Genomic DNA, 57,671 nt, shown 5'->3' with positions numbered 1-57,671 from the left:
TATATTCATCGGCAATCTTTTCGCTATAAATATGCTCTCCCCAATCAAAGTCATTTCTACGAATCGCGATATCAATATTGTCTTTTTCAAAATCGACCACGCCGCCTGCTGTGAGTAGCACAACCTCAAAATCATGACCGAGCTTTTTAAATTTTGATAATCGTGGAATAAGCCATTTCATAGAAAGAGTCGGTTCACACGACAAAACCAGTTGCTTGTTTTCGGTTTTGGGTTGGCTGAGCTCTATTAAACATTCATCGAGTTGACCAAAAACTTGATGGCAACAACTCAGTAAAATTTCACCTTGCTCGGTCATCACAAGTGTTTTATTTTTACGATCAAACAAAGTGGTATTTAAAGCTTCTTCTAAATTATAAATCTGTTTACTGACCGCACTTTGCGTCACAAATAATTTCTTTGCAGCTAAAGTCACGCTGCCATACTTCGCCACAAAATAGAAAAATTTTAATGAATTCAGCGATATTCTTTCAATCATTCCAAAAACTCATAAATATGTAGTCGTTTTTATCGATTTTTATTTTTAGTTTTCTGTTCAAAATAAAAATCATCTTGATTAAACCCTATTTTAGATGATGAAAAATATATTGAATATCTATATCTATCTTCATAAATGTAAAGCCCCAATCTTTCTCACCAAAAGAATAGCAGCTTTCAGTAAAACAACTCTCCTCTTAAATACATTCCAAAAAGTACAGATAAAACTGTTCTTTTGCAGTGTGGGGGCAAAATAATGGCAGAGTTTATTGCGGTTATTCTCATTACGATTTTGGCAGTGGTAAGCCCCGGCGCTGACTTCGCGATTGTGACCAAAAATAGTTACTTGTACGGCAGAAAAATAGGTGTGTTCACTTCACTGGGAATATCGCTTGGCGTGTTGGTGCATGTGACCTATACGTTAGTCGCCGTTGCCTTTGTGATAACTTATACACCGCAAATCTTGAATATTGTTAAATATATTGGCGCGCTTTATCTGATCTATATTGGCTATAAAACTTTTACGCAAAAACCAGTTTTAGACACTGCTGCTTTAAGCGCTATAGACACTTTTCAAGCGATAAAATACGGCTTTTTTACCAATGCCCTCAACCCTAAAACCACGCTATTTGTGATTAGTACCTATACGCAAATTGTGAGTTTAACTACACCGAAAACTATTCTTTTGGCTTATGGCTTTTTTATGTCTTTTGCACATTTTGCATGGTTTTCACTGGTGGCTGTACTGTTTTCATCCATGCTGCTGAGACAAAAAATGTTAGCCAAGCAAGTACAGATTAATAAGGTGATTGGTTCAATCTTATGTGTCTTAGGTGTGATTTTACTTTTTACTAAGTTTCAGTAGAGCCGCTTAATTTTCAGAAACTTTTTTACACATTGCTGTTAATATAAAAATACATGATAGATTTCCCAATCCTTCATATCTCTATAAATCAAGGATGATGAGCGAATACATTTATTATGGAAATCAAGCAAATAAAGTATTTTTTGACGGTCGTTGAATCAGGCAGTATTGGTAAAGCTGCCCAAAAGCTCGATGTCGGTGCTTCGGCGATTAGTCAGCAAATTAGTAAGCTCGAACAAGAGTTAAGCATTCGTTTATTACAGCGTAATGCTTTTGGTGTGACCCCAACCCCAGCAGGTCTTGCCTTTTTAAAACACTCGCAACTGATTTTGCGTCAAGTGAACTTCGCCATAGACGCTGCACATTCAGCACGGCTATCAGGACATGTCAGCCTTGGTTTTCCGCCCACTATTACCGCTTTGATTGGCATCCCTTTAATGAAACTAATGTCTGAACGTTATCCAGATATTCGTTTAGAGATTGTGGAAACGCTGTCGGGAAATCTGATTCAGTCGATTAATTCGCGTCAGCTTGATATCGCCATTATTTTTACCAATGAAATTGATAAGCAGTGGTCAATACAGCCATTAGTACGCGAACAAATGTATTTAATGGCGCGCAAAGAAGTACTCGAAAAATACGGCCTTAGCGAATGTATTAAAAGCGGCATTGTTCAATCGCAGCAAATTGGCGATATTCCTTTAGTGCTACCACGTCAGCGTCATAGCTTACGGAAACTGCTTGAGCACAAGATTGGACAGCTTAATGTCGTCTATGAAATTGATGGCTTGCATTTGCTTATGGACAGCCTGATTCACCTCGACCTCGCCAGTGTTCGCCCCGGAAGTGCCTGCCTGCAAGAGTATAAACACAAGCTGCAATTGCTTAAGGTTGTCGACCCTGAAGTTGAACGAATTAACTACTTAGTAAGCCTTGCCGAAGAAGAATTATCACCTGCTGCACTTGCTGCCAAGTCAGCCATTAAGGCCTGTGTGAAAGAGTTAATTCAAAACCAAATTTGGCCATGTTCTGAAATTATTGTTTAAAGGGTCATTAATTTTTCTAAATACCTAATTAATTTTCGCCTCTCACTCCTCCCTGCTTTTTAAGATTACATTTTTATACGAATGATAAGTGGTTTTCTGTTTATCGAAATATAGATGTGTAGTTTTAACTGGAAACAAGGCATCACATTTTCTACCAAGGACACCTTTAAATCTCATCTCTAACCCATTTCCTATTTAGGTTTATTGATTGAATCAATTTACGTCCAAATCTTGAAGATCGTGAATGTTTCCATTTTGTCAGGCCAAGGAGGTCTCCAATGGATGTCGTTAATAACCGTAGGGCTACTTTTAAAAAAATATTAAACGTAACGAGTGGCAACTTTTTAGAACAGTACGATTTTTTTCTTTTTGGTTTCTATGCCACCTATATCGCAGCAAAATTTTTCCACTCAGATAATGAATATGTCTCTTTAATGATGACATTTACCGTGTTTGCTGCGGGCTTTCTTATGCGTCCTCTTGGCGCTATTTTCTTGGGTGCCTATGTCGACAGAATTGGTCGTCGTAAAGGGTTGATTGTGACTTTAAGCTTGATGGCTATTGGTACGATTTTAATTACCTTTGTACCGGGTTATGACACCATCGGTATTATGGCCCCTATTTTAGTGGTCATTGGCCGTCTGTTACAGGGCTTCTCGGCAGGTGTTGAATCTGGCGGCGTGTCGATTTACCTTGCAGAAATTGCAACCGATAAAAACCGTGGTTTTATTACTAGCTGGCAGTCTGGTAGCCAACAAATTGCGGTCGTGTTTGCAGCGTTATTTGGTTATTGGCTCAACACCGTTTTAACTCATGCACAAGTGAGTGAATGGGGCTGGCGTATTCCGTTCTTAATTGGTTGTTTGATCATTCCTTTAATCTTCTTATTCCGCCGTACTTTAGAGGAAACTGAAGCATTTAAAGCACAAAAAACTCATCCTTCAACCAAAGAAATTTTCAGCACATTGGCGAGCAACTGGCGCATTGTACTTGCCGGTATGATGATGAGTGCGATGACCACAACCACGTTCTATTTTATTACGGTTTACACCACAGTATATGCAAAACGTACTTTAGAAATGTCGGTCACAGACAGCCTTTTAGCAACCGTATTTGTAGGTTTATCGAATTTCTTCTGGTTACCAATGGGTGGCTTGCTTTCAGACAAAATTGGTCGCCGTCCAGTGTTAGTGGGTATTACGACTCTTGCGATTTTTACCAGCTACCCAGTTTTAAGCTGGTTGGTAAGCGACATTAGTTTTTCAAACTTACTGATCACGCTTGCTTACTTCTCGTTCTTCTTTGGTATGTACAACGGCACTATGGTCGCAACACTTGCCGAAGTAATGCCAAAACGTGTTCGTACCGTTGGCTTCTCTTTAGCGTTTAGTCTTGCAGCCGCTATTTTTGGTGGTATGACTCCAATGGCATGTACTTTCCTTGTGGAAAACACTGGCAATGCAAGTACACCAGCGTTCTGGCTCATGCTTGCTGCGGTATGTAGTCTCATCTCAAGTTTATATCTATGTCGCGGTTCTAAGCAGAACAAATCTGACGCGCTTGCTGAACCTGCAAAGGTTAGCGCTTAAAACAACTAACTACTTAACCTGAAATTTTAATGAACAGTACGGCAGACTTTAAGTCTCCGTACTGTGCTCTCCTATCATTAAAAGTGAGATACTATGAAAAAGTCCCCTATCTTCATGACCATTTGCCTAGCTGGTGCAGGCTTAGGATCTACATTTGCTAATGCAGATACCCTCGAAGTGATTAGCTCTGGCGGTTTCTATTCATCTATGGAAAAACTCATTCCAATATTTGAAAAGCAAACTGGTCACACGGTTCATCTTTCTTCTGGTTCATCTATGGGTGCATCGCCAACTGCAATTCCAAACCGTCTCGATCGTGGTGAACGCTTTGATGTGGTGGTATTGGCTGCTCCTGAACTAAGCAAACTCGCAGAAAAAGGTTATGTTGACCCAAACTCACAAAGCGCTTTAGTCAATTCAAGCATTGGTATGGCTGTGCCTAAAGGTGCACCAAAGCCAGACATTAGCTCTGCGGCAAAATTTGAAAAAGTTTTATTAAATGCCAAGCACATCGGCTATTCAGCAAGTGCGAGCGGTACACATCTTGAAAAAGATGTTTTCCCAAGCTTCCCACCTGTCGAGTACAAAGTGATTGCTGGTAAAGCAGAAAAAGTAGTCGGCGACCGTGTTGCAAAACGTATTGCCGAAGGTCAGTTTGATATTGGCTTCCAGCAAATTAGTGAAATCAAACCTTTCACTGGCAAATATGGGCAAGTTGAGTTAGTTGGTCCAATCCCTGCGCCTTACCAAAAAGTTACCGTGTTTGCTGCTGGTATTGGTAAAAATTCGGAACATGCAAAAGTCGCAAAAGAACTTATTCAATTTGTGAAATCGCCTCAAGCGACACGAATTATTGAAGAACAGGGTCTTGAGCAGGTTAAACAATAAAAGCTCTAAAAGGCAACGTCTTGAGCAGGTGTTGCCTTTACTCTTTGAACGGTTTACGCAACGTAATAGAACAAAATGTAGAGCAATAAACCAGTGTAGAATAATTAACAAAGGACAATGTAGTATTTGCCGTGGAACTCAAACAATTAAAGTATTTTATTGCAGTGATCGAGTCTGGAAGCTTGGGTAAAGCTGCAAAAAATCTCGATATTGGAACGTCTGCATTAAGTCAGCAAATCTCAAAATTAGAAAGTGAGCTTTCTATTCGCCTTTTACAACGTACTGCTTTGGGTACGGTTCCCACCCCTGCGGGTTTAGCTTTTTTTCAACAAGTTCAACTGGCGCTTAGGCACTTAGACCATGCGGTAGACTCTGCGCACTCCTCACGTTTAAGTGGTCATGTCACCGTGGGTTTTTCACCGAGTGTCGCATCGGTTATTGGCACGCACTTTTTAAAACTCATGAGAAACCGTTATCCTGACATTAAAGTCCGTTTAATCGAAGGCTTATCGGGTGACCTCAAAGCCTTGGTGAATGCAAGGCAGCTCGATGTTGCCATCATCTTTAGTGACGATGTCGACCCACAGTGGGCCATACAACCTTTAGTCAAAGAACAAATGTTTTTAATCTCACCTAAAGAAGTGCTGAGTCAGTACCACCTTGAAAGCTGTATCGACACTCAAACCATTACTCATTCACAGCTTAAAGAACTTCCACTGATTTTACCGAGCCAAAGACATGGACTGCGTTTGTTGCTCGAACAGAAAGTTCATCAGCTTAAAGTGGCCTATGAAATTGATGGGCTGCATTTGTTAATGGAAAGCATTAGCCAACTCGAAATGGCAACCATTCAACCTGCGGGTGCATCGCTAAACTCGCGGCAAGACCTATGTTTGCTACGCGTTGTAGAACCTGCCATTGAGCGTATTAACTATTTAATTAGTCTCTCTGAAGAAGAACTCTCACCAGCTACTTTAGCCACCAAAGTGGTGATTCGCGCTTGTGTCACCAACCTCATTCATGAAAAACGTTGGCCTGGTGCTGAACTTATAAACACTTAAGCCATTAGTGTTTATTTTTACTAAACACCCATTCAAGCTTAGCCTCTCACTTCACCTTCCCTTTTAAAGCTAAATTAGCCTTAGCTGAGAAAGGGAGAAATCCATGCATGATGTAATTGTGATTGGTGGTGGGAATGCCGCACTGTGTGCCGCACTCACAGCAAAAGAAAGTGGCGCTTCTGTGCTGGTCATAGAAGCAGCACCCAAAGAGTGGCGTGGTGGTAACTCACAGCACACTCGTAACCTTCGCTGCATGCATGATGCTCCTCAAGACGTATTGGTCGATGCCTATCCCGAAGAAGAATATTGGCAAGATCTACTTAAAGTCACTGCCGGAAAAACCAATGAACACTTAGCTCGTCTGGTGATTCGTAGCACGGCAACCTGCCGCGACTGGATGCGTAAACATGGTGTAAATTTTCAGCCGCCGCTCTCAGGTGCTTTGCATGTTGCACGTACCAATGCTTTTTTTATGGGTGGCGGTAAAGCCCTCATTAATGCCTATTACCGTAGTGCCCAAGAACTTGGCATCGAAATTTTATACAACACAAAAATTAAAGACCTACAGTTAAACCAAGGACATTTTGAAGCCGCTATTGCGGAAGATGGCCGTGTATTTAAAGCGAAAAGCTGTGTATTGGCCGCAGGTGGTTTTGAGTCAAATTTGGAATGGTTAAGAGAAGCATGGGGGCAAAATGAAAACGGCGAATGGCCTGCCGATAATTTCATTATCCGTGGAACTCGCTTTAATCAAGGCAACTTACTCAAATTTATGATAGATCAAGGCGCCGATATTATTGGTGACCCATCGCAATCGCATTGTGTCGCCGTAGATGCACGCGCACCGTTATATGACGGCGGCATCTGCACTCGTATTGACTGCGTTTCACTGGGTATTGTAGTCAATAACAAAGCCGAACGTTTTTACGATGAGGGCGAAGACTTCTGGCCAAAACGTTATGCGATTTGGGGCCGCCTTGTTGCCAAACAGTCACAGCAAATTGCCTATTCGATTATCGACTCAAAAGCCATTGGGCGCTTTATGCCACCTGTGTTTGCGGGTGTAAAAGCAAATAGCATTCAAGAACTGGCCGAAAAAATCGGGCTAGATGCAAAAACCTTATGCCACACCGTAGAAGAATTTAATCAAGCCTGTGTGCAAGGCACCTTTAACCACACGGTTTTAGATGACTGCACCACCGAAAATATTGTTCCCAACAAAACCCATTGGGCTGTCCCTCTCGATCAGCCACCTTTCTATGCCTATGCCCTTAAACCCGGCATTACCTTTACCTATTTAGGTTTAAAAGTCGAAGACGATGCTGCGGTGCGTTTTAACAATAAGCCAAGCCGCAACCTGTTTGTCGCAGGTGAAATGATGGCAGGTAACGTACTCGGTCAAGGTTATACCGCAGGTGTTGGTATGTCGATTGGCACAACCTTTGGTCGCATTGCCGGAAAAAATGCAGCCCACTATGCACTTACACAAGGAGTTGAACATGAATGCTAGTACCAAAGCCCTAATTCCAGTTGTTCAGCTCTCTGACCACGAGCAGGAAGTTCAAAGAGCCCTACAAATTTGTAATGCTTGTCGTTACTGTGAGTCTTTTTGTGCTGTTTTTGCGGCCATGACCAAACGTCTTGAGTTTAACCAAGCCGATATTCATTACATGGCAAACCTCTGCCATAACTGTGGTGCTTGTTTACATGCTTGCCAATATGCCCCGCCACATGAGTTTGGTGTAAATATTCCAAAAGCGATGGCGCAAGTACGTTTGGAAACTTACCAAGAGTTTGCGACCCCTCAGCCTTTAGGCCGACTTTATAAGTCTGTAGGAATTCCTTTTGTCTCAGCATTATCAGCTATTTTCTTTTTATGCATGTTAGCTGTGGTGTGGTACAAAGGCACTGACCTGTTTGCAGGCTATCAAGGTAATTTCTATGCGATTTTCCCGCATAACTTTCTAGCTCTACTTTTTGGAGTGACCTTTACAGTTGCGATTGTTTTGCTCGGCATTGGCATTAGTAAATTCTGGCGTCAAACCTCTAAAGTCATTCACGGCAAAGTTGAGAAACCCGACCTAGTTCAAGCCTCTCAAAATGTATTAACGCTTAAATATTTAGATGGTGGACATGGCAAAGGCTGTAATGAACAGGATGACCGTTACACCCAAATCCGCCGCGTGTTCCATCACCTCACCTTTTATGGCTTTATGCTCTGCTTTGCAGCTACAGGTGTAGCGACTTTATATCACTATTTCCTTAACCTACATGCGCCTTACCCTATCTTTAGCTTGCCTGTTATTTTGGGTACGTTGGGTGGGCTTGGCTTAGTGATTGGACCATCGGGCCTGCTCTATTTAAACCTTAAACGCCACCCACTACATGGTGACCGCGAGCAAAAACCTGTAGATCGAGGCTTTATTTTCCTTTTAATTTTAGTCAGTGCTTCAGGCTTAGCCCTCATGGCATTTCGCAATACCCCTTACATGGCACTTTTACTGATTTTCCATTTAGCAACGGTCATGACGTTCTTTATAACCATGCCATTTGGAAAGTTCGCACATGGTTTTTACCGCAGTGCTTCTTTACTCAAATTTGCCATCGAAGAGCGTATTTCGAAGAAGTCATAAGTTCTCTCAAAAGTATTCACTATGCAGGTAGTGAATACTTTTATTATTTTAAGCTCAAACCACCACTCATGCTTTCCCTACTTTTTACTATTTAGAATTCCCAAGCCATACATCGGCCACTTGGTACTCGCTTTAATATTATTAATCAGCATTGCCACCAAAACTAAAGAAACTGCGCCGACCAAAACAGGGAAAATCAAAAAGCTCCACTGGTAATGTATGCTGCTCGCAGTAAGCAAAATAACCAAAGGATTGGCCCCAGCAGGTGGATGAACGCATTTAAACACTTGCATGAGCGCAATTGCACAGCCCACTGAAAAAGCAATTGTAAAAATAGAAACACCAACAAATTTTAGAAAAAACAAACCTACAAAAGCCGAAATAAGATGTCCAAATATAATATTTCTGGGCTGTGCTAAAGGTGACTGTGACACGGTATAGAGCAATACACAGGTCGCACCAAACGGTGCCATGATAAAGATATTATGTGTGAGCTTACTCAACCAAAGAAGTATAAAAATACTAACTGTACCCCCAATAAGGCTTCGCAAAATGTCAATTTTATTGGGCGATGGAGCAAGTTTTTCTTTGCCATAGAAAATAGAGAACATGATTTTTATTCCTTAAACAGAAGTTGCTTTTTAAAAAGCATATAGATAAAATTTCAAATAGTACAGATCTGTACTATTTTATTTTTTGGAAAAGTTTTATGTCTAAATCTGCCTTAAAAATATTAGATACAGCCGAGAAGTTATTTAATGAAAATAGTTTTGTCGGGGTTGGCGTTGACCTAATTCGCGATGAATCTGGCTGCTCCAAAACCACGATGTACACGTACTATAAAAATAAAAATCAATTGGTTAAGTCTGTGCTCGTTGCGCGTGATGAACGGTTTAAGCAAAGCCTTTTGGGCTATGTGGGAGATGCAACAGGGCTAGAAGCCATCAATAAAATTCTGGATTGGCACACCAACTGGTTTACACAAGATTTTTTTAAAGGCTGTTTATTTGTAAGAGCGGTCGCTGAGTCTAACCAAAATGATCAAGACATTATTTCTATTTCTAAAGCCCATAAACAATGGATTAAAGAACTCATCGCCGCAAACTGCAATATGCCCAATGGTGAAGCTTTATCCGAGCTGATCTATACGGTGATTGAAGGACTCATTAGTCGCTTTTTAGTCGATGGTTTCGATGAAACACTTGCGATAAACATGAAAAATTCTATTAATCAATTATTTAATATTCATCAACATTAGTATGAGAACTTAAAATGGAAGTCGACCATATTTTTATTTGTGTACAATCAGGCGCTCCCGAAGCTGAAACTTTAAAAAAATTCGGTCTAACAGAAGGTTCATCCAATAAGCACCCGGGTCAAGGTACCCAAAACAGACGCTTTTTCTTTAAAAATAGCTTTATCGAATTAATTTTTTTAAATAATCCAGAAGAAGCTTCAAGTGATCTCACAAAACCGACTCTGCTTTTTGAGCGACTAAGTACTCAAAATAATATCGCTTCCCCTTTTGGTATTTGTTTTCGCCCTAAAAATAAAGATGATAACGGCGCAAAATTTCCTAATTGGGTTTACAAGCCAAGCTATTTACCAGCCAGCTTAGAAGTAAATGTTGCCAAAGACTCTGTTGTATCTGAGCCAATGTGGTTCTTCCTTTCATTTGCTTCACGACCAGATCTTGCTGCAAAAGAAAAACAACAGCCACTTGTGCATAGCAAAGATTTATCAGAAATCACCGCAATTAAGGTTTCTATTCCAAACCTTGAACAGCACCCTACTTCATTGCTGTTCAATACACTTGATAATTTTGAAGTGACTGATGGAACGGAGCATTTAATGGAAATCAGTTTTGATCATGAGCCTCAAGGAATGATTCATGATTTCAGACCAGAGCTGCCGCTTATTTTTAAATATTAAAACGCTTATTTTCTAATAAAAAACTGTGATTTATTGCAAATCACAGTTTCCACTTTAATTTAATCACATTAAAAAAGTAACAACTTAAGCAATTTTCCCATCAATAATACCTTTCTCTTTTAACGCAGCCAGTTCTTCTGCGGTTTTAAATCTCGATAAGATTTGAGCGGTATGTTCACCTAGCTCTGGCGGTGCATGATGATATTCAACTGGAGTATCAGATAGCTTGATTGGTGAGCCTATGGTTTGAAAGTTTTCATTTAAACGATGAGGAATATTCACCACCAAATTACGATGGATGATTTGTGGTTCAGCCAAAGCATCTTCAATAGAGTTGATAACACCTACGGGAACTTTAAGCGCATGAATCATGTCGACCCATTCTTTAGCAGTTTTCTGCAAAAAGTGCTCCGACAATAAAGGAATCAGTTCATCTCGATACTTTACGCGGTCCTGATTACGCACAAACTTTTCATTTTCGAGTAACTCTGGATAACCAATCGCAATACACAAATCTTTAAACTGTTTGTCGTTACCGCAAGCAATAATAAACTCTTTATCTTTAGCCTTAAAAGTTTGATACGGCACAATACTCGGGTGTTGATTACCCATGCGTTGTGGCGCTTTACCCGAAGCTAAATAGTTCATTCCCTGATTTGCCAGTGCCGCGACCTGTACATCAAGGAGTGACATATCAATATACTGACCACGCCCTGTGTGCGAACGTGCAATCAAGGCCGCTTGAATGGCAATGGTTGAATATAAACCAGTTTGAATATCTACAACAGCCACGCCAACTTTTTGTGCACCACCGCCTGCCACATCATCAGGCTCACCGGTAATGCTCATTAAGCCAGACATACCCTGAATAATAAAATCATAACCGGGTTCTGCTGCACGTGGGCCATCTTGCCCAAAACCAGTAATCGAGCAATACACAATATTTGGGTTGAGCTCACTTAAGGAAGCATAGTCCAAACCATATTTAGCCAAAGACCCTGTCTTATAATTTTCAATGACGACGTCGGCAGTCTTGGCAATTTCATAAATTAAAGCCTGACCTTCGGGTGTGGTTATGTCCACCGCAACAGAATATTTATTGCGATTCGTACACTGAAAGTAGCCAGATTCACGGGTCATGTTTCCGTCTTGATCAGGCATCCATGGCGGTCCCCACATACGGGTGTCATCACCGACTCGAGGACGTTCAATTTTAATCACTTCCGCGCCAAGGTCTGCCAAGATTTGCCCACACCAAGGCCCCGCAAGTACACGACTTAAATCTAAAACTCGAATTCCTTGTAATGCACCCATAACGATACCCTTATCTTTTTAGAAGGTGCTGATGCACCTCCCTGTCATTGTTTATGATTGTCTTTGTGGATCGTACTGACGATCTTTAATAAATAAGCCTGGCAATACCCCTGCAACAAAATAGGCAGCGCCCATCACAATAAAGGCCATGGCAAACGTACCGCCCGATGCCAAGAAACCAATGGTGGCTGGTGCAATCGCTGCACCGACACGACCAATGTTATAAGCACCGCCAATGGCTGTTCCGCGTACATCCGTTGAAAAACTTTCAGCCATATAAGTCGCATTTACACCGTATGGAATGCCATATAAGAAGCCAAAGGTGATTAATAAATACAAAATATTGTCAGGGGTATTGAAGAAAATAATGATTGGCAAAAACACGGCGCTGGCTATTGTTCCAAACACAAAAACAGCACGGCGATTAAATTTATCAGCAAGATAACCCGCTAAAATTTTGCCTAGAATCATTGCTGTATATGAACCCACCATATAACTGGTTAAGTTTTTAAAGTTCATATGCACTTCTGTTTCTAAATAACTTGGCATCCAGTTGTTAATGCCGTAATAACCAAACTGTAAGAAGAATGCTGTGGTCATCCACAACAGAAACATTTTACGGTGCTTAAAGTTATTAAAGATTTGCTTATAAATACTGCCACTTTTAGGCTTTTCAGCCACCACTCTTTCTTTAGTCTGTCTGTTGCCTTGTAAGCTTTCAATTTTAGTGAGCTGCCAAGATTTTGGCTCTGGCACAAATCGTTGCAGGAAAATATTAATAAAAGCAGGCACCACGGTCAGGAAGAATAAAACACGCCAGCCGTGATCTGGAATAATTGCGCCAGCTAATAGGGTTGCGGCAATATAACCTACAGTCTGACCCGTCTGTAACGTGCCCAATACTGTTGTACGGTAAGTTGTGGGCACATATTCAGCCATTAAGGTATTACAGGCCATATAGAGTGCTCCGATTCCTAAAGCACCTATAAAGCGTAGAGCCATAAATTGCTCGAAGCTTTGCGTAAAGCCCAATAAACAGGTAGCTACTGAAAAGAAAGTCACCGAGTTGGCAATGGTCCGTACGCGACCAAACTTGTCACATGCCCAGCCACCCAAAATACCGCCAATACCCATACCCGCCAAAGAAGCACTACCTAAGGCACCCGCCTGAAAGGTACTTAACCCAAACTCTGCCTTTAAACTGGTCAAGCTATAAGACAGCAGCATAATATCAATACCATCCACCACCATCGCAAAATAGGCAAATAACAGCGCCCATTTCCATGTATGAGGGCCAATCTTTTCATATGTTCCAAGGTTGCTTGGAAATGTAGTTCTTAATTCTTTCGATATTACTTGAACGTCATTGTTCATCTTTAGTTCCTCATTTTCCCAAATGAGTCATCGGTAGCCTACTTATGTTTTCTGTATGACTTAATCTTCTATATTTTCAGCATTTTACATTTGGTTTTAAGTACACAGAGGCACATCTTCACATGAGTATCTTTACGATGAATCTTGTCACTTTCCATAAATTTTTGCGTAAAAATTCCTACAGGTGCTCCCGAAAGAACACCTCTATTTTTAAAATGAGTGAGTTAGTTACTAAATGCGGCAATGCCTGTTTGTGCACGACCTAAAATCAAGGCATGAACGTCATGTGTACCCTCGTAGGTATTTACGACTTCAAGATTGACCAAATGACGTGCCACACCAAACTCGTCACTAATGCCGTTTCCACCCATCATGTCACGTGCCATGCGGGCAATATCAAGCGCCTTTCCACAGTTGTTGCGCTTAATTAAGGAAGTACCCTCAACTGATGCAATGCCTTCATCTTTCATACGGCCAAAACGTAAAGCTGCCTGTAAACCCAAAGCAATTTCAGTTTGCATATCTGCCAGTTTCTTTTGAATCAGCTGATTTGCAGCCAACGGACGACCAAATTGTTTACGGTCCATGGTGTATTGATGTGCGGTATGCCAGCAGAACTCAGCAGCACCCATTGCCCCCCATGCAATACCATAACGCGCACTGTTCAAACAGGTAAATGGACCTTTTAAACCTCGAATTTCAGGAAACGCATTTTCTTCAGGTACAAAAACGTTATCCATCACAATTTCACCTGTAATCGATGCACGTAAACCGACCTTGCCATGAATGGCAGGCGCAGATAGACCTTCCCAGCCCTTTTCTAAAATGAAGCCTCGAATGTCACCCACATTACCTTCAGCAGAAACCTCTTTTGCCCAAACGACAAATACATCAGCAATTGGACTGTTGGTAATCCACATTTTTGCGCCACTTAAACGATAACCACCGTCAACTTTTTTAGCACGAGTAATCATACTGCCCGGGTCTGAACCATGGTCAGGTTCAGTCAAACCAAAACAGCCAATGTATTCACCAGTGGCAAGTTTAGGTAAGTACTTTTGCTTTTGTTCTTCAGTACCAAATTCATGAATTGGAACCATCACCAATGAGCTTTGCACGCTCGCCATAGAACGGTAGCCCGAGTCGACATATTCAATTTCACGCGCAACCAAACCATAACTCACATAGTTCAAACCCGCGCCGCCATATTGCTCAGGAATGGTTGGCCCCAGTAAGCCAAGCTCTCCCATTTCACGGAAAATAGATGGATCTGTTGTTTCATGACGAAATTGTTCAAGTACACGTGGTTGCAAACGTTCTTGACAATAGGCATGAGCCGCATCACGAATCATGCGCTCATCTGGGCTAAGCTGTTGCTCAATTAAAAATGGGTCTTGCCAGTTAAATTGAACTTTTGCTTTTTTTGTTGTCACCATGTGATTCATCGCATCCTCTGCTTGATTTGATCTTCTTTATTTAACTCGATGTTATGCGTGAAAAATTCAGTAATCAAACGATAAATGTTCATGCAGATATGCGACTTACGCATATTTAAAATAAGAGACATTAAATTTAGATATTTAATTCGTTGTATTTCATTAAAAATGACTTATTTTTATACTAAACTCGGATATTTGCATGTAGGTCATATGCTGTTTTGAAATATGATGACAAATAAAAGGATTTATTTATGCGAAGAAGCATCCCGTCCATTCAGGGCCTGATTTGCTTTGAAAGTGCAGCAAAACATCTAAGTTATACCTATGCTGCGCAAGAGCTATGCATTACTCAAAGTGCAGTTTCGCGCCAAATTCAGCAGTTAGAAGATTTCTTAGGTGTTGAACTCTTTATACGTACTCGGCATGGCGTCGAGCTAACCATTGCAGGACAACAATATTTTAAAAGCATTAAACCCTACTTGTTAGGGCTAGAGAAATGTACAGCCGATGTGATTTCTCATAAGGGTTTAGGTGGAACATTAAAGTTAGGTGTGGTTCCTACCTTTGCAACGCGCTGGCTGTTACCCAAGCTCCATCTTTTAAATCAAAAACACCCTGAAATTACGGTTCATTTAGAAACCAGTACGAAACCTTTTTTATTTAACGATAATATTTTTGATGCTGCTATTTTTGCAGGTACGCAGCAGCAAATTGACCATTGGCCCGGCATACAAGCACATTATTTAATGGATGAAGAAATTGTACCTGTGTGCTCACCAAAACTCATCGAAAAGTATTTTCCAGATGCTGTGATGATTAATGAAAATACCTATGATTTAAGCCCTGAAGATCTGCTGAAAATTCCCCTACTTCAACAAACCACTCGGCCTAGCATTTGGCAAGAATGGTTTCTGACTCATCACATGCAGCACCCGAAGCCTTTTGATGGACAACGTCACGAGTTATTTTCAATGCTTGCAGTTGCCGCGAGTCATGACATGGGAATGGCTTTAATTCCACAAATGTTGATTGAGTCTGAACTACAAAAAAAGGAACTGGTGATTGTTTCTAATAAAAAACTAAAAGGCAGCCGAAAGTACTATCTCATTCATTCGAGCCAAGATATCTCACCGACTATTCAAAAATTGGTTGAGTGGATTTACCAAGAACTAGAACAACTAAAGACCAATACGAATTAGCTCAGCAGCTTTCATTTACGCCCAATACTCACAAAAAAAGGTTGTGATTAATCAAATCACAACCTTTTTAGTTAAGCGTTAATGGCTTTGAAATTAATATTTCATTAATTGAATATCTGAACCGCTACGTTTCGGGTCAATTAAGATTTTGGCGTGCTGTTCAGGGTCACGTAATGCTTCAAATGCACTCGTAACACCTTCTAGACCAACAACACCCGTAATGAGCGGTGAACAGTTCACTTTACCTTCCGCAATCATGTGTAGCGCATCTCGGAACTCAAGCGGTGTATAGCCCAACACAAACTGAATTTCTAACTCTTTATTAATCGCAAGTGCGGGTTCTATTTTATCACTTTGCATGCACACGCCCACCCCAACAATTCGGGAAAATAAAGGTGCACCTTCAATAATTTGCTGTAAAACGCCCGGTACGCCAACACACTCAAAAATAACAGGGCGTTTTGGCAGAGCGCCTAATTTATCAATCATGCGCCATCCATGCCACCATGGTAAGCGAGTCGCTTGTAACTTATCAAACAGTCCCATGCCCATGTTAATGGCATCAGAAACATTGCCAAGTAAACCAAACTCTTTCCAGTTGGCAAATGGCGATGTCTCTTTAGGGTCTACCACAATATCCGCACCACATTGCTCGGCAAGCTTACGGCGGTTTGGAGAAAAGTCACTGGCAACTACGGTTTTAACCCCCGCTGCTTTAAGCATTAATATGACACCTAACCCAACAGGACCACAACCAATCACAATCGCAGGTTCACTCGTTTTTACACGACTACGGCGAACAGCATGCAATGCAACTGCCATTGGTTCAGTCATAGCGGCACTATCTGCATCTAGACCATTCGGTACTTCAAACATCAAGCTTGATTGAGCCAATACTTGCTCGGCATAGCCACCCGAAGCATTTTGGGAAAGCCCTGTAGACAAATAACCATGCTGATCTACATTTAAAAGCGGCATTGCACAAACGAGTGTGTCGGCTTTAAATTTATGACGTGTTTTTGGACCGTAGTCTAAAACCTTGCCGCAAAACTCATGTCCTAGTACAAACGGGTCTGTGGACTTCGCTAAACCATTAAACCCTACACGTGCAGCCAAATCATGCATGTGGTCGCAGTGGTGCTGCATATGTAAATCTGAACCACAGATCCCGCATCGCACCACTTCCAATAAAACTTGCCCTTTTGCAGGTGTTAAGTTCGGTTGATCCACTACTTGTAATGTTGCTTGATGACAAAGTACCGACTTCATTTGAGTGCTTCCTATTTCTTCTTTTTCATTTACTTGCCAGAAATAGATTTCTACAGATAAATTAATCGCTTTATCGGTTTGGTCTTTAGCAAGCCTTTCTTCATCTTTACAAGTAAAAGCCAAAATACCAATGACCATTCTTCAGCCAATCTACTCTTGAAGAGTCAACAAAAACAGGCTCAGCGAAATTAAAAACAATAAAAATCTTGGTGCTTGTATCTTACACAGACTGCGTTATCTTCTTAGGCCAGAACAATGTCATCAAAATTAAAACTTATACAAATATAGTAAGTTCAAAAAACTCAACTCAACGCTTTTCACAAAAACATAGCAAAACCAAACTTTTATCAGTGCCTCTAAACAGGCATGATAAATTGATGCAAACAGATAAGAAGAAATCTATGATTACAAATACACTCCCGCTTACAGATATACACCGTCATCTTGATGGCAACATCCGCATTCAAACTATTTTAGAATTAGGCCAACAATACCATTTAGATTTGCCTGCTTACGACATTGAATCTTTGCGACCACACGTACAAGTGATGGATAACCAACCTGACTTATTAAGTTTTTTATCGAAGCTCGATTGGGGCGTAAAAGTATTAGCCAGTTTAGATGCCTGCAAACGCATTGCTTTTGAAAACATGCAAGATGCAGCACAGCAAGGCCTAGACTATGTAGAACTACGTTTTTCACCGGGTTATATGGGAATGACCCATCAACTTCCACTTGAAGGGGTTGTTGAAGCTGTGATTGCTGGCGTAAAAGAAGGCAGCCAAGCTTACGGGGTAAAAGCGAATTTAATTGGCATTATGAGCCGTACTTTTGGCCAAGAAGCCTGCGAAAAAGAATTAAATGCCCTACTCGCCCATAAAAATGATATTAAAGCGCTGGATCTCGCTGGAGATGAGCTTGGTTTTCCGGGCAATTTATTTATTGAACACTTTAAAAAAGCGCGTGATGCAGGTTGGCACATTACGGTACATGCAGGCGAAGCTGCCGGCCCAGAAAGTATTTGGCAAGCTATTGAAGAATTAGGTGCCGAACGAATTGGACATGGCGTTAAAGCAGTTCAAGATTTAAAACTTTTAGATTATTTGGCAAAACACCAGATTGGTATTGAATCTTGTCTCACCTCAAATATTCAAACCAACACAGTACCCTCTTTAGCAGAACATCCATTAAAGACTTTTTTAGAACATGGTGTGCTTGCCACCATTAATACAGATGACCCTGCTGTTGAAGGTATTGAAATACAACATGAATATTTAACTGCTGCTCCACTGGCAGGTTTAAGTCCTGAGCAAATTTATACAGCTCAACAAAATGGACTTAAAATCGCATTTTTATCAGAACAAGAAAAAGATGAGTTAAGGCAGAAATATCAATAACAGAGAACAGAACTTATTTAAACAAGTTCAAATATTGGAGTGTGTATGAATTAAAATTTAAATATATAAAAACAAAAAAATTCCTTCTGTCTGTAAGACTAGAAGAAATTATTTTCAATATTTAGGATATTTTAGAAAGCTTGAACGCTTTTAAATATGGTCGGAGCAGTAGGATTCGAACCTACGACCCCCTGGTCCCAAACCAGGTGCACTACCAGGCTGTGCTATGCTCCGAAATTGGGGTGAATGACGGGATTCGAACCCGCGACAACTGGAATCACAATCCAGGGCTCTACCAACTGAGCTACATCCACCATCAAATAAGTTCTATGTACCAAGCTACCAAATGGCGCGCCTGACAGGATTCGAACCTGTGACCATCCGCTTAGAAGGCGGATGCTCTATCCAACTGAGCTACAGGCGCTTAACCGATGATGCTTATCATGCGATACTTCGCCGATCTTAAAATATTCTTTTAAGTGGTCGGAGCAGTAGGATTCGAACCTACGACCCCCTGGTCCCAAACCAGGTGCACTACCAGGCTGTGCTATGCTCCGATCTATCTCAGCTTTTGCTGTATCGCACATCGTGCGGTACGGTGTGCATTCTAGGCGCGACGCCCTCAGACGTCAACACCTATTGTCAAAAAAAGTTAAAAATCCTTATCAAATGTATATTTAACAAGCATTTTGAGGCTTTTTAACGTTTTAACGATGCACTAAAGGCTAACATTCGATCTAAAGGCATTTTGGCACGTTCAGCAAGCGCTGGATCAACGTGTATTTCTTGATCGCCTTTTTGTAAAACTTCTAAAATTCCATCAAGTTCATTCATTGCCATCCACGGACAGTGAGCACATGAACGACAAGTTGCTCCCTCACCCGCTGTTGGAGCTTCAACTAAAATCTTATCTGGTACTGCTTGCTGCATTTTGTAGAAAATACCACGGTCAGTTGCCACAATGAGTCTTTCATTTGGCAAAGTCTGTGCAGCTTTAATGAGTTGAGAAGTACTACCTACCGCATCAGCAATTTCTACTACCGACTCTGGCGACTCTGGATGTACCAATACAGCAGCGTCTGGATACAGTGCTTTCATGTTGGCAATGCCACGTGCACGGAATTCTTCATGCACAATACATGCGCCATCCCAAAGCAACATATCTGCACCGGTTTTCTTTTGAATATAGCGACCTAAGTGCTGATCTGGTGCCCAAATAATTTTTTCGCCCAAACTGTCTAGGTGCTCAACAATTTCAACTGCACAGCTGGAAGTCACTACCCAATCCGCACGTGCTTTAACAGCAGCCGATGTATTGGCATAAACCACTACGGTGTGGTCAGGGTGTTGATCACAAAATGCTGTGAACTCATCGACTGGACAACCTAAGTCAAGTGAACAAGTTGCTTCAAGTGTCGGCATCAGGATTGTTTTTTCAGGAGACAGAATTTTAGCTGTTTCTCCCATAAACTTAACACCAGCTACAACCAGTGTAGAGGCTGCATGATCTCGTCCAAAACGGGCCATTTCTAAAGAGTCAGAAACGCATCCACCTGTTTTTTCTGCAAGTTCTTGTACATCGGGATCGCAATAGTAGTGAGCAACAAGGACAGCATCACGTTTTTTGAGCTCTGCTTCGATCTGTGCAAACTTTTGTTGTTTTGCTTCTTCACTTAGGCGGTTGTCTTTTGGTTCACCTAAACGGTCTAAATGCGCTTGTACAATGTTTTTTGCATCGTTGGCAATTAAAGTCGCATCACTCATAAAACGTCTTCTCTATCCTTCATGCTGGCATACCTGCTCGCATATAACGTTACTGCTTAAATGATTTACTAAATTGAATCATTTAATATCAAAAGATGGGGCTAATAAAAAAGCCTCTTTGTCGAGGCTTGATTATAACTGAATATTTACGAACGGTAATCTGCATTAATCTTGACGTAGTCGTAAGATAAATCGCATGTGTAGACTGTGTCCTTGGCTTGACCGCGACCTAAATCAACGCGAATGGTAATTTCGGTTTGTGCCATAACGCGCGCACCCGCTTCTTCGGTATAGTCCTCGGCTGCACCACCATCTTTACAGATTTGAACGTCATCTAACCACACCTGAATTTTAGACACGTCTAAGTCTTTCACTCCTGCATAGCCAATTGCCGCTAAAATACGCCCCCAGTTCGGGTCAGATGCAAACAGTGCAGTTTTAACGAGTGGAGAATGTGCAATGCTATACGCAATGTCACAACACTCTTGAATATTACCACCACCCTCTACAGCAACAGTAATGAACTTGGTCGCACCTTCGCCATCACGTATAATTAATTGTGCTAAACGGTTCATGACACGAGCAAGCACTTCTAATACTTTTGCGTAGCGCACATCGCTGTCTGATGTAATTTCAGTGCCACCAGCCTGACCAGTCGCCACAAAAATACAAGAGTCATTTGTTGAAGTATCGCCATCAATGGTAATACGGTTAAATGAATGCTCAACGGTTGTCTTTAATAGCTTTTGGACTAAATCACGGCTAATAGGCGCATCTGTTGCCACAAAGCTCAACATGGTTGCCATGTTTGGACGGATCATGCCTGCACCTTTACTAATACCGGTCATGGTATAAGTAATGCCATCAAGTTCAAATTGTTCAGATGCACCTTTAGGAACTGTATCTGTCGTCATAATGCCAGTTGCTGCATCATTCCAAGCAGCATCTTGTACGCTATTTAATGCAGGTTGAAGACCAGCAAGTAAACGTTCCATTGGAAGCTGCTCACCGATCACCCCTGTAGAAAACGGAAGTACTTCAAAACTGTTCACACCAGCAAGCTCAGCTAACTTCGCGCAAGTAGCTTGAGCATTTTTTAAACCTGTAGGTCCAGTACCCGCATTGGCATTACCTGTATTAATTACTAAATAACGAGGATTGCCTTGGGCAAGATGAGCTTTAGAGACATGAACAGGTGCTGCACAGAAGGCGTTTTGAGTAAATACACCCGCAACATTTGAACCTTCTGCAAACTCAAAAATGACTAAATCTCGTCGGTTTTGGTAACGTACATATGCTTCTGTTGAGCCAATTTTTACACCTTTTACCACATGCATTTGTGGCATTGTTACGTCGCCGACAGCCATTTTTAGAACATCCAGAGTTTGTTATGAAAAGATCAATATTTCAGAAAATAGCGAGGTCATAAAACCCGCTTTATATGAAATATCAGTATTGACAGCTTATTAGAAAAGCCTGAAAAAATCGAGCGCTAAAAATAGCTTATTTTTGCTCTAATTTTAATAAAATATCTTTCTTATCAAGACCACCAGCAAAACCCACTAAAGCGCCACCCGCGCCAATGACTCGGTGACAAGGTGCAATAATCGAAATTGGGTTTTTACCATTGGCAGCCCCTACTGCTCGCACTGCTTTTTCATTTCCAATTTGAACAGCAATTTCTTTATAACTTCTTGTTTCGCCATAAGGAATGCTGAGTAATGCGGTCCATACCTGTTTTTGGAATGCTGTACCTTCAAAATCTAATGGCAATGTAAATTCACGGCGTTTGCCTTCAAAGTATTCTTTTAACTGTTGCTCAGTTTTTAATAAAACCGGATGCTCAGCTTGTTCGACCAGCTCTGCCAGTCGAACACGTTTTGGATTTTCATTGTCCCAAAGTACTGCCACCAAAGCATTTTCATTCGCAACTAGTTTTAATTGCCCAACAGGCGAATTGATATACTTATAAGACAGCAACATACTTTATCCTTTTAAGATGGAGACGAAATTTTCATTAGAACCAGTCCCGATACAATCAGTACAGCGGCAATCATTCTCATTGCACCAATAGGTTCATTGAGAAAAAATATACCCACTAAAAATGATCCAATTGCACCTATGCCTGTCCAAACCGTATAAGCAGTACCAAGAGGTAAAGTTTTCATTGATATTGAAAGCAGAACCACACTCAAAATCATAAAAACTACGGTAATAACACTAGGGGTTAAACGTGTAAAACCTTCAGACATTTTCATAGAATATGCCCAAATGATTTCAAATACACCTGCTAAAATTAAAATAGCCCAAGCCATAATATTCACTAATTTTTATAGTGTCAGGTCGTCCCGACATGATTACCCATTATGGGGGAGGTCGTTCCTCCTTATGTGAAGACTCAGTTTACTTTAAAATAAAAAATGAAGGCAAACCCGAACTCAAGCTTGCCTCTATCAGAAAATATTATTCATTTTTGAGTTGTAGAATTTTCCGAGCACCATTTAAAACAAACAAAACAATAATCAATCCAATAATTAAATCAGGATAACGAGAGCCAGTGATTGCAACTAATATTCCCGCAATAATGACACCTAAGTTTACGATGACATCATTGGCAGAGAATATATAACTCGCCTTCATATGTGCCCCACTCTCCTTATGATCTCTCATTAAATAAAGACAACTAACATTGGCTGCAAGCGCTAAACCACCAATTAAAATCATGAGAATTGAAACAGGTTCACTGCCGTATATAAAACGACGTAATACATCAACTAACACAATCATGGCTAAGCCAAACTGAAACCATCCAGAAATATGTGCAGCCTTTAATTGAGCATTGAGGTTTTTACCTACCACAAATAAAGCAATTCCATAAATTGCCGCATCGGCAAACATATCGAGTGAGTCAGCAATTAATCCTGTTGATGACGCAATGATGCCTGCCATAAATTCGATAAAAAACATCACTGCATTAATAAGTAACAACCATTGTAAAACCTGTTTTTGTGCTGCATTAGCTGAAGAGCTAACACGTACCTTTTTAGGCTTTTCAACGGGTTCATAGTGAGGTTGAGTTTGCTGTAACTCTGCCCCTAAACCTAGGCGTTGCAGGGTTTGGGTAATTTTTTCAGCTTCTGTACTGTGATACACCGCTAAATGCCGAGCAGGCAAATCAAAATCAAGTTCTTGAATATGTCCAGCATAAGGTGCTAACGCCATTCGCACCATCTGCTCTTCTGCTGCACAATCCATGTGAGGAATATGGTAATAACTCACCCATTGGATTTTATTTGCCATAGGTTCACTCGGCATAGAATATTCCTGAGTTGCTACGCTTGAACACCCACAGCTTGAGCAGCTTTTATTTACATTTATTTGATTCTCTTGTTTTTCTAAAGCCATCTTTGCACCATAACTGACACAAAAAACAATGCCATTAGTATAAACTAATGGCATGTCATTAAGCTTACTTTTTGTTCAGCAATTAAAATTTTAGTGTTAACCCTGCACCATAATACCAACCATTTTCAGAGTCGGTTCCAGTTTGCCAAGCAGTTTGTTTTAAACCTTTTTCATAACCATAACCGACATCAACAAATGGCATGACCTTTTTATTGATTTCATAACGGGTTTGAAAACCTGCCTGTAAACTCGATAATCCCGTTTTACTGGCATAGCGAGATTCATCTTGCAAAACAACGTTTGCTTTTAAATAGGGCTTACCAATCAACTTTTGGGTAAAGAGTAAGTCCCTTTCAGTCTCTAGGCTCAACTTCCATAACTGATCTTCACCTGCATAAAGATAAGCATCGGTTTCAAAAAAGTAAGGCGCCATGCCATGTAAACCCACTACACCAGCCCAACGTTCTTGCTTTTCGTCTTCCCGTTGTAAACGTTCATAGTTTACCCCAGCCTGTACATCCCAATAATCAGCTATATTGCGGCTATAAAGTACTGAACCGCCATAATTGGCATCTTCCGACTCGGCCTTTTCAACATGGGCTTTAATGAACAATTTATTTTCATCCGTTCCCACCCAGCTTTCCAATTCAGAAGAAAAACTGCCTTCACCCTTTTCATTTTGAGTCCAGCCAGTATCAATCTTAGTTGCTTGATAAACCTGTCCACCATGTTCGCGTAAATGATCGTGTGTTAAAGGTTCTTGAGCAAAAGCAAATAAAGATATACCCGAGAAAGCACCGCAACATATCATTTGAGAAAATAACTTAGTGATGCGCATGACTAGCTCCTTTCTCATTTTCAGATTGAACAGGTGGCTGTGATTGAGCTGGTTGTTGGCTGTCATTTACTTGAGCAACAATCAACTTATTCATCATTCCAGCACTCATGTGATAGAGCAAATGACAATGAATCGCCCATTCTCCCAAAGCATCGGCTGTCAATAACGCAGTAACGGTCTTTCCGGGTGGAACAATAACGGTATGTTTATTTGGTAAGTTTTCAGCTTGTTGACCATTTTCCAATTGCATAAACATGCCATGTAAATGCATTGGATGAGCCATCATGCTGTCATTTACAAACTTCAAGCGAATACGTTCGCCATATTTAACTTGTAATGGTTCAGCTTCGTTAAATTTCTTACCATTAATAGTCCAGATATAACGCTCCATGTTGCCCCCTAAACGAATGACTAATTCACGCTCGGGCGCACGAGTATCTGGCTGCGGTGTTAAAGACTGCAAATCACTATATTGCAGTGTTTTCATACCCGCTGGTGTTGAAGCATTTGCCCAGCCATAAACGGGTTCATCTTTTTTGGACTTATTCTCAGATTGCGCAGGCATCTCATGATTCATATTCATCATAGCGTGGTCATGCTCGCTAGCTGACATTGCCTGCATATCATGCTTCATTTCAGACATCGCTGACATGTCATGCTTCATTTGCATCATGGAATGATCATGTTCGCTAGATGACTTATTTTTCATGTCATGATCCATATTTATCATTGTAGAATCATGATTAGCATGGTTCGCTTCTTTTTTCATTTCAGGCATGGCCGACATGTCATGTTGCATGTTCATTTGATGGCCAGCATGTTCATCACTTGCCCCATCCCCATGACTCATGCCCATATCTTCCATGGTTAATAAAGCGCGTGGACGTGATGCTGGGATTTGAACCGGTCCTACAGCCTGTGCATTTTCATTATGCAAAGTACCGATAGCAAAACCACTGCGGTCAATAGACTCTGCCTCAATCTGATAATTTTCTTGTTTAGGCTCTACAATGACATCGTAGGTTTCAGCTGTACCGATACGAAACTCGTCAATTGCAACAGGCTTAACTGGCTGTCCATCTGCACTCACAACAGTCATTTTCAAATTTGGAATTCTGACATCAAAAAAAGACATAGCTGATGCATTAATAAATCGCAATCGAACCTTATCGCCCGCTTTAAAATTACCTGTCCAGTTTTGCTCTGGTGTCTTGCCGTTAACTAAGAAAGTATAACCCGTCACATCAGACATATCGGTTTTTAACATCCGCATCTGATTCCACATCGAACGATCTTGCCAAGTTGCTTTTAAGCCTTGTGCTTTAACTTGCTTCCAAACATCAGATACGGTTTCACGGCGGTTTTGATAATACTCAGCAGATTTCTTTAAATTCTTTAAAATACTATCGCTAGAAGACTGATGAAAATCTGAAAGCATCACCACATAATCACGGTCAGTTTTTTCATGTGCCGCAACGGGTATTTTTCCTTTTGGATAAATCACGAGTGGTCCATATAAACCATCTTGTTCTTGGCCTTTACTGTGGGCGTGATACCAATATGTGCCATTTTGTTTCACCTTAAAACGGTAAACAAAATCTCCGTTTGGCGCGATTCCTTTAAAACCATTGAAACCGGGTACACCATCCATTAACCCGGGTAGTAATAAGCCATGCCAATGTAAAGAGGTATCTTGATTCTTTAATTGGTTATGAACATGAATAACAGCCTCATCCCCTTCCTCAAACTCAAGAAGTGGGGCTGTAAACTTGCCATTTACGGTAATTCGTTTAAGGGGTTTGCCCGTAACATTGATCTGTTGTTCATTAATATTAAGGTGATACTCCTTAATTGCCGCGAGGGTCCATGGTGAAACCAATAGACCAAATACAGCGACGAGGCTGCTAATTGTTTTATGAGACATTGCTGTAATCCTTTTAACTAAAAAAATAAGTAAGAAAGGATTAAGCTTTTGGTGGGCGTAAGATTTCTTGCCAGTATCCAGCTAAATGCTGTGCCTGATAAATACTACTAAATTGAGATGTACTAGGAATAAATGATGTTTCAATATCTGGTACAGCTTGCTGTAAAGCCAGATTCACCATTTGACAATGGACTGGGTTACAGTCTCGGCAGTGTTCACCATGTTGATGAGAAACTTTAACCATAGATTGATGACATATCGCCTGATTATCAGCTTGAACATGCATAGTGTGATGTGTCATTTGCTTACTATGGCATGGCATTGTATGAAGATCATGCTGCATAGGCATCTGAGCAACAGACACGCCACTCCACCCAATGACCAAAGTCATTAGGAACACAAACCAAGCATACTTGCGTAAGTGTTGCAGCGTCATCATTTATTGCCTTGAGCAATCCATTTATCTATGGGGTATAAGCATAACCAAGTTTTAAAACAGATACAATTTTACATCTTAATTGATTGTTTTTATGGTCATTAAGCAAACGGAGGTTGATGCTGAAGAACTAAATCAATCACTTCTAGTGCACCTTCTCGTTCATTACTTCGTGTTGTATAAGGCGCTACTGCTTTTAAAGCTTCAATAGCATTTTCAACCGCAAACCCATAACCTGCTGCTTTGATCATCTGGATATCATTATTGTTATCGCCAATCGCAACCACTTGATTGGCTTCAATCTGCCATTTATGTAGTAATAGCTTCAAACCATGCGCTTTATGTTGATCTGGAAGGATCAAATCAATAAAACCAAAGCCACTAGAAACAGGCACTAAAACCTTATCTGCTACGAAGCTTTGCTTCTGAAAATGTTCAAAAATTGCAAAACTTTCGTTTTCCTGAGCAGTAAAAGTAATTTTACATACCAGATCATCTAACGCATAAAAGTCATCGATAACTGTCAGCTTCTCAAAATATCGAGCGACTTTAGCGTAGTCCTCTGCATTCATACTCGTATGTACATAAGCACTCTGTTTTCCGCAGATCACCATTTTAGAGGTATATACTGGGTCAATCGCATTTAAAATCTCAATGAATTGCTCTTTGCTTAAATGAGCAAAAGCGAGTTCTTGCCCTGCATCTACAACATGTGCCCCATTTTCTGCAATGAAAGCAATTTCATGATTAATTTCTGGAAAATAAGTAACAAGCTTTGCAAGTTGGTTACCACTGGCCACCACAAAATGAATATTATTTTGTTTTAGTTGTTCATACTGTTTTAAAAAACGTGCTTTGTTGTACTGCTTCTTAGAATTAAGAAAAGTCCCATCCATATCTACCGCTAAAATTTTTACTGTCATTAATGATCTAGGTCTCTTACTAAAATCTTATTAAATCAAATTTAGCTTTATTTTTCATGACACTTTTACAGTTTTCTATTCAATATATTTTAAAAAGTTTTACACAAGCCCTCTCGTTTTTTGCACAGGTTATTTTTTAGCAAAGCTTAATAAAAAAACAGATCCAAAAATATCCTGATAGAATAGAAAAAGAACGCCAAAGCGTTCTTTTTTCATACATTTTGTTTAGAGAATAAACGGTTGATCTCATTTTGTTTATTTTACCAACATCTTATCCATATGGTTATCAACACAGTTATCCATACAGTTATAAACAAAGTTATCCACAAGTTTACTCTCAGCTTAATATTCTTTTTTTAAGCGTCTACACTACCGACTTTTGCAAGCTCTGCACGCATTTGATCAATTACAACTTTATAATCTGGTTGACCAAAAATTGCCGAGCCAGCAACGAACATATCTGCACCAGCTTCTGCAATTTCACGAATGTTTGCAGGACCAACACCACCGTCTACTTCTAAACGGATATCACGGCCGCTTGCATCAATAATTTTACGCGCTTCACGTAATTTTTCTAAAGTCATTGGAATGAACTTTTGCCCACCAAAACCTGGGTTTACACTCATTAATAAAATTTGGTCAACTTTATCAAGAACATAGTCTAGATAATGCAATGGTGTTGCTGGGTTAAAAACTAATCCTGCTTTAGCACCACCAGACTTAATAAGCTGTAATGAACGGTCAATGTGATGAGAAGCTTCTGGGTGGAACGTAATGATATCTGCGCCTGCTTCTAGGAAATCACCAATAATACGGTCAACTGGAGATACCATTAAATGCACATCAACAGGAGCTGTAATTCCATAATTTTTTAAAGCCTTACACACACCTGCACCAAAAGTTAAATTTGGAACATAGTGATTATCCATCACATCAAAATGCACTACATCGGCACCTGCAGCTAACACTTTGTCTACATCTTCGCCTAAACGAGCAAAATCGGCAGATAAAATAGAAGGAGCAATCAAATAAGGCTTGGACATAGGTGGATGACCTGGCTAAAAATTTAAGGAGAGGCTAAAAATTATAACAAAAAAGAACCTACTTGGCCCGCTCTTCCTTGCTTAAATGGCAACATTTCAAACTTGCAACGTAACGTTGCAGCAATAGAATGCCAAGTACTAAATGAATTTGTTAAGGTACATTAAACCAATGTGAGGATTGATAATGAAAAGCACAACTCATCTATTAACAAACGATGGAAAACGCATTGCAAAACGTCTAGTTAATCATTGGAAACATAAATTTGAAGTACAAGAAACTGAACAAGATTTTAAAATCTTAATGCCTACCGCAACCATTACACTTGCACCTCAGACAGAACAATTAAATGTTGCCATTGATAGCCAGTTAGATGACCATGACCACTTGGAAAAAGTTGTCCTTGATCATCTAAACCGTATGGCTCAACAAGAATTTCAAGTGGAATGGCAGCACTAATTATTCGCCAGCGACCTTTTCCAACTGGATTGCATGAAACTGCAAATGCTCATCCATAAAGGTCTGGATAAAATAATAGCCATGATCATAGCCAGCATGTTGTCTTAAAGTTAAAGGCTGTCCTGCCTTTAAACATGCTTGCTTAAATTTTTCAGGGTGAAGTTGTTCATAAAATTGGTCATCTAACCCCTGATCCACCAAAATTTCATTAAATACCGCACCATTTTTTGTGACTAAAGCTGTGGCATCATGAGCTAACCAGCTATCGCGATCTGCACCTAAATAATGGCTAAACGCTTTTTCACCCCATGCACATTCACTTGGCGCGCAAATCGGTGCAAAGGCAGATACCGACTTAAACTTGTTAGGGTATTTAAAAGCTAAAGTTAAGGCGCCATGTCCCCCCATCGAATGCCCAAAGATACCGACTTGTTGAGCATTGACTGGAAAACTTTTTAAAATAAGTGGATATAACTCATCGATTAAATAGCTTTCCATCCGATAATGCTCAGACCAAGGCGCTTGCGTTGCATTAATATAAAAACCCGCGCCTTGACCTAAATCCCAATTGTCACCTACTGCGACTTGTTCACCACGAGGAGAAGTATCTGGTGTAATCAGTATGAGGCTAAGCTGTGCGGCCATGTGTTGTGCATGGGCTTTGATTGCAAAAGTTTCCTCAGTACACGTTAAACCCGCTAAGTAAAACAAAGTTGAGCAAGGTTTACCTTCCAAAGCTGCAGGTGGCAAATAAACACCAAACTTAGTAGAGCCCTTTAATAATTGAGAATCGAACTGGTAAATGCGCTGCTCACCTTCAAAGCAGCGGTTTTTTTGCAGGAGTTGCATCGTTTTTAGCCTCTGTTTGTGTTTGAGCAATATTTACACTACCTGTGCTTTGCTGTGGGAAAAGATATTTTTCCAACTGAGGTAGCATAAGCTCCATATTCTTACCAATCATCCATTGCGGCTCTGAAGGTTCTACACCTTGAGCGACTTCCCATTTGGTTACGGTTTGCTTAGCGGCATTAAACGAATCTTTCATAGAAGACTGCTCTCGCATCGCCAAATCAAAGAAAGCTCGTCCAAAATAAGTATAGTCAGCTTCGTTATTACAACCGAACGAAGTTTTATCCGCAGCAGATGCCGTAATAATTAATGTATCAGGTGACTGTAACGCCGGAATAAAGCTTCCCGAGTAACAGGCGGAAATGACAATTACACGCCAACGGATCCCCGCTTTATCGAGCGTTTCACGTAACCATTTCGGATCGACTTGCCCCAAATCTAGAGGCGCATTTTCAATTTCAAAATGGTTTTGTTCACCATGTGATGTCATATATAAAAAGAGCACATCACTGTCACGATTCATTTGCTGGCCCATACGGCGTAGAGCCAACTCTATACTAGTTTTAGACGCAATCGGAATTTCGGTTCGAGTATCTGGATTATTGACTAGCATCATCGAACGTCCGACAGTGCCGAAACGTGTATCGAATTGTTCTTTAATACGAACCACTTCCGATTTAAAAACGTCTTGATAACTGTCGCCTGCAACACCCAAGAAATACCAATGACTTTTCGCTAGCTCACCATATTGAACTTGCTCTAAAGCATCATGAAGTAATTTACTTTGTGCATAAAAAGCATCTTCGGCAAAAGTAGGTGGAGAATCTTCCACTTTCCAAATAGGCTGATCTTTTACGGAAAGTTGCCAAACCACCATGGTCGCAATGGTCGCAACCATAACCAATGCTCGCTCCCACCAAGGCCACTTAAGCTCACGTGAGAATACCCAAATGACCGCCAAACTTTGCCACACAAAAAGTGCTACAAACAAACCGGGTAAAATACCGTTATAAATAGCGTCGGGAACAAAGTTCAAATAACCATTAGAGCCCAGATATTGAATTAAACATTGAATTAATAAAATATTGGTATCTAAAACTAGCCACAGTAAGGCTGGAACTAACATTAAACGCGGCTGATTAATACGCTGTGATAAAAAAATACCAACAATAAGCGCAATAAAAGGCCAGAGTGCGTACCCAATTAGGCCTTGGGAGTTAAAATCACCCATTTGACCAGCTACGAGCCAGCTATAAAGTGAGTTGGTACATCCGCCTAATATTCCCCAAACTATAAGTTGAAGAATAGAGGGATGTACGATCTGTAAGGAACGTCTTGACCCCAAAAATAACCACATTCCGGCAAGCTGGTTACTTTTAAAATCATGCCAAAAGTTAATGGAGGGTTTGAGATCAATCATAAAAAGGTTTCAAAAATTTCGTTTTTGTCAGGCATCATAAGTGTATGCCTGCTAAGAATTTTAGCAATCATGCTTTTGAACTATATCACATATATTTGTGCATTATTCAAGCAATAAAACTTAACCTTACATAAGCTTACTGAAAGTAAGCATCAAAACGACAAGCATCCCCCTGCCACTGATGAGCTGGCTCTTGATTTGCTAAGAAAACAGCATGGCGTGGACGTTTTACAATCACTCGCTTGGCAACTTTTTTGGCCAAATCAAGCAAATTATCTCCCAAATCCATTTCTCCATCTTCGGGTAAAAGTAAATGCAAAAGCTGCATCTGCTTTTTGACCTGGGCTTGTTTTTTAATTGCTTGTTGGTTTTGGTCGCGCTGTGGGAACATCGGGTCAAGGTAGACTACATCAACCGTTTGTGCGTCTTGATCTAATTGCTGTAAATAGCTTGCAGAGTCAGCAAAGATTAGTTGAATACGATCTATAAATTGACTTAAAAATGGATCACGCTGTGCCTGAGCTTTTGAATCTTCAAGTAAAGTAAATAAAATCGGATGACGCTCAACAAGCTGGATTTGGGCACCCAGATAAGCCATAAGTAAGCTGTCATGACCTAAGCCCGCTGTAGCATCGACCAGTACTGGCTTTTCCCCTAACTGACAAGCACGAGCAATCATTTCCGATTTAAGACTTGCTCGTTTTAAACGTGGGATTTCAGCTTTCCAGTCAGGCTGCATTTTCATGCCGTTCGCAGATAACCAAAGTCCGTTTTCATCTACACAAAGTGCTAATTCAGGATTTAAACGTAAAAAACGGGCATTGAGCTTTTCAATCGGCTGTAAATCGGCAGCCACGCCTCTAGAAGAAAGCACAGCTTGATAATGCTGTGCTTGTTCTTGAAAATCCACTTCAAAATATATATGCATGCGCAGTGCCTTTACTTTGCTTTACCCTGATCCGCAATTTTTTTCCATGCATCATCACGCAAGTAAACCGGTAAAGCATGTTCAGCATCAACCCACTGCTTTTGGGCAGCATAGACACGTGCAATCGAAGCAATGTCTTGTGCAGTGGCAGTGATTGTTTGATACTCTGCATCAGCTTGAAGAAGTTTAGCACCTGAACCAATCAAGCAATGCTTTGCATAGGCAGCCGCTTGCTCGTAGTTCATTAATTTTTCTTCATCGATACACTGCATGATGCCTTGCTCATCTAGAACAAAACTTGCAATGTAAACTTCGTTCATACGTGCATCGAGTACCGCAGTTACCTGCTCTAATCCTTCAAGTCGGTAAGCCGCTTGTGCGAGAGCTTGCAAGGTAGAAACGGGAACCACAGGTAAATCTTGTGACCAAGCTAAAGCCTGAGCAACAGCAGCATTAATTCGAACACCACTAAAAGAACCTGGCCCTCGGCTAAAGGCAATTGCATCTAAACCAGCTACGTCAAGTTCGGTTTGTTGTAACCCTTGCTCAATCATTGGCAGAATGGTCTGAGTTTGTGCTTTCGCTCGCGTATCGAGTTGGAAAAATAGTTCTTGGGTTTCATCAATTAATGAAATGGAACATTGCTCGTTTGCAGTTTCCAACGCCAGCAGTTTCATGCACAACCTTAGTATTCAATCAGATTAAAAACGGAAGTTATGATACCCCACTCGGCCCTGTTAGGCGAGTTGTTCCTATCTAAATAAAAATGCCAAGCGAGTGCTTGGCATAGAAAATATCTTACTAAAATTTTAAAAGTGAAATTCTTTCAAATCGGTATAGCTTTTAAAGTGTTCAGCATAATGTAGTGCGCTCAAACGTATTTTTGCCGCGCCATCTTCATCCAAAGTTTTCACAATTTTGCCTGGTGAACCCATCACTACTGAGTTATCTGGAATCACTTTACCTTCTGGTATTAAAGCATTAGCACCAATAATACAGTTCTTACCAATCACAGCTCGATTTAAAATGACGGCGTTCATACCAATCAAGCTATTATCACCAATCGTACAACCATGCAGCATGACTTTATGTCCGACCGTGACATATTCACCAATATTTAGCTCAAGTCCAGCATCAGTATGTAATACAGAATTTTCTTGAATATTAGAAAAATTACCAATGCGCACTATACAATTATCGGCACGTACTACAGCACCAAACCAAATACTGACCTGACGGCCTAATTCTACTTGTCCAATAAGCGTTGCGGTTGGAGCAACCCAGCCATCCCATGGCTCATGTAAGGCTTTTGGATGCTGTCCTTGATAGCTATACATCATAATTTATCAGTCCTGATCTTTATTTTTTATGAGAAAATTTTGGCATTCCAAACGTTGGTGAGTTCAGTAGAAATGGCCACTCTTTTTGGTAGCCTAAACCATATTTAAATAAGGCAATTAACATCCGCGCTGTGAGGCCCCAAATAATTTCATTATCAATCTGCAAGCTTGGGAAGTATAAAGATTGATGAGCATATCGAACTTCATATGGCGTCGGACGCGTCTCTATAAGTTGCTGTAAAGGCACAAAGAAAATTCGATCAATTTCGGTGGGCTGAGGAATTAAAGTTACCTCAGGAGGAATAAGCCCAACAATCGGTTTTACAGACAAGCCACTTCTTGCACGTTGCATAGGCAGATCACCTAGCAACTGCACATCAAACGGATTTAAAGCCGTCTCTTCTTGAGCTTCTCTTAGCGCTACAACAATATTACTTGTATCACTAGGGTCACGTTTGCCACCCGGAAAAGAAACCTCCCCCGCATGGTTGTTCATATGTATTGAACGGCGTGTAAGCAGTACCTTAGGATTATTTTCATTTGTAATCGCAATCAGTACTGCAGCTTGTGCTTCTTGTATGCGGGTGGAAAAGCGCAATCTTTGCTGTAACTTTTGTGTTAGCAAGTGCTCTTCCATACCATTCACCTATTATTCTGTCTCTCTTTGCATCATATCTGAAAATCAAACTTAGGGAATAGAGTTGATGCGTAAGTCTAAAAATTCAGTTATGCTGAGGCATCTCTATACTCGATGATAATTATGAGTTTCTGTGTAGCGTGTGGGCATAAAACCGAACAAAAAATTCCTTTAGGTGATCATAAAGTACGCCGTGTTTGTACTCATTGTGGAAATATTCATTATGAAAACCCCAAAGTAATCTGCGGTGCCTTAGCGTTATGGGAAGATAAAGTACTCCTCTGCCGTCGTGCAATTGAGCCTCGTTATGGCTTATGGACTTTGCCCGCTGGTTATATGGAATTGTTCGAAACCATGGAACAAGGTGCGGCGCGAGAAACTCGTGAAGAAGCAGAAGCCGAAATTGAAATAGAACAACTTTACTGTATGTACAATATTCCTCGTATTGGTCAAATTTATGTACTTTTCAAAGCCCAGCTAAAAGATGGACTTTTTGGTGCGGGGGAGGAAAGCATAGAGAGCCGATTATTTGAAGAGCATGAGATTCCATGGGGTGAACTTGCCTTTCCGAGTGTCGAACACACACTCAGACATTATTTTGAAGATCGTAAAAAACAAGTTTTTCCAACGCACCTAGAAACACTAGGAACTCGTTTAGACCATACAGGTTAATTTAGTTAATAAAAAAGACCGCTTTCACGGTCTTTTTTTATGGTTTTTATTTTGTCTTAATTTGATAACAATCAGCCGTTCTAATCGTTATCGTTCCACTCATTCGCTCAGCTAAAGCTTTATCCTCTTCTGTAGGAGCTGGGCTCACATCCTTAATATTATTATAGACTCGTTGATAGAAGGCATATGGATTTAACCATGAAACTGTCTTGTTATCATAAGTTGTAAGGTTAATACCATTTAACTGCCCTTGTAATAAGTTGGCAACGTTAATTTTTGCCCCACTTACAATCAGTGTTTGACTACCAGTTGCAGTAGTACCTTGAACAACATTCGAATTTAAACCAGCCAAAATACCATTGAGATTACCGAGCTTCGGTTCAGCAAAAATCATTTTTACTGTAATTGATTTGTCATTTGAAGAAGACTCTGTACCACCGGTTGTCCCTATACGATACTGTTGAACGCCATTGTTATCAATTAAAGTGTTATCTGAGACCACTCCACACTGTCCAGACATATCTGTTGCTGTTGCATTAGGTTTAATATCAGTACGAATGTCACCATTTTCATCAATCACAATACCTAAATCGATTGGTGAAATTCCAGCAGTATCAAATTTAATATTTAAAGTACCATATAACGGGAAAATATAAGTTTGCCCTGAGCTCACATTTTTTGAAGTTCTAAAGATATCTTTTGCAAGATAACTTGCTGGAGTTACTTTATAGATGTCTAGCGAACCATTATAGTTTTGATTACCTATACTCTGGCGCCATAACGCATATTGTTGAGGATTTGGTGTTTTACTATTTGTTGCACCTAAATAAAGACTTTCGCGACCAGCAATAAATGAATCATTTAATAATTTACCTTGATAAATCAGTAAATCTTCAGCGCTATTAGGTGAAGCTTTTAAATGGAATGGTTGCGTCGATTTAATCTCAGCTTGTAATGGATCGAGCCATGTGGTTTGAGCATTCGCTGTAAGTTGAGCTGGCTTAGATTTAGTTAATACTTCCATTACTGCTGTAACTGTTGAGTTACTTGTAGTAGTACTTGTACCTTTCCACTGTAAGCCGTAACCAAATGTATAACCTTGGCGATCTGAGAGTAAAAATAAATTGCCTATTACGTGTTGGGTATTAGCAGCATTTTTTGGACAATCCTCTAAATTAGCTAAATTACATCCATAAAAATTTTCTGAAATTAAGTTTGGTTGAGCTAAGGTCAAGTAATCTGACTGATATAAACCTACCAAACTCAAATGAGTCAATTGAGTTACTAAAGCAAAAGCCTGATTATCATCAATTTGGCTAACATCTAACCAAGGTTTCAAGATACTGGCGTATGCTCCACTTTGCCATTCAGCAGCAGTAATATTTTGAAGTACTACATTTAGCGTATTTTTCTTATCTTCGGTAAATAGTGTAGGTTGTATATCTCCCACTACATTATCACCACGCTCTAAACCAACGCTTTGAAAGAGTTTAACCAAGGCCATTGCTACACGGATGGTTGGATCATTTTGACTTAATGAAGCAGGTGCTACACCTGTTAAAGCCGTAGCCATATCCATAACTTTCAAACGTGGCGGAACGACCACCTTAATCTTTGAAATATTATCTAATTGAACAGAACCTAAATCGATCTTTGTTTTAGTTTGAGTGCCTTGTAAAAAGAAATTTGCTGTATCACCAAGTTTACATGTACCAACCACACTGTTTCCTGAAGCTTTAGTAACAAAACTCTGATTTGCAGCACTACTACAGGTAAAATTAAGACCAGCAATGGGATAATCGAGTGAAAACTGTAAGCAGTCACTATTTGATGCATCACAACTTCCATTTGCATTTGAACTACCAGAACCACTTGTAGGATCTTCATTAATGGTTGAGCTACCACCGCCACAACCATTCAGCATGATTGCTAATGTGGTTAATGCAAAAGGCCATAATAATTTTTTATTCATTAGATACCCTACTTATTTTTAACGTAATACTGAAATTTGAATCTGTCCCTGATTTGATAACTCTTGTTCTGCTACATCTATTGAAGAAGATAAAGGAGTTAACATCATATAACGCGCATGAGGCGGCACTCTTAAAGTACCTTGAATCGATGCATGTTGTAATATCGTAGAAGGATAAGACTTGCTCTTGAAACCACTTGCCCCTTCTAAAATACAGCCCTTCTCATCTAAGAATATAGCTAAAGGCCAATAATATAGAGGTGCGGAATTACTCGCTGCAAATGACATAAGTTGTAAATGTTGTACAGATGGATCTAGTTTTACCAACTCATATTCAAACTTTTCTTTTAATGGCTTTCGAGGCCATAAATTTACTTCTTTTTTAGCTCCAAGCACTTTGATTGACTTTTTATAGCCTTGAACAAAACATTTATCTTGCTCAAAAGTCGTTTCTAATTCTTTTTGAGACAGTCGTATATAAGTTGGAGCTAAAACAATCGCTCCTTGATCTTCCTGAGATTGCTTATTAAACAATTGTTCTAAAGTAGACTTGCTTACACCTTTTTTTCTTTCGATAAACTCTGTTCTTCCAAGTCCATCCGGCATAACATAAAAGCGTTTTTTACCTTCAAGATTAAATTCCTGATCTTCAAGATATTCATTATTTACATACTCTACGCCATCAATACTTGTAAATTTAGATCGATCATTTGAAGGATCTGGTATTGAAACAGTTTGAGAAGTACTTTGTGAAGATGAATAAATTTTTGCTGGAACACTTTCTGTCTTAACGCTACTAGTCTGTTTTGTAACTTCCTCCTTCTGAGCTTTACTCATTCTTAAAGGAAGCTCCGGTGCAGTCGGTGCAGTCGGTGCAGTCGGTGCAGTCGGTGCAGTCGGTGCAGTCGGTGCAGTCGGTGCAGTCGGTGCAGTCGGTGCAGTCGGTGCAGTCGGTGCAGTCGGTGCAGTCGGTGCAGTCGGTGCAGTCGGTGCAGTCGGTGCAGTCGGTGCAGTCGGTGCAGTCGGTGCAGTCGGTGCAGTCGGTGCAGTATTTAATTTTTTTGTAGGATGTGGTTCAAACTTTTTAAACTCTTTTGAATTCTGAACATTTTCTTTAGATGCTTCTTGAACAGGTGTAGCATTTACATGCGGTTGTACAACTTGTTTCGGTGCTTCTACTTTACTCTTGGATTGCTTTTGTTCTACTTTTTTACTGGGTACAATCATTGGACGACCATCTGGACCAATGATTGTAAAGAAACCATCTGCATAAGATACAGAAACGCTTGCTACCGCAATACATAAAGTCGAGATAGCAAATTTAGGTCGAAACATCGATTTATATTGTTTTACCATTTTGTTCTATAGCTCAAACCAAGCACTGTGATTTTTGTATTCGTTTTTACATCTAGGCCCGAATAAGGGTTCAATAAAATATTATCGACACCACACTTATTCGACAATGTACTCGTACAGGCTGGAATATTGTCACGACTACGCAAGAAACCCACTGAAAGGTCTAGATCTGTATCTGCGTCAAAACGATAACCTAAGCCAAGACCAAATAATTGTGCATTATTGATCGGAACCATGGTATTACGTTTATCATCAGGTATCGAACTAGCTCGAGGCTCGTAACCAGCCCTTAATTTCAAACGATCGGTTGCTGAATATTCAAGACCAATTCCCCAACTCCACGGCGAGGTAAATTTCAATGGCAATGCCAATGAATTATCGGTAACGTCATTAGATAAAAGCTTAGCCACTTTTAATAGCGTAATTTGACGATCGAACTCAAACTTAAACTTATCCCAAGCCGAATAGTCAGTCCATCCTACGTCAAAATTAACTTGCAAATCGGGTAAGATTTTATACTTAATACCTGCTTGAAAATGTGCAGGGTATTCAAGATCCATAGCGACTAAACCAGACTCAATATTAGGTACATTGCCCGGTAGACCTAGAATTGCAGCTAAAATTTGTCCTGTAGCAGATGAGTTAAGACCCTTAATAAGTTCTTGAGGTGCTCTGGCATTATCAATCATATACTTGCCTTTTAAACGCATTTTGGCAGCACTTTGATAAACCATACCAAAGCCAAAATCATCAGTTGGCTCCCAGAGTAAACCTAGGTTATAACTTGGGCTTAATGATTGTTCTAAAGACACTTGTAATGCGCCCATTTTATTAAATGGATTCATGCCTTCTTGAGCATTACACATACCAAATAATAGTAAGTCCGTAATCATGTCACTATTATTTTTAAAAGGTGCACATACCACTTCATCAACCATACGCAATACACCAATCATCTCATTGGGAAAACGTAGATCGGTTTTCAGTGCGATTGCGTTATAGGACATTCCTACTGAAGCACCAAGTGATAAATGGTCATTTACTTGATAACCAAAAGATGGTGATAAATAGGTAATTCTCTCTACTGCAACTTGCTGCCCCATATAGTTACCAGGGTTACCATTCTCTGCTCCAAACCCTGCTACCAAGGGTGCATATACTGCTGTCGCATAAGTAACTTTTGAACCAGGTGGCTTATAGGCGATTCCGGCTGTAGGAGCAACTAGAGGATATCCTGCTCCAAGATCAACCATTTTTTTTAGGATCGGCACATATAAGCTTGCGTACTCGACGTCACCATGTACTGTCCCTTTGAAATCTGTACAGATATTAGCAGAAACTTCCGGACCATCATTACAAACGAGAGGGTCATCTGAATAACCAAAAATGTTATAACCAGGGGGCGCAGAAAACTCACGCTGAATATCAAAGTTAGCAAGAATTCCCTGTACATCGGTTTGCAACCCATCAATTTTTGCTAAGGCTGCGGGGTTAAAATGAACTGCACTAATACCTGGAGGATCTGCAGTTACAGCATTCCCCATCGATAGTGAGCGAATATCAACAGCTAAGTTTTGTCCTAATTGAGCATTGGCAAAGCTAGAAAAACCGGAGATAACAATTGCCGCCGTTAGAGGACATAATTTAGGATATTTCACCTGCATATCTCCTTATTTTTGTTTTTTGTTAAAACCTAAAATATCTAACGGGAACGACAAACCAAGTGAAATATCTGGTGCATCTTCTGTTAAACCAATGCCAACAGTACCGTTAACAATGGTATCTGGCGAAACACGAACACCTAGAGCAAAAGATAGCATTCCGCTACTTTGGTCTGGTGATTTATAAGACTCTCCATTATTAAATTGGAATTCGGCATTCATGTTGAAACTTTGCTGATATGACATCGTTAGAGACACGTCATAGTTAAACGAGTATGCAAAACCAAATGAGAAACCACCGCTAATCCCAGGATCAAAAGATTCTAAAATACGTGAACCGCGTGCTTGGTTAAGACCGCTTTCTTTAAAACCATAGTTAGCGGATGCAGAAGCAAAGAGAACGACTGGATCAATATATTTACGGGTACTCGCTCCTACACCAACAGAATAATAACCTTTACCTGTTGACAACTCATCTAAACCGATCTCATAAGGACTATCACCTGTTTTAGTAGATACACTACCAAAAAGTACGAGTGGCAAACGTCCTTGCTTTAACGGGAAAGGTTCCCAACGTGCACCCAAAGAAATATCCCCTAAACCAGCTGTTGTTTTATCTTTAATAATTTCAGACTTTGCAACGAAAGGAAGAGTTGCTGATAGAGTTAAGTTATCTAATACCCCATACTGAAAGGTGAAACTGTTCGTCAATGTATGGTTAGCATCTTCCTCAACACGTAAACGGTTAAGTTGAGAAGAACTATCCGATAAAGCCAAATCAATACGGGTATCGCGGTAGTAAGTGTAATCAAGGTCATAATAAGAAGAAATTACGCCCTTCTTAATCAAAGAATATTGGCGTTCATTTGAAGTAAATACTTCTTGTAAATTTGTTTCCTGACTAGCATCACCTTCTTTTTTCTGTAACGCACTTGCAGCTTGATGTGCCTCACTATTTGGAGCTGGGGCTGCGGCATTCGTATCTACTGCATTCGATGCTTGCGTAGTATTATCTGTTGTAGCTGAACTAGAGGTTGTAGCTTCTGAAGAGTTAGAGCTTTCTGTTCCATTTGCTACAGCCTGATTCGAACCAGATACTTGAGGTTGTTGTACTTGATCTTCGGCATAGATTGTCCCTGTAATGGCACTCATACTTAAGGCCAACACACTCATCTTCATCCATCGATTATTCATGTTTTTCCCACCCAATTTATTTATTTTACTAACTTTAAATTTGTCTATTTACGTTTGTAATAAAGACGCATATAGGTTTCTATCGGCTTTCCATATGTTGCAGAATGACTATCGCTGTCTAGCACAAGTCTCATGGTTGAAGCTTTATTTGCCGTACGTTCGTAATTAAACGCTGGATATTGCACATCAACAAAAGCATATTTATTGACCGTTGCATCTTCGACATGACGCATATCTGCATCTTTTAATGCCAATAGATCTTTACGCTGTGATTCAGGAACAGAAATAACAAATAAAGTATTATTATCCCAAATTTGTTTAAAACGACTTTCATCAAAGCTGATATTCCCTAAAGCAGGGTCAGCTACATATACTCTTCCATCTTTATAAGCTTTATATACGACAAAATGTTTAAAACCAGCATATGAAATAGGCACAATTGCAGGCTGACCGAGTTTAACTAAATCAGAAAACTCACCTCGGTAACCACCGCTGTCTAAACCAATTGCTGTGACAAAACGCTTCATATCAAGTAATGAGAAACTTCGGCGTTCAATAATGCGCTGATATTCACCATATTGAAGCAAACCACTCATTGTTTGCTGTTCAGTTAAACTCGTTCCCACATAGCCATTTAATAAAGTCGTAAGTGCAGCAGAGCCACAACTATAATCATAGGCTTGTCGAACAATGCCACGAAACTGGTCTTCTACAGCCGGTTTTATTGTGACAGGTTCAATATGGTTTCGATGAAATGATAAATTACGTGAATCGGCAGTCTCTGTATAATAAACAGTTCCCGGCGGCTTTTTTTCTATTTCGAAGGCTTCTGTCGCAAAGTAATACATCAATGCTGAGCCTAAAACTATCTCTAACATAAGCACTTGGTCTAAATGGTGGCCTAACCGGCCTTATTCATTTTATTCTTAGAGCAATAGCTCTACATCCCTGTGTGTTGAAGATACCTTTTTTTTTTGTAAAAAACAGCTTTTTTTTAATCTTTTTGATGAATGCATAGTTTTACATTTATAAACTGTTAATTAATTCTCATTTCAAATGTTTTATATTCTTTCTTATTATATAAGCTAATATTATTTAAATAGAAAACTATAGATATTAGTTTTATTAAGATAAATAAAAAAGCGCGTATAAACGCGCTTTTTATCAGTCTTTAAATTAGTGACCAGAAATAGTAATTGTAGAAGTCCCTACATTTAAACCTTGAATTTCTAAATCACCAATTGAAGCATTACCCGCTGCACCTAGGTGTACGCCCTGTGCATAAACGTTCATACCTTGCGTACTGTTATTTTGGATACGTAAGCCTGTAGGAACAACAGAAATATTCGCATTTACATCCAAGTCACCAGTTGTATTACCTGAACCACGAACCATTACTTTGTCTAGGACAATTTTACCACCACCAGCAGCATCATTAATACCGAAGTTAGATAATGTTAAACCACCTTGCAAGCTAGAGTTCACTTTGATCATTGCGCCTTGCGGAGTTGAACCTAACTGAACATTTGCAGAAATTTGACCCAAAGATAAATCTAAACCAGAGATAATTTCAGTTGGAGCAGTTTCAGTAATACCACGTACAGCCGTAGTTGTATTTAATGTACCAGAAGTACCTACACCAATTGAACCAACATGCACGTCAACCGCACCTACTGTTGCTGCAACGTTTAAGAAAGCACCATTTGAACCTGAAGCACCATTTGTATCAATCGCTAAATCTAAAAGGTTACCTGTACCTTTTTGAGTTACCGTAACACCACTAATTGCGATTGAACCCGCTGTACCTGAAGCGCCAGTAATACCTGTTGATGTTGCTAAACCATCATTATCGTGTAGGTATAATTTATCGATAGAAATACCACCAGAACCCAAAGCAATACCGATATTAATACCGTCTTGACCTGTAGCAGCACTAAGCGCTGCATCATCCATTGATTGCATTGCCATAGCATTTGCACTGATAGCTAAAGAAGAAACTAAAGCAAGTTTAGTGAACATTTTCATTGAGCACTCTCCCAAGAGCATTTATTTTTTGACTTAACCACTCTTACTGTCTCAAGTTGCATTTTTCTTTTGTGGCAACCGAAACTTCCAATCCTTGAGTAGTTTTGCTTAGCAATTACTAAATTACAGCTACGTTAATTTTTGTTCAACTACTGTAATGCATTTTTTGCCAATTACCCGACAAACGGTACCGATATTGATCGCCCGTTCGAATTCATAAATTATTAGCAAAACTGAAGAATTGTTCGGTTGTTTTTTCCACGAAATATTAAACTCTTTCGACTCATCCGTTTGATGGACTAGAAGTTGTAGTAAACTATGTCACCTCTTCCAAGTACTTATATGTTTAAAATGTCTCAGTTAAAGAAAAAAATCTCTTTAGAAAGCTCTCAATCTGCTGCCGATATTTTAAAAAAATTAGAAGAGTTAATCGGGCTTGTATATCTTCATGATGACAACAATCCGGTTATTGGGTTTCTTCCAAATAAATATTTAATTATTCAAAATCATAAAAATTTTTTATTTGAAAAATCGGACCTAAATAATTATCAAACTTCATCTGACATACAGAGTCTTATAGATTTTTCTCAATTTCAATCCCCAGATCTAAAAAACAAAAATATTGAAACTATAAGCTTTAATGGAGGTTATATTGGTTTTATTAGCTATGACTTCTCTGCGAATCAATTTATAAATAATCAATTACATGAACAACCTTCTTTATTTATAGGTTGCTATCATTCTTTTATTAAAAATATAAATAATGAATGGTATTTTTTTAGCGATGACAATAATGCATTAGAAATTTTTAAATATATTTCAGATTTACTCAAAAAACCTTCTCCTAAACTAAAAAATAATATTTTTAAATTAGAAGAAAATATTCATCCTCGTTGGACTAAAAATAAATACTTAACTGCCTTTCATAAAATACAAGAATATATTAAAGCAGGAGATTGTTATCAAATTAACCTTACTCAAGAATTCAGTGCAAATTTTACCGGCTCATTATTAAATAAAGCAGAAGAGTTGTGGAATTTAACTAATGCTCCATATGCTGGTTATTTGAAGTTAGAAAATTTTGAGTTATTAAGCTGCTCTCCTGAATTATTTATTGAGTTTGATGTAGATAAGCAAATTAAAACCAGACCGATCAAAGGAACTATGCCTCGTTTTAAAAATGAAGAACAAGATTTACTTTCAAAGCAAACCTTAAAAAACTCTAAAAAAGATCAAGCAGAAAATGTCATGATTGTTGATTTATTACGTAATGATTTGAGCATTTATGCCAATACTGGCTCGGTAAAAACAACGAAGTTATTTGAAATTGAAAGTTTCAATCAAGTTCATCACATGGTAAGTGAAGTTACGGCTACACTTAAAAATGATATTAATCCTATGCAAATGTTACTCACTGCTTTACCAGGGGGGTCAATTACAGGTGCCCCTAAAATTCGAGCAATGCAAATTATTGAAGAGTTAGAAGGTGCGCCAAGAGGAGCATATTGCGGGACTCTGGGATATTTTAATTTCGATGGCACGGGACGTTGGAATATTTTAATTCGCAGTTTTCAACAATATCAAAACCAACTCTCTATTTGGGCGGGTGGCGGTATTACAATTGCCTCAGAAGCTGAGGCTGAATATCAAGAAAGTCTTGATAAAATCTCTGCTATGCTGAACTTAGTGAACAGCACAGCAGAATAAATATTAAAGAATATCTTGCTTCAATGTTTGAACTAAACGCGCATTTTGTTCATCAGTTCCAACCGTAATACGTAAAAACTGATTAATGCGAGGCTTATTGAAATAACGGACAATAACGCCCTGCTCACGCAACTTTTGTGCTAATTGCCCAGCATCATATTGCGAATGCGTAGCGAATATAAAATTCGCTTTCGATGGCAAGACATTAAAGCCAAGTTCCGTTAAATCACGAACAAGTTTTTCTCGACTTATAATGACCTTTTGACACTGTTCTTCAAAATAGGCTTGATCTTCAAAAGAAGCGACAGCCGCTGCAATAGCAAATCGATCAATTGGATATGAATTAAAACTATTTTTTACCGCTTCAAGTGCTGCAATCAAATGTGACTGAGCAATCGCGAATCCAACGCGTAAACCAGCCAAAGAACGAGACTTTGAAGTTGTTTGGCACACCACAAGATTTTCATAACGGTTTATCAAACTTACAGCTGACTCAGCACCAAAATCAACATAAGCTTCATCAATCACAACCACACGGTCTGGATTAGCTTGTAACACTTTTTCAATCTCTGCCAAGCTTAACGCAATACTGGTTGGTGCATTTGGGTTGGTAATAATAACCCCACCATTAGGCTGAGTATAATCTTTGACATCAATCTCGAAATTCTCATTGAGTGGAATTTCTTTTGTTTTTGTTCCAAAAAACTGGCTATAAACTGGGTAAAAACTATAAGTAATATCCGGATACAGAATCGGTTCTTCTTGAAGGAAAAATGCTTTAAAAATATGAGCCAATACCTCATCAGAACCATTACCTACAAAAACTTGAGATACATCAATATCCTGTTGCTTAGCAATCGCTTGTTTTAAAGCTGTAGCATCCGGATCTGGATATAAACGAAGAGCATCAGCTTGTTCATGTAATACCGCTTGAACTGCTTCTACTACTTTAGGTGATGGCGGATATGGATTTTCGTTAGTATTTAACTTTAATAAATTTTGGATTTTTGGTTGTTCACCTGGCACATAAGGCTCTAGTTCACGAACCTCAGGACTCCAAAAACGCATTTGTGCTGTAGATACAGTCATAGTCTTATCTCAAAAAAGGGCTGAAAGTCAGCCCTGAATAATCATTAAAAATACTAAAAGGCTTAAAGCTTATTGATAACGATAACGAGCCGAACGTGCATGGGCATCAAGATTTTCTTGGACAGCAAGGACATCGGCCGTCTTAGCTAATGTTTTAACGCCCTCTTTTGAGCACATGATCAAGCTAGAACGCTTTTGAAAATCATATACACCAAGTGGCGATGAGAAGCGTGCTGTACCAGATGTTGGTAATACGTGATTTGGGCCAGCACAGTAATCACCAATTGCTTCAGGTGTATAGCGTCCCATGAAAATTGCCCCTGCATGACGAATGTCTTCGCTCATTGCTTCAGCATCATCAAGACATAACTCCAAATGCTCTGGTGCAACCTGATTAATCAAATCAACAGCTTCTGCACGGTCTTTTACTAATACTAAAGCCCCACGATTTTCAATCGATGTACGTGCAATATCAGCTTTTGGCAATTCACTTAAGTGTTTTTCAATTGCAGACTCTACAGCTTCTAGCAATGCTTCATCTGGAGTAATGAAAATAGCTTGAGCCACTGTGTCATGTTCAGCTTGAGATAATACATCCATCGCTAACCATTCAGCATTATTCACACCTTCTGCGTATACTAAAATTTCAGAAGGCCCAGCAATCATATCGATACCAACCTGACCAAATACAGCACGTTTTGCTGCTGCCACAAATCGGTTTCCAGGACCCGTAATTTTATCAACACGTGGAACAGTTTGAGTACCATAAGCTAAAGCAGCAACAGCTTGTGCCCCACCAATGGTAAATACTCGGCTAACACCTGCTAGATAGGCGGCAGCTAAAACGAGTGGATTTAGTTCACCATTTGGGGCTGGCACAACCATAATAATTTCAGGTACACCGGCCACATGTGCTGGTACCGCATTCATAAGTACAGATGAAGGATAAGATGCAAGTCCGCCTGGTACATAAATACCAACACGGTCAAGTGGAGTCACTTTTTGTCCCAAGGTATTACCCAAATCATCTACATAAGTCCAGCTATCTTGTTTTTGAGCCTCATGAAATGTACGAATACGATCAGCCGCGAGTTGTAGGGCCTCACGAATCTCTTGGTTTAAACCATCAAAAGCAGCTTTAAGTTGTTGTTGAGACAATTCTAGATCGGAAAATTGATGCGCTGGATGTCGATCGAACTGTTGAGTAAGTTTTAAAACATGATCATCACCATGCTGACGAACATCAGCAATAATTTGATCTACTGTTTGAACTAAATTAGGATCATTAACAGTTTCGAAAGCTAAAAGCTCGGCAAAAACCTGTTTGAAGTTCTGATCTTGAGTCGATAAACGTCGCATCAATTTACCCACAAGGCGAAAAAGAAAAACCAAGTTTACTCTTTTTCTAGACTCTTGTGGGCATCATATCTACAACTATCGCAAAAGCATGATAGGAAATTACTTTTAACGTGATTGAACAGCCTGTTCAAGTTGGGAAATGATTGGGTTCAATAAAACCTGTTTACGCTTAAAGCTCGCTTTATTGACAATAAGACGTGAAGATACTTTGCAAATTTCTTCTAATGGTTCAAGACCATTTGCTCGCAAAGTATTTCCGGTATCCACGACGTCAACAATATAATCACCTAAACCAACGAGTGGTGCCAACTCCATAGAACCATAAAGCTTAATAACATCCACCTGCTCACCTAAGCTTGCATAGTATTGACGTGTTAGATTGACGTACTTAGTCGCAATTTTTAGACGACCTTTTGGACGTTCCATTCCTACTTTACCAGCAGTCATTAATTTACATTTCGCAATCTGCAGGTCTAATAACTCATAAACATGCTGAGCACCATGTTCCATAAGCACGTCTTTACCGGCTACACCTAAGTCAGCTGCACCATTCTCAACATAAGTTGGCACATCAGACGCACGTAAAATCAAAATACGAACTTGCTTATGAGTGGTAGGAAAAATCAACTTACGCGATTTTTCCGGGTCTTCAAGCAGATTAATACCTGCTGTAGCAAGTAAAGGTAAAGTTTCTTTTAAAATACGTCCTTTACTCAGTGCCAAAGTCAAACCATGATCAAAATTACCCATTACGTTAAAATTAGGATCATCGTTTCTTACGTCATTCATTAACTTACTCGCTTAATTTTGGCACCTAAACCTTGAAGTTTTTCTTCGACATGCTCATAACCACGGTCAATATGGTAGATACGGTCAATTAACGTATCACCTTCAGCAACTAAAGCTGCTAAAACCAAAGAGAATGAAGCACGTAAATCTGTTGCCATTACAGGTGCTGCCTGTAATTTTTCAACACCAGTCACAACAGCATCATGACCTTCAACCTGAATATTAGCACCCATACGTGACAATTCAGGAACGTGCATGAAACGATTTTCAAAAATGGTTTCAGAAATCGTTGCAAAGCCACGACCAATTGCATTTACAGCCATAATTTGTGCTTGCATATCAGTCGGGAATTCAGGATGCGGCAACGTTCTAAAGCTTACTGCTTTAGGACGCTTACCCAACATATCCAATTCAATCCAGTCGTCGCCACGGGTCACTTCAGCACCCATTTCTTCAAACTTGTCTAAAACAGATTCAAGTAATGAAGGATCTGTATGTGTTGTTTTTACACGACCACCAGTAATAGCCGCTGCAGCCAAGTAAGAACCTGTTTCAATACGGTCTGCAACAACTGCATATTCACAACCATGTAGACTTTCAACACCAGTAACAACGAGTGTATCGGTATCTATACCTTCAATTTTTGCGCCCATTTTAATAAGCATTTGGGCAAGGTCAGTAATTTCTGGTTCACGCGCAGCATTACGAATTGTAGTTACGCCATCCGCTAAAGCAGCCGCCATTAAAATATTCTCAGTACCGCCGACAGTGACCATATCGAAGACTACTTCACCGCCTTTAAGTCGACCATCTACAGTCGCATGGACATAACCATTTTCGACTTCGATATGAGCACCTAACGCTTCTAAGGCTTTTAAGTGTTGATCTACTGGTCGAGAGCCAATTGCACATCCGCCAGGTAATGAAACTTTGGCATTTCCGTAACGCGCTAATAATGGTCCTAAAACCAAAATAGATGCACGCATCGTTTTTACCAGTTCATAAGGCGCGAACTGATTATCTAAAGTAGAGGTATCAGCTTTGACAGTATCGTTCTCATAACTGATCGTGACACCTAAACCACCAATTAATTTCACCAAAGTATTTACATCTTTAAGATTTGGAACATTGGTTAATGTAATTGGAGAGTCAGCAAGAATCATTGCCGCAAGTAATGGTAAAGCCGCATTTTTAGCACCAGAAATGCGTACTTCCCCTTCGAGCTTAACACCGCCCGTAATTAAAAATTTATCCATTAATATTTAAGCTCCGAAAAGGCTTGCTTTGCGCCATTCATCTTTGGTCATCGCACGAATTGTTACGGCATGAACTTCGCCACTTGCAATATAAGTATTTAATGGTGCATAAACTGCTTGTTGACGGGCAACAGTACGCTTACCTTCAAATTGATCATCCACAATACGGAGGTCAAATTTTCCAGCCTGTCCGCTCACCGCTACTTCCGCTTCAGGAAAAGCTTCTTTTAAAATTTGAGTGAGCTGTTCACTATTCATTGCAAAGACCTCTGGCACAACCTACGGTGTAAAACGAAGTATTTTACTATAACTTTTTCAAAGAATTCAGTACGTGTTTATATTTTATCAATAAAAAAGAGGCTATATTTCAAGCCTCTCTCAATTATTAAAAACTTATTAAATAGAAACAGCAACTTGTGAATACGTACATTGCATTTTCCGATATTTTAACAATTGTTTTTTTAGTTTTTCAGTCAGTTTTTTAATTGAAGTATACATATCATCTGCGGTTGCTTGAGCAAATAGTTCAATTCCAGGTAACCGGACTATTGCTTCGGCCACATGATTAGAACTACCTTTATGCGATCGCTTATCAATCTGATGATCTTTAGTTAATTTAATCTGCATACTATTCACCTGATCAAGATGTTTTGTTAACTGATTAAATTTTGCTTTAATATTTTCTTCTATAGCTGGTGTAATTGCTAAATGATGTCCACGAATCGTTATTTGCATAATTCTATCCCTCACCTTTTTGGGTTATATAAAGAAGAACTAAAACGATTTAATGCAATCTAAAAAAGATGATTTGGGACAATTAAATCATTCTAGCTACTCCTTTTGGTGAAATTGAAATTTCATTATTTCGTCATAATGAATATCTAGAATAGTCATACTTCAAAATCTAGATCAAGACTTTTCTTTCGGATGACGATGGAATATGTAACGATTCTCGATATTTTGCTACAGTCCTTCTAGCCACTTCTATCCCTTCATCTTTTAACAAAGCAGCAATTGCATTATCAGACAATGGCTTACGTGGATTTTCATTGGATACCAACTTTTTAATCATAGCCCGAATGGCGGTAGAGGAAGCCTCCCCTCCTGCTGTTGTTCCCACGTGACTAGAAAAGAAGTATTTCAACTCAAAAAGTCCACGTGGTGTTAGCATATACTTATTTGTTGTGACCCGAGAAACTGTAGACTCATGTAATTCCACTTCCTCAGCAACGTCCCGTAGTACCAACGGTTTCATTGCTTCAGGACCTATTTCAAGAAATGCTTTTTGATGCTCAACAATACAAGTCGCAACTTTTAATAAAGTTTTATGGCGCTCATCAATGCTCTTTATAAAATTCTTGGCTTCAAGCATCTGATTACGCAGATATAAATTATCATCACTCTGATCTGCCCTACGAATCATACTCGAATAAAAAGAATTAATTCTTAGTTTTGGCATCACATCAGGATTTAACTGAACTTGCCAATGTAAATCCTTTTTAGCAACCACCACATCAGGAATTTGATATTCTGATTCTTGCTTTTCAAAATCCATACCTGGGTAAGGCTTTAATGTCTTTAGTAAATCAACTGCAAACTTTAACTGATCTTTAGAAAGACCTGTTTGCTTTAATAATTTATTGAGATCGTTCGCAATCAATAATTCATAATATTGAAGTAGATTTTTAGCTTCTTTTAGATATTTAGTTTCTTTAGGCAAAAACTCTAACTGAACTTTTAAACATTCGGCAAGATTACGAGCACCAATACCAATTGGATCAAGCCGTTGTATATGCTTTAAAACAACTAAAACTTCATCTTCCTCAACGTCTTCCTCAATATCCATATCATTTAATAGATGTTGTACAGCTAAGATTATCTCTTCTATCTCAGCATCTAAAAATCCCTTATCATCTAAAGCATCTACAATACAATAAGCAATCAACTGATCTATTTTTGAAAAGTGCAATAAATTGACTTGTTCTAACATATGCTCTTTAAGTGTCATCTGAACTTGACGGTTATCCTCACGCTCTTCAAATTCAGGTGTAGCCAGAGCGGTAGACTGATGGGTATAAATATCATCCCACTCAGTATCAACAGGTAAATCATCAGGTAAATGGTTTGCATTTAACTCTGTAGTAAGATCATCTGCCTCTTTTTTTTCTAAAGTGGATAAACTTTCTGCTATTGATTCATCTTCCACTTTTTCAAGTAATGGATTACTATCTAATTGAATTTGAATTTCTTGCTCTAATTCTAAACTTGAGAGCTGCAATAAACGGATTGCCTGCTGCAATTGAGGTGTTAACGATAAAGAGTTCGCAACTTTCAATCCAACAGATAATTTCATATATTTCTCTTTCCAAAAAACAAGCAAAAATCATGCCTACTCATTATTTATAGCATATAGTAATGGTTTATCCTATATATTGACTCAGCATTTCATGAGAAAAGCAGTAATTTAATCTTCTAAAATAATATTAAAGTCATTTTGAGTTATATCTAATGATCGATTGAGGATAATCAAAAAAGATTATTGCTTCATGAATTAAATTTTCACTTTATTTCTCGCAATAAAAAACACCCCCACTCTTTAGAATGGGGGTGTTTAGAATAATGAGCTGGCGATGACTTACTCTCACATGGGTAACCCCACACTACCATCAGCGCTAAGAGGTTTCACTTCTGAGTTCGGGAAGGGATCAGGTGGTTCACTCTTGCTATGGTCGCCAGCACAACTGTTTATGGATACTTGCTTTGGTCTTATTGACTGCCGAAGCGTTTTCCAAATCTTTACAGACTGGGCTGATTGAATCTGATTGTGTTCATTTTATCTAGTGGAATAACTAAATCAAGTTGCTTTGTAGATTTATGAATCGATTGATGCTTTATATACAACTGCTTGGGTGTTGTATAGTCAAGCCTCACGAGCAATTAGTATTGGTCAGCTTCACATATCACTATGCTTCCACATCCAACCTATCAACGTCCTAGTCTCGAACGGCTCTTTAGAGGAATAAATTCCTAGGGAAATCTTATCTTGAGGTAGGCTTCCCGCTTAGATGCTTTCAGCGGTTATCCCTTCCGAACATAGCTACCCGGCGATGCGACTGGCGTCACAACCGGTACACCAGAGGTTCGTCCACTCTGGTCCTCTCGTACTAGGAGCAGATCCTCTCAAATTTCCAGCGCCCACGGTAGATAGGGACCGAACTGTCTCACGACGTTCTAAACCCAGCTCGCGTACCTCTTTAAATGGCGAACAGCCATACCCTTGGGACCTGCTTCAGCCCCAGGATGAGATGAGCCGACATCGAGGTGCCAAACACCGCCGTCGATATGAACTCTTGGGCGGTATCAGCCTGTTATCCCCAGAGTACCTTTTATCCGTTGAGCGATGGCCCTTCCATACAGAACCACCGGATCACTAAGACCTACTTTCGTACCTGCTCGACTTGTGGGTCTCGCAGTTAAGCGCGCTTTTGCCTTTATACTCTACGCGTGATTTCCGACCACGCTGAGCGCACCTTCGTACTCCTCCGTTACTCTTTAGGAGGAGACCGCCCCAGTCAAACTACCCACCAGACACGGTCCTCGTCCCGGATAACGGGACAGAGTTAGAACCTCAACATTACCAGGGTGGTATTTCAAGGACGGCTCCATTGGAACTAGCGTTCCAACTTCAAAGCCTCCCACCTATCCTACACAAGTAAGGTCAAAGTTCAGTGTCAAGCTGCAGTAAAGGTTCACGGGGTCTTTCCGTCTAGCCGCGGGTACACTGCATCTTCACAGCGATTTCGATTTCACTGAGCCTCTGCTGGAGACAGCGCCGCCATCATTATGCCATTCGTGCAGGTCGGAACTTACCCGACAAGGAATTTCGCTACCTTAGGACCGTTATAGTTACGGCCGCCGTTTACTGGGGCTTCGATCAAGAGCTTCGCTTACGCTAACCCCATCAATTAACCTTCCAGCACCGGGCAGGCATCACACCCTATACGTCCACTTTCGTGTTTGCAGAGTGCTATGTTTTTAATAAACAGTTGCAGCGGCCTGGTTTCTGCGGCTGTCATCAGCTCAGGAAGCAAGTTCCATCACCAACAACAGCGTACCTTCTCCCGAAGTTACGGTACCATTTTGCCTAGTTCCTTCAGCAGAGTTCTCTCAAGCGCCTTGGTCTACTCGACCTGACCACCTGTGTCGGTTTCGGGTACGATTCCTGTGTAACTGAAGCTTAGAGACTTTTCCTGGAAGCATGGTATCAGCCACTTCGCTGTACAAGTACAGCTTGCTATCGGATCTCAGTATAGAGTACCCCGGATTTGCCTAAGATACATACCTACATCCTTCCACCTGGACAACCAACGCCAGGCTGACTTAACCTTCTCCGTCCTCTCATCGCATTACACAGAAGTATTGGAATATTAACCAATTTCCCATCGACTACGCCTTTCGGCCTCGCCTTAGGGGTCGACTCACCCAGCCCCGATTAACGTTGGACTGGAACCCTTGGTCTTTCGGCGAACGGGTTTTTCACCCGTTTTGTCGTTACTCACGTCAGCATTCGCACTTCTGATACCTCCAGCATACTTCTCAATACACCTTCATCGGCTTACAGAACGCTCCCCTACCACTTGACTAATGTCAAATCCGCAGCTTCGGCACATAGTTTTAGCCCCGTTACATCTTCCGCGCAGGCCGACTCGACTAGTGAGCTATTACGCTTTCTTTAAAGGGTGGCTGCTTCTAAGCCAACCTCCTAGCTGTCTATGCCTTCCCACATCGTTTCCCACTTAACTATGATTTTGGGGCCTTAGCTGGCGGTCTGGATTGTTTTCCTCTTGACTACGGACGTTAGCACCCGCAGTCTGTCTCCCGGATAGTACTCATAGGTATTCGGAGTTTGCATCGGTTTGGTAAGTCGGGATGACCCCCTAGCCGAAACAGTGCTCTACCCCCTATGGTATTCGTCCGAGGCGCTACCTAAATAGCTTTCGGGGAGAACCAGCTATCACCAGGCTTGATTAGCCTTTCACCCCTATCCACAAGTCATCCCCTGGCTTTTCAACGACAGTGGGTTCGGTCCTCCAGTTAGTGTTACCCAACCTTCAACCTGCTCATGGATAGATCGCCTGGTTTCGGGTCTATACCCAGCAACTAAACGCCCTATTAAGACTCGATTTCTCTACGGCTCCCCTATACGGTTAACCTCGCTACTGAATATAAGTCGCTGACCCATTATACAAAAGGTACGCAGTCACACCACGAAGGTGCTCCCACTGCTTGTATGCATGCGGTTTCAGGATCTATTTCACTCCCCTCACAGGGGTTCTTTTCGCCTTTCCCTCACGGTACTGGTTCACTATCGGTCAGTCAGGAGTATTTAGCCTTGGAGGATGGTCCCCCCATATTCAGACAAGGTTTCACGTGCCTCGCCCTACTCGTCATCATTATGTGTGCCCTTTCGTGTACGGGAATATCACCCTCTACGTTCGCACTTCCCAGAGCGTTCCACTAAAACACACATAACTTAATGGGCTGATCCCCGTTCGCTCGCCGCTACTGAGGGAATCTCAATTGATTTCTTTTCCTAAGGGTACTGAGATGTTTCACTTCCCCTCGTTCGCCTTGCAACACTATGTATTCATGTTGCAATACCTACCTTAAAGTAGGTGGGTTCCCCCATTCAGACATCTCCGGATCAAAGGATATTTGCCGCCTCCCCGGAGCTTTTCGCAGGCTATCACGTCTTTCATCGCCTCTGACTGCCAAGGCATCCACCACATGCACTTAATTACTTGACTATACAACCCCAAACAGTCGACGTTACCTACAAGTTAGTAACTTCAACATTTCAGTTTAGAGTACTGTGTATTTAAACACTGTACAGCTTCAATCTAAATTCATATACCAAAACGCTTGATTCAGTTAATTTGCTAGTTCTCAATTCATTCAGATTAATTGCTTAATCTAAACTCTTGAGTGAACAATTTATTTCAGACTCAATTTTGCCAATCTGTTAATGAATAAACATGCCTTCGTCAGGTCATGCTTAATACCGTGATACTTAAATCACAGAAGTTAATAAACCAAGACCGAAATCTCTATTTACTAATTTCTGTAATCCGAACTTATCTTAAGTTCTGGTGGAGACTAGGAGAGTCGAACTCCTGACCTCCTGCGTGCAAAGCAGGCGCTCTACCAACTAAGCTAAGTCCCCAGCTTACATCATCAGTCATGTATCTTTTATCTATAACTTTAACCAGTCAAAGTCATGGTGGGTCTGACAAGACTTGAACTTGTGACCCCACGCTTATCAAGCGTGTGCTCTAACCAACTGAGCTACAGACCCTCAGATACATCTATGAAGAACAACTTGTTGTGGATTCTTACCAATCGTCAATCTTTCGTTAAGGAGGTGATCCAGCCGCAGGTTCCCCTACGGCTACCTTGTTACGACTTCACCCCAGTCATCGGCCACACCGTGGTAACCGCCCTCTTTGCAGTTAGGCTAGCTACTTCTGGTGCAACAAACTCCCATGGTGTGACGGGCGGTGTGTACAAGGCCCGGGAACGTATTCACCGCGGCATTCTGATCCGCGATTACTAGCGATTCCGACTTCATGGAGTCGAGTTGCAGACTCCAATCCGGACTACGATCGGCTTTTTGAGATTAGCATCACATCGCTGTGTAGCAACCCTTTGTACCGACCATTGTAGCACGTGTGTAGCCCTGGCCGTAAGGGCCATGATGACTTGACGTCGTCCCCGCCTTCCTCCAGTTTGTCACTGGCAGTATCCTTAAAGTTCCCGACATTACTCGCTGGCAAATAAGGAAAAGGGTTGCGCTCGTTGCGGGACTTAACCCAACATCTCACGACACGAGCTGACGACAGCCATGCAGCACCTGTATGTAAGTTCCCGAAGGCACCAATCCATCTCTGGAAAGTTCTTACTATGTCAAGGCCAGGTAAGGTTCTTCGCGTTGCATCGAATTAAACCACATGCTCCACCGCTTGTGCGGGCCCCCGTCAATTCATTTGAGTTTTAGTCTTGCGACCGTACTCCCCAGGCGGTCTACTTATCGCGTTAGCTGCGCCACTAAAGCCTCAAAGGCCCCAACGGCTAGTAGACATCGTTTACGGCATGGACTACCAGGGTATCTAATCCTGTTTGCTCCCCATGCTTTCGCACCTCAGCGTCAGTGTTAGGCCAGATGGCTGCCTTCGCCATCGGTATTCCTCCAGATCTCTACGCATTTCACCGCTACACCTGGAATTCTACCATCCTCTCCCACACTCTAGCTAACCAGTATCGAATGCAATTCCCAAGTTAAGCTCGGGGATTTCACATTTGACTTAATTAGCCGCCTACGCGCGCTTTACGCCCAGTAAATCCGATTAACGCTTGCACCCTCTGTATTACCGCGGCTGCTGGCACAGAGTTAGCCGGTGCTTATTCTGCGAGTAACGTCCACTATCTCTAGGTATTATCTAAAGTAGCCTCCTCCTCGCTTAAAGTGCTTTACAACCATAAGGCCTTCTTCACACACGCGGCATGGCTGGATCAGGCTTGCGCCCATTGTCCAATATTCCCCACTGCTGCCTCCCGTAGGAGTCTGGGCCGTGTCTCAGTCCCAGTGTGGCGGATCATCCTCTCAGACCCGCTACAGATCGTCGCCTTGGTAGGCCTTTACCCCACCAACTAGCTAATCCGACTTAGGCTCATCTATTAGCGCAAGGTCCGAAGATCCCCTGCTTTCTCCCGTAGGACGTATGCGGTATTAGCATCCCTTTCGAGATGTTGTCCCCCACTAATAGGCAGATTCCTAAGCATTACTCACCCGTCCGCCGCTAGGTCCGGTAGCAAGCTACCTTCCCCCGCTCGACTTGCATGTGTTAAGCCTGCCGCCAGCGTTCAATCTGAGCCATGATCAAACTCTTCAGTTAAAATCATTTTGCACCTTATTTATAGACAAGGTGCCAATTCTGGCTCATCAATTACTGACTTAAATTTCGCTCAAATAAACTTCGAGTAATTTAAACCAATCAATCAATGAAAATTATTTCGATTAATCAATCAGTAAAAATCCACACAAGTTGTTCTTCAATTCTCTTAATGAT

General features: G+C 40.4%; 49 protein-coding genes, 6 tRNA genes and 3 rRNA genes (1 of these 58 running past the window's edge). 14 read left to right on the top strand and 44 right to left on the bottom strand.

What is annotated here, in order from left to right:
- Positions 1-496, bottom strand: the 5' portion of a protein-coding gene (locus tag MKL35_RS17875) for a LysR family transcriptional regulator (RefSeq protein WP_106479771.1). It extends 377 nt beyond the left edge of the window; 496 of the gene's 873 nt are visible here — the first part of the coding sequence; it begins with the start codon at positions 494-496; its stop codon lies off the left edge, out of view.
- Positions 497-751: 255 nt separating this feature from the next.
- Here MKL35_RS17875 and MKL35_RS17870 point away from each other — a divergent pair, with 255 nt between their 5' ends.
- From MKL35_RS17870 to tcuB, 7 genes are all read left to right on the top strand, one after another.
- Entirely contained in the window at positions 752-1,360 is a 609-nt protein-coding gene (locus tag MKL35_RS17870) for a LysE family translocator (RefSeq protein WP_106479770.1), read from the top strand.
- A gap of 116 nt (positions 1,361-1,476) precedes the next feature.
- Entirely contained in the window at positions 1,477-2,406 is a 930-nt protein-coding gene (locus MKL35_RS17865; protein WP_106479769.1) for a LysR family transcriptional regulator, read from the top strand.
- 278 nt (positions 2,407-2,684) lie between these two features.
- A complete protein-coding gene (locus MKL35_RS17860; protein WP_106479768.1) occupies positions 2,685-3,995 on the top strand; it encodes an MFS transporter in 1,311 nt (436 codons plus the stop codon).
- A gap of 93 nt (positions 3,996-4,088) precedes the next feature.
- On the top strand, positions 4,089-4,883 hold the full coding sequence (locus tag MKL35_RS17855; protein ID WP_209796538.1) for a substrate-binding domain-containing protein: 795 nt from the start codon (positions 4,089-4,091) through the stop codon (positions 4,881-4,883).
- Between the two features lie 131 nt (positions 4,884-5,014).
- Positions 5,015-5,944 carry a LysR family transcriptional regulator gene (locus MKL35_RS17850; RefSeq protein WP_106479767.1) on the top strand — a complete coding sequence of 310 codons (930 nt, stop codon included), beginning with the start codon at positions 5,015-5,017 and terminating at the stop codon, positions 5,942-5,944.
- Between the two features lie 103 nt (positions 5,945-6,047).
- Positions 6,048-7,454 carry an FAD-dependent tricarballylate dehydrogenase TcuA gene (gene tcuA, locus MKL35_RS17845; RefSeq protein ID WP_106479766.1) on the top strand — a complete coding sequence of 469 codons (1,407 nt, stop codon included), beginning with the start codon at positions 6,048-6,050 and terminating at the stop codon, positions 7,452-7,454.
- The gene (gene tcuB, locus MKL35_RS17840) at positions 7,444-8,577 is read left to right on the top strand and encodes a tricarballylate utilization 4Fe-4S protein TcuB (RefSeq protein WP_004888650.1); all 1,134 of its coding nucleotides are present in this window, start codon (positions 7,444-7,446) and stop codon (positions 8,575-8,577) included. The genes tcuA and tcuB overlap by 11 nt, the downstream gene beginning before the upstream one ends.
- A gap of 77 nt (positions 8,578-8,654) precedes the next feature.
- On the opposite strand, the gene MKL35_RS17835 is transcribed toward tcuB, so the two are convergent.
- Positions 8,655-9,188 carry an HPP family protein gene (locus tag MKL35_RS17835; protein ID WP_033846700.1) on the bottom strand — a complete coding sequence of 178 codons (534 nt, stop codon included), beginning with the start codon at positions 9,186-9,188 and terminating at the stop codon, positions 8,655-8,657.
- A gap of 98 nt (positions 9,189-9,286) precedes the next feature.
- Here MKL35_RS17835 and MKL35_RS17830 point away from each other — a divergent pair, with 98 nt between their 5' ends.
- Positions 9,287-9,835, top strand: coding sequence for a TetR/AcrR family transcriptional regulator (locus tag MKL35_RS17830; protein WP_106479765.1), 549 nt, complete (start codon positions 9,287-9,289; stop codon positions 9,833-9,835).
- Between the two features lie 14 nt (positions 9,836-9,849).
- Positions 9,850-10,509, top strand: coding sequence for a VOC family protein (locus MKL35_RS17825; protein ID WP_106479764.1), 660 nt, complete (start codon positions 9,850-9,852; stop codon positions 10,507-10,509).
- An 84-nt stretch (positions 10,510-10,593) separates the two neighbouring features.
- Here the strand turns inward: MKL35_RS17825 and MKL35_RS17820 are convergent, their stop codons facing one another.
- The 3 genes from MKL35_RS17820 to MKL35_RS17810 form a co-directional block, all read right to left on the bottom strand.
- Entirely contained in the window at positions 10,594-11,823 is a 1,230-nt protein-coding gene (locus tag MKL35_RS17820; RefSeq protein ID WP_106479763.1) for a CaiB/BaiF CoA transferase family protein, read from the bottom strand.
- Positions 11,824-11,874: 51 nt separating this feature from the next.
- The gene (locus MKL35_RS17815) at positions 11,875-13,197 is read right to left on the bottom strand and encodes an MFS transporter (protein WP_106479762.1); all 1,323 of its coding nucleotides are present in this window, start codon (positions 13,195-13,197) and stop codon (positions 11,875-11,877) included.
- Between the two features lie 224 nt (positions 13,198-13,421).
- The gene (locus tag MKL35_RS17810) at positions 13,422-14,642 is read right to left on the bottom strand and encodes an acyl-CoA dehydrogenase (RefSeq protein ID WP_017393219.1); all 1,221 of its coding nucleotides are present in this window, start codon (positions 14,640-14,642) and stop codon (positions 13,422-13,424) included.
- Between the two features lie 245 nt (positions 14,643-14,887).
- On the opposite strand from MKL35_RS17810, the gene MKL35_RS17805 reads away from it, so the two are divergent.
- Positions 14,888-15,835 carry a LysR substrate-binding domain-containing protein gene (locus MKL35_RS17805; protein WP_106479761.1) on the top strand — a complete coding sequence of 316 codons (948 nt, stop codon included), beginning with the start codon at positions 14,888-14,890 and terminating at the stop codon, positions 15,833-15,835.
- Positions 15,836-15,928: 93 nt separating this feature from the next.
- Here MKL35_RS17805 and MKL35_RS17800 read toward each other — a convergent pair whose 3' ends face one another.
- Complete coding sequence (locus tag MKL35_RS17800; RefSeq protein ID WP_106479778.1) at positions 15,929-17,104, bottom strand: zinc-binding dehydrogenase; 1,176 nt, start codon at positions 17,102-17,104, stop codon at positions 15,929-15,931.
- A gap of 401 nt (positions 17,105-17,505) precedes the next feature.
- On the opposite strand from MKL35_RS17800, the gene add reads away from it, so the two are divergent.
- Complete coding sequence (gene add / locus MKL35_RS17795; protein ID WP_270914328.1) at positions 17,506-18,501, top strand: adenosine deaminase; 996 nt, start codon at positions 17,506-17,508, stop codon at positions 18,499-18,501.
- Positions 18,502-18,658: 157 nt separating this feature from the next.
- Here the strand turns inward: add and MKL35_RS17790 are convergent.
- The 14 genes from MKL35_RS17790 to rpe all read right to left on the bottom strand — a co-directional run bounded on the left by MKL35_RS17790 (position 18,659) and on the right by rpe (position 28,834).
- Positions 18,659-18,735, bottom strand: a tRNA-Pro gene (locus MKL35_RS17790).
- Between the two features lie 4 nt (positions 18,736-18,739).
- Positions 18,740-18,815 (bottom strand) — tRNA-His (locus MKL35_RS17785).
- A gap of 33 nt (positions 18,816-18,848) precedes the next feature.
- Positions 18,849-18,925: transfer RNA gene (locus MKL35_RS17780), tRNA-Arg, on the bottom strand.
- Positions 18,926-18,981: 56 nt separating this feature from the next.
- A tRNA-Pro gene (locus MKL35_RS17775) sits at positions 18,982-19,058 on the bottom strand.
- Positions 19,059-19,200: 142 nt separating this feature from the next.
- Positions 19,201-20,265, bottom strand: a complete 1,065-nt coding sequence (gene nadA / locus MKL35_RS17770; protein WP_001278265.1) for a quinolinate synthase NadA — start codon at positions 20,263-20,265, stop codon at positions 19,201-19,203.
- Between the two features lie 146 nt (positions 20,266-20,411).
- Positions 20,412-21,632: a bifunctional glutamate N-acetyltransferase/amino-acid acetyltransferase ArgJ gene (gene argJ / locus MKL35_RS17765; RefSeq protein WP_106479759.1), complete on the bottom strand. Its 1,221-nt coding sequence runs from the start codon at positions 21,630-21,632 to the stop codon at positions 20,412-20,414.
- Positions 21,633-21,768: 136 nt separating this feature from the next.
- Positions 21,769-22,248 carry a methylated-DNA--[protein]-cysteine S-methyltransferase gene (locus tag MKL35_RS17760; RefSeq protein ID WP_002050401.1) on the bottom strand — a complete coding sequence of 160 codons (480 nt, stop codon included), beginning with the start codon at positions 22,246-22,248 and terminating at the stop codon, positions 21,769-21,771.
- Between the two features lie 11 nt (positions 22,249-22,259).
- Complete coding sequence (locus MKL35_RS17755; RefSeq protein WP_002050323.1) at positions 22,260-22,580, bottom strand: DMT family transporter; 321 nt, start codon at positions 22,578-22,580, stop codon at positions 22,260-22,262.
- Between the two features lie 148 nt (positions 22,581-22,728).
- A complete protein-coding gene (locus MKL35_RS17750) occupies positions 22,729-23,724 on the bottom strand; it encodes a cation transporter (RefSeq protein WP_209796535.1) in 996 nt (331 codons plus the stop codon).
- Positions 23,725-23,752: 28 nt separating this feature from the next.
- On the bottom strand, positions 23,753-24,508 hold the full coding sequence (locus MKL35_RS17745; protein WP_209796533.1) for a copper resistance protein B: 756 nt from the start codon (positions 24,506-24,508) through the stop codon (positions 23,753-23,755).
- Positions 24,495-26,432, bottom strand: a complete 1,938-nt coding sequence (locus MKL35_RS17740) for a copper resistance system multicopper oxidase (protein ID WP_106479758.1) — start codon at positions 26,430-26,432, stop codon at positions 24,495-24,497. Before MKL35_RS17740 ends, MKL35_RS17745 begins: the two co-directional genes overlap by 14 nt.
- A gap of 40 nt (positions 26,433-26,472) precedes the next feature.
- Complete coding sequence (locus MKL35_RS17735; RefSeq protein ID WP_106479757.1) at positions 26,473-26,868, bottom strand: hypothetical protein; 396 nt, start codon at positions 26,866-26,868, stop codon at positions 26,473-26,475.
- A gap of 101 nt (positions 26,869-26,969) precedes the next feature.
- Positions 26,970-27,791, bottom strand: coding sequence for a Cof-type HAD-IIB family hydrolase (locus tag MKL35_RS17730; protein ID WP_106479756.1), 822 nt, complete (start codon positions 27,789-27,791; stop codon positions 26,970-26,972).
- Between the two features lie 356 nt (positions 27,792-28,147).
- Positions 28,148-28,834 (bottom strand): ribulose-phosphate 3-epimerase, encoded by a 687-nt coding sequence (rpe, locus tag MKL35_RS17725; protein WP_000043044.1) that lies wholly within the window; start codon positions 28,832-28,834, stop codon positions 28,148-28,150.
- A gap of 184 nt (positions 28,835-29,018) precedes the next feature.
- Here rpe and MKL35_RS17720 point away from each other — a divergent pair, with 184 nt between their 5' ends.
- Positions 29,019-29,291, top strand: coding sequence for a DUF2218 domain-containing protein (locus tag MKL35_RS17720; protein WP_106479755.1), 273 nt, complete (start codon positions 29,019-29,021; stop codon positions 29,289-29,291).
- Here the strand turns inward: MKL35_RS17720 and fghA are convergent, their stop codons facing one another.
- The 6 genes from fghA to MKL35_RS17690 all read right to left on the bottom strand — a co-directional run bounded on the left by fghA (position 29,292) and on the right by MKL35_RS17690 (position 34,474).
- Complete coding sequence (gene fghA, locus MKL35_RS17715) at positions 29,292-30,140, bottom strand: S-formylglutathione hydrolase (protein ID WP_106479754.1); 849 nt, start codon at positions 30,138-30,140, stop codon at positions 29,292-29,294.
- Positions 30,109-31,560, bottom strand: a complete 1,452-nt coding sequence (locus tag MKL35_RS17710; RefSeq protein WP_017393207.1) for a C13 family peptidase — start codon at positions 31,558-31,560, stop codon at positions 30,109-30,111. Before MKL35_RS17710 ends, fghA begins: the two co-directional genes overlap by 32 nt.
- Positions 31,561-31,696: 136 nt before the next feature.
- On the bottom strand, positions 31,697-32,488 hold the full coding sequence (locus MKL35_RS17705) for a class I SAM-dependent methyltransferase (RefSeq protein ID WP_017393206.1): 792 nt from the start codon (positions 32,486-32,488) through the stop codon (positions 31,697-31,699).
- 11 nt (positions 32,489-32,499) lie between these two features.
- Positions 32,500-33,165 (bottom strand): tRNA (adenosine(37)-N6)-threonylcarbamoyltransferase complex dimerization subunit type 1 TsaB, encoded by a 666-nt coding sequence (gene tsaB / locus MKL35_RS17700; protein WP_004710482.1) that lies wholly within the window; start codon positions 33,163-33,165, stop codon positions 32,500-32,502.
- A gap of 132 nt (positions 33,166-33,297) precedes the next feature.
- A complete protein-coding gene (locus MKL35_RS17695) occupies positions 33,298-33,825 on the bottom strand; it encodes a gamma carbonic anhydrase family protein (RefSeq protein WP_080631653.1) in 528 nt (175 codons plus the stop codon).
- Positions 33,826-33,847: 22 nt separating this feature from the next.
- Positions 33,848-34,474, bottom strand: a complete 627-nt coding sequence (locus MKL35_RS17690) for a CoA pyrophosphatase (RefSeq protein ID WP_006581515.1) — start codon at positions 34,472-34,474, stop codon at positions 33,848-33,850.
- Between the two features lie 114 nt (positions 34,475-34,588).
- Between MKL35_RS17690 and MKL35_RS17685 the strand changes: the two genes are divergently transcribed.
- Positions 34,589-35,137, top strand: coding sequence for an NUDIX hydrolase (locus MKL35_RS17685; protein ID WP_000006666.1), 549 nt, complete (start codon positions 34,589-34,591; stop codon positions 35,135-35,137).
- Positions 35,138-35,183: 46 nt separating this feature from the next.
- On the opposite strand, the gene filF is transcribed toward MKL35_RS17685, so the two are convergent.
- The 6 genes from filF to filA all read right to left on the bottom strand — a co-directional run bounded on the left by filF (position 35,184) and on the right by filA (position 43,345).
- A complete protein-coding gene (filF, locus tag MKL35_RS17680) occupies positions 35,184-37,109 on the bottom strand; it encodes a putative pilus system protein FilF (RefSeq protein ID WP_270914320.1) in 1,926 nt (641 codons plus the stop codon).
- Positions 37,110-37,127: 18 nt separating this feature from the next.
- Entirely contained in the window at positions 37,128-38,465 is a 1,338-nt protein-coding gene (filE, locus tag MKL35_RS17675; RefSeq protein ID WP_270914318.1) for a putative pilus assembly protein FilE, read from the bottom strand.
- A complete protein-coding gene (gene filD, locus MKL35_RS17670; RefSeq protein ID WP_080660954.1) occupies positions 38,459-40,123 on the bottom strand; it encodes a putative pilus system OmpP1/FadL family transporter FilD in 1,665 nt (554 codons plus the stop codon). Before filD ends, filE begins: the two co-directional genes overlap by 7 nt.
- A gap of 12 nt (positions 40,124-40,135) precedes the next feature.
- The gene (gene filC / locus MKL35_RS17665; RefSeq protein ID WP_209796582.1) at positions 40,136-41,320 is read right to left on the bottom strand and encodes a putative pilus system protein FilC; all 1,185 of its coding nucleotides are present in this window, start codon (positions 41,318-41,320) and stop codon (positions 40,136-40,138) included.
- Between the two features lie 44 nt (positions 41,321-41,364).
- Complete coding sequence (filB, locus tag MKL35_RS17660; protein ID WP_009499867.1) at positions 41,365-42,198, bottom strand: putative pilus system C39 family peptidase FilB; 834 nt, start codon at positions 42,196-42,198, stop codon at positions 41,365-41,367.
- A gap of 298 nt (positions 42,199-42,496) precedes the next feature.
- On the bottom strand, positions 42,497-43,345 hold the full coding sequence (gene filA / locus MKL35_RS17655; protein WP_002050459.1) for a putative pilus system protein FilA: 849 nt from the start codon (positions 43,343-43,345) through the stop codon (positions 42,497-42,499).
- 351 nt (positions 43,346-43,696) lie between these two features.
- On the opposite strand from filA, the gene MKL35_RS17650 reads away from it, so the two are divergent.
- On the top strand, positions 43,697-45,052 hold the full coding sequence (locus MKL35_RS17650) for an anthranilate synthase component I family protein (RefSeq protein WP_085946332.1): 1,356 nt from the start codon (positions 43,697-43,699) through the stop codon (positions 45,050-45,052).
- Positions 45,053-45,055: 3 nt separating this feature from the next.
- On the opposite strand, the gene hisC is transcribed toward MKL35_RS17650, so the two are convergent.
- From hisC to MKL35_RS17590, 12 genes are all read right to left on the bottom strand, one after another.
- Positions 45,056-46,141 (bottom strand): histidinol-phosphate transaminase, encoded by a 1,086-nt coding sequence (hisC, locus tag MKL35_RS17645; RefSeq protein ID WP_106479751.1) that lies wholly within the window; start codon positions 46,139-46,141, stop codon positions 45,056-45,058.
- Between the two features lie 69 nt (positions 46,142-46,210).
- Positions 46,211-47,500 carry a histidinol dehydrogenase gene (hisD, locus tag MKL35_RS17640; RefSeq protein ID WP_002050361.1) on the bottom strand — a complete coding sequence of 430 codons (1,290 nt, stop codon included), beginning with the start codon at positions 47,498-47,500 and terminating at the stop codon, positions 46,211-46,213.
- A gap of 105 nt (positions 47,501-47,605) precedes the next feature.
- Positions 47,606-48,289, bottom strand: a complete 684-nt coding sequence (gene hisG, locus MKL35_RS17635) for an ATP phosphoribosyltransferase (protein WP_001000724.1) — start codon at positions 48,287-48,289, stop codon at positions 47,606-47,608.
- Positions 48,289-49,545: a UDP-N-acetylglucosamine 1-carboxyvinyltransferase gene (gene murA, locus MKL35_RS17630; RefSeq protein WP_004710509.1), complete on the bottom strand. Its 1,257-nt coding sequence runs from the start codon at positions 49,543-49,545 to the stop codon at positions 48,289-48,291. Before murA ends, hisG begins: the two co-directional genes overlap by 1 nt.
- A 6-nt stretch (positions 49,546-49,551) precedes the next feature.
- A complete protein-coding gene (ibaG, locus tag MKL35_RS17625) occupies positions 49,552-49,803 on the bottom strand; it encodes a BolA family iron metabolism protein IbaG (RefSeq protein ID WP_002050455.1) in 252 nt (83 codons plus the stop codon).
- 138 nt (positions 49,804-49,941) lie between these two features.
- Positions 49,942-50,280: a ribosome hibernation-promoting factor, HPF/YfiA family gene (gene hpf / locus MKL35_RS17620; RefSeq protein ID WP_001167461.1), complete on the bottom strand. Its 339-nt coding sequence runs from the start codon at positions 50,278-50,280 to the stop codon at positions 49,942-49,944.
- 169 nt (positions 50,281-50,449) lie between these two features.
- Positions 50,450-51,898 carry an RNA polymerase factor sigma-54 gene (locus MKL35_RS17615; RefSeq protein ID WP_106479750.1) on the bottom strand — a complete coding sequence of 483 codons (1,449 nt, stop codon included), beginning with the start codon at positions 51,896-51,898 and terminating at the stop codon, positions 50,450-50,452.
- 269 nt (positions 51,899-52,167) lie between these two features.
- Positions 52,168-52,282: ribosomal RNA gene (rrf, locus tag MKL35_RS17610) — 5S ribosomal RNA — on the bottom strand.
- Positions 52,283-52,461: 179 nt separating this feature from the next.
- Positions 52,462-55,352: ribosomal RNA gene (locus MKL35_RS17605) — 23S ribosomal RNA — on the bottom strand.
- A gap of 340 nt (positions 55,353-55,692) precedes the next feature.
- Positions 55,693-55,768: transfer RNA gene (locus MKL35_RS17600), tRNA-Ala, on the bottom strand.
- A gap of 55 nt (positions 55,769-55,823) precedes the next feature.
- Positions 55,824-55,900, bottom strand: a tRNA-Ile gene (locus MKL35_RS17595).
- A gap of 59 nt (positions 55,901-55,959) precedes the next feature.
- Positions 55,960-57,497: ribosomal RNA gene (locus MKL35_RS17590) — 16S ribosomal RNA — on the bottom strand.
- Together the 16S, 23S and 5S rRNA genes with 2 tRNA genes alongside form the textbook arrangement of a ribosomal RNA operon.
- Between the last annotated feature and the right edge of the window lie 174 nt (positions 57,498-57,671).

This window comes from Acinetobacter sp. AOR41_HL (genome assembly GCF_027854645.1).
GTDB classification, from domain to species: Bacteria; Pseudomonadota; Gammaproteobacteria; order Pseudomonadales; family Moraxellaceae; genus Acinetobacter; species Acinetobacter nosocomialis.
Note: the sequence above shows the minus strand (reverse complement) of the source record. Positions and strands in the feature narration are given on the sequence as shown.

What these genes read in the sequence shown, in the direction of transcription:
- MKL35_RS17750 (WP_209796535.1), bottom strand. Translation starts at nt 23,724, where the DNA reads ATGCCATTAGTTTATACTAATGGCATTGTTTTTTGTGTCAGTTATGGT.
- tcuB (WP_004888650.1), top strand. Translation starts at nt 7,444, where the DNA reads ATGAATGCTAGTACCAAAGCCCTAATTCCAGTTGTTCAGCTCTCTGAC.
- MKL35_RS17810 (WP_017393219.1), bottom strand. Translation starts at nt 14,642, where the DNA reads ATGAATCACATGGTGACAACAAAAAAAGCAAAAGTTCAATTTAACTGG.
- filE (WP_270914318.1), bottom strand. Translation starts at nt 38,465, where the DNA reads ATGGTAAAACAATATAAATCGATGTTTCGACCTAAATTTGCTATCTCG.
- add (WP_270914328.1), top strand. Translation starts at nt 17,506, where the DNA reads ATGATTACAAATACACTCCCGCTTACAGATATACACCGTCATCTTGAT.
- tsaB (WP_004710482.1), bottom strand. Translation starts at nt 33,165, where the DNA reads ATGAAACTGCTGGCGTTGGAAACTGCAAACGAGCAATGTTCCATTTCA.
- nadA (WP_001278265.1), bottom strand. Translation starts at nt 20,265, where the DNA reads ATGAGTGATGCGACTTTAATTGCCAACGATGCAAAAAACATTGTACAA.
- filC (WP_209796582.1), bottom strand. Translation starts at nt 41,320, where the DNA reads ATGAATAATCGATGGATGAAGATGAGTGTGTTGGCCTTAAGTATGAGT.
- MKL35_RS17710 (WP_017393207.1), bottom strand. Translation starts at nt 31,560, where the DNA reads ATGATTGATCTCAAACCCTCCATTAACTTTTGGCATGATTTTAAAAGT.
- MKL35_RS17735 (WP_106479757.1), bottom strand. Translation starts at nt 26,868, where the DNA reads ATGACGCTGCAACACTTACGCAAGTATGCTTGGTTTGTGTTCCTAATG.
- MKL35_RS17730 (WP_106479756.1), bottom strand. Translation starts at nt 27,791, where the DNA reads ATGACAGTAAAAATTTTAGCGGTAGATATGGATGGGACTTTTCTTAAT.
- MKL35_RS17650 (WP_085946332.1), top strand. Translation starts at nt 43,697, where the DNA reads ATGTCTCAGTTAAAGAAAAAAATCTCTTTAGAAAGCTCTCAATCTGCT.
- MKL35_RS17825 (WP_106479764.1), top strand. Translation starts at nt 9,850, where the DNA reads ATGGAAGTCGACCATATTTTTATTTGTGTACAATCAGGCGCTCCCGAA.
- MKL35_RS17705 (WP_017393206.1), bottom strand. Translation starts at nt 32,488, where the DNA reads ATGCATATATATTTTGAAGTGGATTTTCAAGAACAAGCACAGCATTAT.
- rpe (WP_000043044.1), bottom strand. Translation starts at nt 28,834, where the DNA reads ATGTCCAAGCCTTATTTGATTGCTCCTTCTATTTTATCTGCCGATTTT.
- MKL35_RS17760 (WP_002050401.1), bottom strand. Translation starts at nt 22,248, where the DNA reads ATGTTGCTGTCTTATAAGTATATCAATTCGCCTGTTGGGCAATTAAAA.
- MKL35_RS17855 (WP_209796538.1), top strand. Translation starts at nt 4,089, where the DNA reads ATGAAAAAGTCCCCTATCTTCATGACCATTTGCCTAGCTGGTGCAGGC.
- ibaG (WP_002050455.1), bottom strand. Translation starts at nt 49,803, where the DNA reads ATGAATAGTGAACAGCTCACTCAAATTTTAAAAGAAGCTTTTCCTGAA.
- MKL35_RS17755 (WP_002050323.1), bottom strand. Translation starts at nt 22,580, where the DNA reads ATGGCTTGGGCTATTTTAATTTTAGCAGGTGTATTTGAAATCATTTGG.
- murA (WP_004710509.1), bottom strand. Translation starts at nt 49,545, where the DNA reads ATGGATAAATTTTTAATTACGGGCGGTGTTAAGCTCGAAGGGGAAGTA.
- hisC (WP_106479751.1), bottom strand. Translation starts at nt 46,141, where the DNA reads ATGACTGTATCTACAGCACAAATGCGTTTTTGGAGTCCTGAGGTTCGT.
- argJ (WP_106479759.1), bottom strand. Translation starts at nt 21,632, where the DNA reads ATGGCTGTCGGCGACGTAACAATGCCACAAATGCATGTGGTAAAAGGT.
- MKL35_RS17695 (WP_080631653.1), bottom strand. Translation starts at nt 33,825, where the DNA reads ATGTATAGCTATCAAGGACAGCATCCAAAAGCCTTACATGAGCCATGG.
- MKL35_RS17830 (WP_106479765.1), top strand. Translation starts at nt 9,287, where the DNA reads ATGTCTAAATCTGCCTTAAAAATATTAGATACAGCCGAGAAGTTATTT.
- MKL35_RS17745 (WP_209796533.1), bottom strand. Translation starts at nt 24,508, where the DNA reads ATGCGCATCACTAAGTTATTTTCTCAAATGATATGTTGCGGTGCTTTC.
- MKL35_RS17720 (WP_106479755.1), top strand. Translation starts at nt 29,019, where the DNA reads ATGAAAAGCACAACTCATCTATTAACAAACGATGGAAAACGCATTGCA.
- hpf (WP_001167461.1), bottom strand. Translation starts at nt 50,280, where the DNA reads ATGCAAATAACGATTCGTGGACATCATTTAGCAATTACACCAGCTATA.
- MKL35_RS17805 (WP_106479761.1), top strand. Translation starts at nt 14,888, where the DNA reads ATGCGAAGAAGCATCCCGTCCATTCAGGGCCTGATTTGCTTTGAAAGT.
- filA (WP_002050459.1), bottom strand. Translation starts at nt 43,345, where the DNA reads ATGAAAATGTTCACTAAACTTGCTTTAGTTTCTTCTTTAGCTATCAGT.
- hisD (WP_002050361.1), bottom strand. Translation starts at nt 47,500, where the DNA reads ATGCGACGTTTATCGACTCAAGATCAGAACTTCAAACAGGTTTTTGCC.
- filB (WP_009499867.1), bottom strand. Translation starts at nt 42,198, where the DNA reads ATGTTAGAGATAGTTTTAGGCTCAGCATTGATGTATTACTTTGCGACA.
- fghA (WP_106479754.1), bottom strand. Translation starts at nt 30,140, where the DNA reads ATGCAACTCCTGCAAAAAAACCGCTGCTTTGAAGGTGAGCAGCGCATT.
- tcuA (WP_106479766.1), top strand. Translation starts at nt 6,048, where the DNA reads ATGCATGATGTAATTGTGATTGGTGGTGGGAATGCCGCACTGTGTGCC.
- MKL35_RS17800 (WP_106479778.1), bottom strand. Translation starts at nt 17,104, where the DNA reads ATGAAGTCGGTACTTTGTCATCAAGCAACATTACAAGTAGTGGATCAA.
- MKL35_RS17870 (WP_106479770.1), top strand. Translation starts at nt 752, where the DNA reads ATGGCAGAGTTTATTGCGGTTATTCTCATTACGATTTTGGCAGTGGTA.
- MKL35_RS17860 (WP_106479768.1), top strand. Translation starts at nt 2,685, where the DNA reads ATGGATGTCGTTAATAACCGTAGGGCTACTTTTAAAAAAATATTAAAC.
- MKL35_RS17815 (WP_106479762.1), bottom strand. Translation starts at nt 13,197, where the DNA reads ATGAACAATGACGTTCAAGTAATATCGAAAGAATTAAGAACTACATTT.
- MKL35_RS17685 (WP_000006666.1), top strand. Translation starts at nt 34,589, where the DNA reads ATGAGTTTCTGTGTAGCGTGTGGGCATAAAACCGAACAAAAAATTCCT.
- hisG (WP_001000724.1), bottom strand. Translation starts at nt 48,289, where the DNA reads ATGAATGACGTAAGAAACGATGATCCTAATTTTAACGTAATGGGTAAT.
- MKL35_RS17820 (WP_106479763.1), bottom strand. Translation starts at nt 11,823, where the DNA reads ATGGGTGCATTACAAGGAATTCGAGTTTTAGATTTAAGTCGTGTACTT.
- filF (WP_270914320.1), bottom strand. Translation starts at nt 37,109, where the DNA reads ATGAATAAAAAATTATTATGGCCTTTTGCATTAACCACATTAGCAATC.
- MKL35_RS17615 (WP_106479750.1), bottom strand. Translation starts at nt 51,898, where the DNA reads ATGAAATTATCTGTTGGATTGAAAGTTGCGAACTCTTTATCGTTAACA.
- MKL35_RS17865 (WP_106479769.1), top strand. Translation starts at nt 1,477, where the DNA reads ATGGAAATCAAGCAAATAAAGTATTTTTTGACGGTCGTTGAATCAGGC.
- MKL35_RS17740 (WP_106479758.1), bottom strand. Translation starts at nt 26,432, where the DNA reads ATGTCTCATAAAACAATTAGCAGCCTCGTCGCTGTATTTGGTCTATTG.
- MKL35_RS17835 (WP_033846700.1), bottom strand. Translation starts at nt 9,188, where the DNA reads ATGTTCTCTATTTTCTATGGCAAAGAAAAACTTGCTCCATCGCCCAAT.